The sequence below is a fragment of the Azohydromonas lata NBRC 102462 genome (genome assembly GCF_001571085.1).
GTDB classification, from domain to species: domain Bacteria; phylum Pseudomonadota; class Gammaproteobacteria; order Burkholderiales; family Burkholderiaceae_C; genus Azohydromonas; species Azohydromonas lata.
Window position 1 is genome coordinate 1 of sequence record NZ_BCTC01000023.1, and the last position, 55,500, is coordinate 55,500.

The window sequence follows — 55,500 nt, forward strand, 5'->3', positions numbered from 1 at the left end:
CCTCTCGCCGCGCTCCACGGCCTACGCCCTGTCGGTGCTGAGCGCGATGTTCCGCTGGCTCATCGACAAGCGCTACGTGCTGGCCAACCCTTTCGCCGGCATCCGGGTGCGCGGCATGCGAGCAGCCGGGATGGACACGACGCGAGGGCTCTCCGGCGCCGAGTGGGGCCTGGTGCGCACCGTCGCCGATGCGCTCGAATGGGCGTACGGGTGGGAGCCGCGCGCGGCGCAGCGCATGCGTTTCGTGCTGGACTTCGGCTTCGGCACCGGGCTGCGCGCCAGCGAGCTGGTCGGGGCGACGTTGGGCAACATTGAAACCGACGCCGGCGGCGATGCCTGGCTGCACGTGGTCGGCAAGGGCAGCAAGGCCGGCAAGGTGGTGCTGCCCCTCATCGCGCGCGGCGCGCTGGAGACTTACCTGGTGCAACGCCGACTGCCGGTGAGCCCGGCGAAGTGGGACCCGCGCACGCCGCTGCTGGGCAGCCTCAACGGCGAGGCCGGCATCACGGCCAGGCGGCTGTGGGCGGCGATGAAGCGCTTCTTCTCGACCGCGGCCGCGGTGCTCGCCGACGTCAATCCGGCGCTGGCCGAGAAGCTGAACCGGGCCTCCCCGCACTGGCTTCGACACAGCCACGCCTCGCATGCTCTTGAGGCCGGCGCGGATCTGACCACGGTGCGCGACAACCTGCGCCACGCGTCGGTGTCCACCACGTCGCTGTACCTGCACGCTGACGACGAGCGCCGCGCCAGGCAGATCGGCGCGGCGTTTTCTGGCCGCCGTCAGCGCTGATATTCCCACTCAAAACGCACCGATTTGCACGCCGAAACTGGCTTTGCCGTAATTCAAATTTTTGTAAGTTCTTGTCCCGCAACGGGTTTCAGACCCAAAGCGCACCTTTTTGCACAAGGAGTCCGTCCACCCCTAGCAGTGCTCGGAACGCTGCCACGTCACCCGGCGCGGTACAGGGATGCCGGCGGTTTCTGGTGGCGAGGTTGCGCTCATCCAAGGCAGAGCCGGGATGTAGTGGCTATTCCAGGCATCAACTTTGTAGGCTGTCTTGCGCCTGTGCCGTCGTGGTGGTGGCGCGCTACTGCACGGCAGTGAACCTCGGTTGCAAACCCGTTGTTCAGTCCGACGACTCCACGCTTGATCTGCGTTCCACCAGGAACATCGTGGGGTGCTCCCCAGCGGCCAGCAGCATCAATGTCCAGCGCCAAGGACTGAGCACGCGCGGTGAACCCCTACGGTCCGAACTGCGCTCGATGTCACTGACAGCCTGGGCGTCGGCGAGGCCAAGGATGCCGGCGGTGTAAATCAGTGTCCAGCCCATGCGCAGTCGCAGATCGCGCACCTGCTCTCCCGTGGGCTGCGGAAGCTCCGGATAGAACGGTGCTTCGGGGGGCTTCTTTGGTCTGCCGCGCTTGGGGCGCTCAGGCGGCGCAGCCTCCTCGCTGCTCACGGTCATGGTGTGTTCTCTCGGATGTTGGGCCGCCGATGTTAGGCGCTTGTTCGAAGTGGTCTCCTCTTCCGATCGTGGGAGACGAGGCGGCCCAGCCCTTGCGCGTTGGCGTGTGCGCTACTCAATGACTCCGCGCTGAGGGCCCAGCATGGACACGGCCCGCTGCTGCCCGTCCTTCATCGTCGGGCTCCCGTTCTGGCGGCGCTGGTCCAACGCGCCGGTATGCAGATCGACCAGGTAGCGGAAACACAGCACCGTGGCCGGGCCCGGCCAAGCCCGCCACGCCTCGCGGATTGCTGCCTGCTGCTTGCGCGTGCGTCACGGCAGCTTTTGCGCCAGACCTGGGCCTCGTCGTCGCCGCGGCACACGCCGCGGCCGCCATCGAGGGGCGAACCAGCCAGCCCAGGCTGGCGTTGCTCCTGGCGTCGCGCACGAACTCGCCCGGCGTAGGCATGGCGCCTGCGTTTGCTCTTCACCGCCTGCCTCCGCGCAGGCGGCTCCACTCCGCCGTGAACGGTCCCACCAGGTGCGCCCGGGGCGGCAGTTGATAGCGCGGTTCGTGGCCAACACTCGGACAGTGCATGATCCGCACCCCGCGCCGCGGCGGCCGTTGTTCCGCCGGCGCGTCGCCGCGCAGCTCCTCGATGGTGATGCCGTGGCGCTCCATGAGGGCGTGAACCCGCGACAGCGCGTAGGCCACGCCGAGCTCGCCGGGCGTGATGCCGTGCTCTCGCATGAGCGCCTGGATGCGGCGGATCGCAGCCCGCGCCGACGCTCTTGAGCAACCGGCTGCAGGACGCCGCCGGCATGGCGTGGTCACCAGCAGCATGGCGGAGGAGCCGGTGCGGCCGTGATCGGCCACGCGAGAGGGCTCGGCAGAAGGAACGGCGGACATGGGCACTCTCCTTGGCACGAGAAGCGGAAAAAGAAGGGGCGGCAGCGCGCGCTGCGTGGGGTGGGAAGTCGGAGGGAGGGTGGAGAAGTGCCCCACCGCCGCTGGTGTCGCCCTGAAAACCTGATTGACTGCGGCAGCTTTGGTATCAGGGCGCGGTGCGCCGACGCGGTTGCGGTGCCGACGCTGTGCCGAGTTGCTGGCTCTGGGGCTGGTCCAGACCCGCGCGCAGCCGCACATGCATGTCGGTGAGCGTGGCGCGCAGGTCCTCGTCGAGCACGTCGCGCAACTGCTCGCCCAGGGCGTCGAGCGTCTCACCATCGCCCCGATCGGCCGCGTGCTGCATCTGCTGCGCGAAGGCGTCAGCGTCGAAGGCGCGCCGAGCCTGCGGCGGCGCCATCGGCCGCGCCGGTGCAGGTGCCGGCGTGGCAGCCGCGGCGTCCTGACCATCGACAGCCGGGACCGGAGTGGGTGCGGCTGGCGGCTTCGCGCGCTCGCGCAGGGCGGCCTTGGCCCGGTCGGTGGCGCTCGCAGCCGGGGCAGCAGCGCCAGCACCACTGCCCGCCCCTTGCGCGTCGTTGGCCGCCGGTGGCACCTCGGCGGGCTCGAACCAATCGGCCACCGTGCTCATTTCGTCGCGCAAGCTGACATAGACCCGCTTCAGCCCCACCACCTGCGCCGGCTGGATCGCCTCTATGCGGCGTTGGATGCGGCGCTCGATCTGTTCCTTGGTCACGCCGAATTCGCCGGCGAAAGTGTCGAGCAGCCGCTTGATGCCCTCAGGGCTGGTGTCGGCCTTGGCGCGCAGCGTGGCGCTGGCCTGCTCCATAGCCATTTCCGTCACGTCACCCGGTATCTGCGCCAGGATGCACGCGCGCTTGCGCCGCGCGGCCTGGTTGGCGCAAAGCTCGTAGATGTCGCGCTCGCCCTTGAGCCGGTAGCCGCCCTCCTTCGTCTCGCGCCAGTGGCGCACGAAGAACTGGATCACCTCGCGGTTGGTTGTCTCATAGTCCACGCAGAAGGCTTCGACCTCGGACACGCCCACGCCGTCCGGCCCGACATAGCGGCTGATCTCGCGCCAGCCGCTGGAAATGTTGCCCCACTGCTGCGCCATGGCCTCGGCCGCCCGGATGCTCGGCCCCACCACGTCCGAGCCGCCGCGGCTGTACTGGTACTGCGCTTTCTCGGCCAGGGTCTGCCGCGTGAAGGCATTGCGGATCTTGTCGCAGGCCTGGATCACGTTGCGCGGGAAACGCTTGGCCATCATTGCCAGCGCCATGACCTCGGCGCTTTCGCGGGCCTGCACAGCACGTGCGCCGGCGCTCTCGGCCACGCCCCGCGATGCGCCGGGCACGGCATCAAACGGGTTCTGAACCACTTCAACGTCGCTCATGAATTTCTCCAGTGAAGGGACACAGGGATGGCCCGCGCTGTACGCGCTGCCGATTCCCAAAAAAGCTCACTTGTCGTCCTTGAGCCGGAACTGCCGGCCGGGCTCGCCGGTGCGCAGGAACTCCCGATAAAGCTCCGGGTGCGCAGCCTCGAGAGCGGCGGCGTCAAAGCGCCGTGCGGGCTTGGTCGCTTTCCATGTGGCGAGGGTGTGGCCGGTGGCGTCCACCAGCGTGTCGGCCTCGCGCAGCGCGCCCATGAGCCGCGCTTTCAGCGCCGCCTCGGCCGCGTCCAGCTGCTCGCGCTGCGCGCGGATGGCGCGCAACTCGTGCACCGCGCGCAGCACATCGGTGTCGGCCCTGGCCTGTCCGGCGCGACAGGTGCCGCCGAAGCGCGCAAGCATGTCGTCCAGGCTGACCGGCTCAGGCGGCTCGCCACGCTCCACCAGCCGCCAGAACTCGGCGATGCCGTCCTCGATCAACTCCTGCAACTCGCGGTCGGCCTCGATCACGAATTCGTCGTAGTCCGCACCACCAAACAGCACCGGCACGAACGACACATCGACGTCGGCCAACAGCATCTCGTGCTGCACTTGCAGCAGGTAGTGCTGCGGTATGTCGGGCGAGCCGGACTCGCCCCAACCTTGGCGCGTGCGCGCGGTCTTGGCCTGCACGTTGAAGCTGCCCGGCACCCAGGCGTCAAGGTGCGCGAACATGCGCCCGCGCCGCATGGTGTCCGGCGCAACCACCAGCAGATCGTCCGGGTGTGCGCGCTGGAACTCGGAAAGGATGAACGGCTCGGCGGCCAAGCCAAAGCGCATCGCCAAGTTGTCCAAGGCTTCCGGGGCTTCGCCGCGCTTGACCTGGTAGAGATCAAACCGGGTCTGGTACGGACTCAGGCCCAGGGCCGCAGCGCACTCGGAAGCGCCCACGCCAGTACGGCGTAAAGCCTTTTGGGCATCGGTGAGCATGGCGCGGCCCTCCGCTTCAGAACGGGCAGGTGTGGTCCGCCATGGCGGCGAGTTCGTCGTCGCCCTCGGCCGCCGGCAAGTGCTGCAAGTACGCGGGCATGAACGCCCACGGCCCGCTGGCCAGGAGCAGCAGCACCAGCCCCAGCGCGGCGCATTCCCTGTCCGCGATCACTACCCCTTCGCAGCCCGAAAGCGCCTTGGCGTCCTCGGAATCAAACGGGAAAACCTCCTGCCCGAGCAGTTCAGCCACCGTGGCGTATATGCGTACGCGTTGACCAGGTTGGAACGCCATGTGCGCCATGGAATGCGGCTTTGCCTGGCTTCGTTCCAACGCACTCACCAAGTAGTTCGGCGCAAACGACTTCCGCCCTTGGGCGTCCGTGGTGAGAGTGCCGTGCGGCGTGGTGCGGCTGGACTGCTGCGCCAGCCGCTCGCACAGGTGCGGCTTGGGCACGGCCTTGTTGGCGCCGGCGAGGCGGTTACCGGTGACAGGTCCGAGAGCGTTGGACATGGTGCAACTCCAAGGGACGGGAGAGAGCCGGCATGAAGGGCCGCCGGCCAAGGCCCATGGAACTCAGAGCCAGAAGGCCGGCGCGGACAGCAGCGCCAGCAACAGCCCGGCGATACAGCCAGCGACTTCCCATGCAAGGGAGCCGGCGCGGTCGTTGCGCGCGTGCGCGAAGGCATCAGCCACGGCCTGCTCTGCAAGGGTCGCATCTGTGGCGTACAGGTCAGCCATGGCGCCCCTCCAGATCGCATATAGGGCAGCCCTCGCCCGACTGGCAGCGGTGTCCGAACCGGCACGGCGGGCAATCTGGGTTGCTCAGTTCCTCGGCAATGCACTCGGCCTCGTGGTGCCCAACCAGGACCAAGATGCGAATGCGCTGCACGGGGTTCACAGGTAGGTGTGCAGTCAACAGATGGATTGCCGACTGATGGAGGGCGCTGCTCATTGCATCGCTCCAAGGGCACGCGCCATCGCCACCTGCGCGGCTTCCACCAGCACCGCGATCCGCGCCGCCAGGGCTTGGGCGTCGGAGGCGGCAGGCAGCGCCGTCACGGCTTGAGCAATGGCGAACAAGTCAGGTGCAGCCTTGAGCAAATGCGCCGTCGCGAGAACCGGCACCACAGCGACCAGACCGCCAGGGCTCGGCTGGTTGTCGTGATGCAAGGTTCGCCCGCTGGCTCCCAGGTAGTACGGGCCGGGTTCAAACCCGAAATACAGGCGATCAGAAGGCGTTTGACTGATGGCCGCCGCATGGCCCCGCGCCGGGGGCCACGGGCTGCGCTTGATGCACAGCCCTTCCATTTAGAACCCCGTGCGGGCCGCCATGTAGTCCAGCGTGGCCGTCGAGTAGTAAATGGCCTCAGGATCGTCGTAATCGGCGGTGCCGAGGTTTTGGTAGTCGGCTTGGGCTTCTGCCAGCCACGTCGCCAACTGCTGCGGATGGAACAGGCCGGCGTCCTCGCACAGATCAATTTCAACGTCGCTGCAATCGAGGAAGCAAACCTCGGGAATCACTTCCACGTCAGCGCCGGCTTGATCTTCGCTGACTTCGATCACATATTGAATGCGAACCGGAATACCGGAAAAGGTGCTGGTGAAGCGGTAAGTATTCAGAGGGAGGGAATTCACTGCTATCTCCTACTGCACCTGCCCTGGTGCATGGCTTAATTATAAGCCGTGTGCTTAATATATAAGCCTTTTGCCTAAATTAATTGTGTCCGTTTGTTATTGCTTGGTGCTTAAAATAATTCTTCAAAATCAAAGAACAAACATCGTCAAGTTAATATTCATGAGGTTCGTATGAATAAATTTTGTTATAGCCATGCTGAAAGCAATGGCAGTTTTATAGATATTTATAATCTCGCGGAACCGCTATAGATGCCCTATGTCGCTTCGCGGCGATTTCATCGAAGGCCTGTTCGCCAGGCTGACGCTGCGCTATGGCAGCGCCTTCATGGATCGTTGGGACGGCCTTCCCATTGCGGCGGTGAAAAAGGATTGGACACACGAACTGGCCGGCTTCGCCCGGCGGCCCAAAGTTATCGAGCATGCGTCAGCACTGCTGGACCCTGTTGGGCCGCCTGCGGCCGTGCAATTTCGCACCCTGTGCTTGACGATGGCCGCGCCGGTGCGGCGTCCGCAACTGCCTCCGAAGCTGGCCCATCGTGCCGCGGACGTGCTGCTGCCGCAGCGGCTGCACGTGAGCGAAGCCGTCTGCGAGGGCGCCACGCTGCGCCTGACTTGCCTGAGCACGGATGCGCAGCTCGACCCGCGCACGCTCATCGGCGTGCCGCTGGAGATGCAGCTCGTCACCGACCGCGGCTTACGCACCCCGGATAAACAGCCGCTGGCTGCATAGGTCAGGCGACAGGTACGTTGACGCGCGCCGAGGCGTCAAACGCAGGCCCGGTTTTGATTGACGGCAGTTCTCGACTCGGCGGGCGCTGGCCGCCGATGATGACCGCTATGTCTCCCACAAAACTTGCCACCGACAGCGTGCGTCAGCGATTGCTGGAAGCCGCGAAGACCTGCTTCATAGCGGACGACTACCACGTCGTCAGCACCCGACGCATTGCCGAGCTTGCCGGTGCCAACATTTCGATGATCCGGTACTACTTCGGCTCCAAGGAAGGGCTCTACGAGGAAATGATCCGCGAGACGCTGCAGCCGCTGCTGGAGGTTCTCGACGGCGATCTGCTCGCGACACCAGCCGGCTTCGCCGAGTACCTGCGGCTGTACTACCGCACGATGCTGGCGGCGCCTGAGTTCCCGAAGTTGATCCTCAAGGTGCTGGCACTGCGCAGCGGTCCGGGCCGGCGCTTCGTCCAGCAACTGCTCGAACGTGGCCGCACCCGGGGCGCGCGGCGAGTGCAGGACTTGAAGGCCAGCGGCCAAGCCGGCGCAGACGTGGACCCCGATGTGCTGCGCATGGCGTTCGTAAGCCTGGCGATGACGCCGCTGCTGCTGAAGGATGTTTTCGAGGAGCAGATGGAGCGGCCGATGGACGCAGCGTTTCTCGAGCACCTAGCCGGCTTCAATGGCGCAATGATTGCAGCCGGCTTGGCCACTGCGCTGGCCGACGCCACCAACCGGAGCGCTGCATGACGACCGCGGCATCATTGCAACGCCGCGGACTGCAAGCCCGCGCCTTCCATGGCGTGTCCCGCCTCTTCGGCGGACTGCGCAAGGCGCTGGACTCGGCGCTGCCGCCACCCGTGCGGCTGCTGCAGCTTGGCTCGGCGTTCTGGCACTCCCGCGCGCTTTACGTCGCCGCACGGCTAGACCTGGCAACGACGTTGGGCGACGCGCGACTGGCACCCGCGGAGCTGGCCGCGCGTGCCGGAATCGATCCCGACGCCTGCGCTCGGCTGTTGCGCTTCCTCGTCGCCGTTGGAGTGTTCGAGATGGATTGCGACGCACGCGTGGCCAACAACGCGGTGTCGGCCGCGTTGCGCAGCGATCGACGCGACAGCGTTCGCCAGTTGGTGCTGATGCACAACGCGCCCGAGATGACGCGCGCCTGGACCGAGGCGCTGGAAGACGCCGTGCGCTGCGGGGGCGTGCCGTTCGAGCGCGTGCACGGGTGCCCGCTGTACGACTATCTGGATGGACACCCGGCGTTTGACCGGCTCTTCGCACGAGCGATGGACGAAGTTGGCGCGCTCGCTGGCGACGCCTTCGTGACGGCGCTGGCCTGGGACCGCTTCGACCGGGTCATCGACTTAGGTGGGGGCAAGGGAGCAAAGGCGGCCGCGATCCTGCAGGCTCATCCCCGGCTTCACGCCACGATCGTTGACCGTCCTGCCGTCGTCGAACAGGCTCGGGCCTGGTGGCAGGAGCCGCCACGCCGGGTAGCCGCGGCGCGCGTCGCCTTCGTCGAGGGCGACCTGCTGCACGACACGTTGCCCTTGGCATCCGGTCCGCGCGACGTCTTCCTGCTGTCAGCCGTGCTGCACGGGCTCGACGAGACCGCAGCGACTTGCCTGCTGCGCCGCGTACGCGATGCAGTGGGGGACAGCGGCGCTGTGGTCGTCGTGATGGAGCTCGTGCTGCCGGACCATGGCGTCGACGCGGCCGCGGCGTCGATTGACATGCAGATGTTCGTCGGCACGTCGGGGCGCGAGCGCACTCGCGCTGAGTGGGCCGCGTTGGCCGCAGCGGCCGGCTTCGGAATCAAGGAGATCGTTCGGATGCCGTCAATCGGCGAGCTCATCGTCCTTTGCAAAAGCGCATCAGGCTCCCGTCCCAACTGATTGAAGAAGCGCTCCAGCCCCTCGTGGTGCGTCTCGCAGCTGGTGCTTGAGCGCGTCGTTGAGCCGGTGCAGCTCCAGCAGGCTCAGCGGCCGGTCATGGACGTCGGTGACGACGCCCACCCACTCGACGACGTGGCCCTCGGCGTCCCGGATGGCCGTGGCCGGCACGACGCAGTGCCGGTGCTTGCGCGAGCGGGCATGCCAGAGCCGGCATCTGGCGTGGTAGCGGTCGCTGCGCTGCGCTGCTCGGCCAGCGCCCAAGCGTCGAGGGTAGGTTGTTGGTCGTCCGGGTGGACGGCGTGCAGCCAGCCCTGCCCCCGGGCCTGCTCCCAGGTACGGCACGCGATGGGTGCGGGCCTCAGGGCTCCGCCCGGCAATTTTTTCAGCTACGGATAACGGCAGTAATCGAAGGCGCATTTTTTGATGTCGATTTGGGGCGTCAGCGGCGCGATGACGACTTTCCGCAGCCCCACAAGCACTTGCATGCAGCCTGTGCGGCAGCGTGATGTCGCCCCCCTGCCCTGCCCGCGGTCCCGACGCGCCAACCTCAGCGGCTCACCGCCACGACCATCAAGTCCTGGCCAGCTACGCAGCCCAGCGCGCGATGGATGGCATCGTCAATCCACGCCGGCTCGTTGCCGAACGCGCCCCCGCCCAGCCGCGTGAGCAGCACGCGACGCGACGCGCTGCGGCGGGCGTTGAGCACGCCGGCCAGCAGCGTGGCCTCGTAGGCGGCCTCCAGCACCAGCCGCGCCAGCGGTTCCCAGGCCCGACGCGGTGGCCGGCCATAGGCCACGGGCAGCGCCGAGCAATGGGCCTGCGTCACCAGCGGCCCCGGGCCTTGTGCCGCGTCGGTGACTTCGACGTCCCAATGAAGCCCGATGCGCAGGAGCCCGCGCAGATGGTCGAGTTCGGCCTCGGGAGCTGCCGCCAGTTGCCGGCTCACCCGCGCCAGGCCCTCGGGATGGCAAAGCGCGTAGCCGTTCATCCAATCCCAGATGGGTTCTTGCTCATGGCCCAAAGCCACGGCCAACTCGGCCAGCGTGTCGATCTGGCGCTCGGCGGTCTGACCACGAGCGCCCTGTAGCGGCACCAGGTAGTTGCGATAGATGGTGCCGGCGCCCGCGGCCATCGCGCAGGCCGGTCCCTGGGTGTGGTCGCAGGCGTAGCAGCTCACCCCGTGTTCCGGACTCACGCGGGGGTGCACCATTTCCAGCAGGTTGAACTGCGAGGCGACCTGGATCAGGGCGGCCTGTTGCTGGGTCTCCAGGTGCAGCGCTCGGATGTCACCGCGCAGCCCGCCCAGCCGCAGAGCCGGCCCGTGCGGCTGCACGCCGGCGCGTGCCCGCAACTCAGTCAGCGACACGACCTCCAGCCGCCCCATCGCGAAACGCCGCCCCGTAGCGACATTCACCAAGCTCTGTCCATCGATCTGCAGCCGCTGCTGCGTGCTGGCGTAGTCCGTTTCCTCAAAGCCCGTGATGCGCTCGAACCAGTCCACGGCCCCCTCCCCTGTCCCGTAATGGCGCCATCTTCTCGCACCGGCAGCACCACGAGCCGCGCAGCCAAGCTGACGGAGAGGCCCAGCAAGGCGGCTGAGAAAATGCGGGATGGATAACAGCACCCCCTCGCCGGCCCAGCCGCGCAACCCCTTGCACGGCATCACACTGGAGATGATCGTCACGGCTCTGGCCGGCCACTACGGCTGGGTCGGCTTGGCCGAACGTGTGCCGGTACGCTGCTTCAGCAGCCAGCCCAGCGTGGCGTCGAGCCTGAAGTTCCTGCGCAAGACGCCCTGGGCCAGGGAGAAGGTCGAGAGCCTCTACCTGTTCATGCTGCGCGAGCAGCGGCGCGATGCCCGGCGCTGACCGCCCGGCACGCCCATCACACAGCTGGCTTGCGCAGCCGGCCGCGGCGCTTGGGCGTCAGCACCGGTCCCAAGTCCGTCGGCGTCAGCGCAAAACCGCCCATTAGGTTCTGAATCTTCACCAGCCCTTTCAACCGCGCGTCGTCTTCCATCTGATTCGGCGGATGAGCAGGTACCGTTGTGATTACCTGGGGGGCGTGCCCGCGCCCACGGCCAGAGCTGCACTTGGTCAAGCTGCAAGGGTCCACGCTGGTAGCCGGCGGCCACCGCGTCAACGTCAATGGCGTAGCCATCGCTTAAGCCAGGGCGACACCTATGCTGCGTGAGCGGCGCTTGCGCTGACGATCCAAGAACGCCTGCCGTTTGGCCTCGCCGTCGCCGAGGATGGCTGCAGCGGCCGGCACTTCCAGAAACTCCAGGCGGCCCGCGTCAACCGCCTGCAGCAGCGCGGGCATCGCCGGACGCTGGATCTCGGTGCGCAGCCACGAGCCGTCCACGCGCCGGTGGTCGAAGGCAGCACTGGCACAGATCTCCACCACTACCGTGCGGTCATGCCGCGCCAGCCATCGGCCGGCATGGGCCGCCAGGAAGGCCTTTGCCGCGGCATCCTGAGCTGCCACGGGCGGGCCATCAACCGCGGCGGCGTCGCCCCCCGTCCCCTTCGGGGGCTCCACGGGCCGCGTCCAGTCCTCGCCGCTGCGGATCAGGTGGACCAGCAGACCTTCCGGGTCGCGCGCTCTGCGTAGACGCTCCAGCCGGTGCGCCAGGACGTGTTCCACGCGCACCCGGACGGCCTTTGCGATGCTCATAGCCTTCCTGATGCGCCGGCCGCCCAGCAGCGGCACCAGCGGCGCCAGCACGGCCGGGACGTGGACGCCCTCATGTAGGACCGTGCCCTGCGGCTGCTCGGCAGGCGTGGGTTGTTCTGGGTTCGGGGGGGTGTCCTCAGGCGCCGGGGGCGCAGCCCCTTGGCCCCCGATAGGGTTTAGATCTTTATCTACAGGCGGCGCAACTTCTTGCGAGTGGTTGGCGAACAGAAGCGCCATGCAGTGTGGCGTGAGCCGCGTGTGCCACACCGGGTCGCGCCGGCACTCCATCTCGGCGATGCGCTCGGTGAGACCCGCCCGCACGAGGTCGGTATGCGCGCCAGAAACCGAGCGGTCGCTGTAGCCGGTGAGACCCTGCAGCGTCTGGCTGGGTGTGGGATGGACGGCGCCGGGCTGGCGCAGGTCGGCCGCTTCCACCAAGTGGCGAAGCACCTTGTATCCGCGAGGCGTGAGCCCGGGGATCGAGCGGGCGTTGAACAGGTCATCGAGCCGGCACACGGCGGCTTCGATGGGGGTAAGAGCGCGGCTGCAGGTGCCGCTTCGGCTGGCGCGGACGCTGGCGCCTGCCCTTGCTGCGTGATGCAGTGGCATGGAAATGCAGGGACGAGTTCGCCCGCGTGTTGCGGATTCCGTCGCTGTCCGTACACTCCCAACTTGCTAGAGCGGTGTGTGGATTCGCAGCTCGGGATCACGCATCACGGAGAAAGCCTCGGGGCTGGAATCCCGGGGCTTTTCTCTTTCGGGGTCAGTCTTTCTGAGGTCCCGGTCCTTTCGTTATGGATGGCGGCTTGGGCTGCTGGAATTCAGCTAAAAGCCTTGGGTGGTCTAGATCGTGGCGCTGAAAGTCAGCGCCGCTCTTCTATGGCAACTGCTCGGCTTTACCGGACTCGTATCCCTGGGCGTTGACGCTGCTGCATGCCGTGGCCCGCAGTCCTTGATTGCTCCTGGGTACGCTGCTGCGCTTGCTCGACGGCCTGCTCCTGCTTGAGATCGTGCAGCGCAATCAACTGGCTGATCTGTGGCGCAATCTGGCGGCGCACAGCTTCAGTCCCGAGCCTGCTTTTCTGCGCAAGGTCGTTGAAGTCGGTGAACTGCTTCATCCGTTCGAGCGCATCCAGTTGCGCCGGTCGTAGCAGGTCACCTTCCATCAAGTTGCGGTCATCGGCGTGGGTGCCGGGCTTCACGCTGGCCAGCCACTCGGCCGCGCCAACGTGCGCGCGGTAGGTCGCCGGCGTGACTGGCTTCAGACCGGGCGGGTAAGTGATCTCGTCGGGTGCGAAGATCGGGAAAACCGCTTTGCCGCCCACAGCCTTCGCCGCAGCCTCGGCTTTCTCGCGGCCCGGGTTGAAGCCTTGCGTCATCACCACTGTGCGGTCGTCGTCGCCAACGACCAGCATGGGCTTGGTTGGGAACATCTCCCGCAGCGCGCGCGCCACGGGTTCAAGGTTGCCCGAGTCGAAAGCGGCAACCACCGCGTGCCCCACGGTTTCCTTGATCGTTGCCATCGTGGCGTACCCCTCGCCCACGACGATCACGGGCGCGCGCTTGAGCTCGTCCATGCCACCGAGGACATGGAAGCAGCCGGTCTTGCGCGAGTCCTTGGCAAAGCGCTTCGTGCCCTCCGGGCCGATGTACTGCATCGTCCAGATGCGGCCGGTCTTGTCCTGCGCGGGTAAGAAAGTGGTCTGCCCGCTGGCATCGGTAAGCGCACCGCGCTGCGGCTTGACGCCCTTGGACTGCAAGTAGGGCGTGGGCTGGTTGTACGGAATTTGCCGAAGGCTGCCGGCCTGGTTGGTCACGCGTTGCGCGGTGGCGGCGTGCTTGGCTGCCTGCTCGGCCTCGCGGCGCTGCTGGTTGGCCTTGGCCTCAGCTTCCAGGCGGGCGCGGTCCTGCGGGTTGATCGTGTAGCCCTTAGCCTTCCAGCGTATTGACTGACCACTGCGGTTGTTGCTGATGTAGCCCGCGGGGACTTCGCCGTCCTCGTGCCCAATGTAGAAGCCAGCTCTCTCGCCTTTCTTGTCACCGGCAACCTGGATGCGATGCGGCTTGCCGTCCATGATCGGGTGGTCCCCGGACACGATGCAGCCCATCTCGCGCAGCGCGTCGGCGAACTCGGCGCGCACGTCCTTCGCCGACGGTATGTATGGCTCAAACGCCCTCGCAGCCTTGGCGGCCGGTGCAGGCTTGGCTGCTGGTGCTGGCGTGCTGGCCACCGCCTGCAGCGCGGCGTCGATTCGGTTGTTCTCCGCGGCGTGCAGCGCGATCACCTCGGCGGTTTCCTGCTGCTGGGACTGTGCGAGGGGCTTGTCGTACTGCATGAGGAAGGTGTGGATACGCTCGGCGTCGGCCGCCGCGCGGAACAGCTCAAGGGGATCTCTCGCAAGAAGATCGGCGAAGGCGTGAGCCCGGGCGTCGTTGCTTGGAGGCGGCGGCAAGCCCAGCGTGTCGGCGAGGAGCACGGTGGCGAGCTCGGCGCGCAGTTCTTCTCGCACGCGGCCCTCGCTGCCGAACGGATGGCTCATGTCGCGGTCCAGCCGCGATTCGTGCCCTGTCCAATGGGCCAGTTCGCGCAGGGCCATGGTGCAGAAGCGGTCCTCGCCGCCTACGGCCTCGGGTGTGGGTAGCTGGATCTTGTCGGCGCTGGCGCGATAGGCGGGCCGGTAGGCAGCGTGTTCCTTGACCGCAGCGCCGCTGAAATGCATAAGGCTGCGGGCGCGCTCAGTGCCGTCAAAGCGAGGCGAAGGCGCATGCTCCGGCAGCCCGTCCATCTGCTCGGCGTTGAAAACCACGGCCATGAAGGCCTGGGGCTTGTCCAACTGGACGGTCTCTTGCATCACGCGGCCGCTGGCGTCCCGCTGTGGGCGGCCTGTGGCATCGAGCAGCGGGCGTTGCTCGGTGAACTTCCAGAACTGGACGTGCGTTCCCTTCTCTCCTTTGCGCACCTGGCTGCCGATTTCCTGCGCCTGGTCGTAGGTGAGCCAGCGCGGATCGTCGCGGCCCTGGGCCATCAGATGCACGGCGTTGGCGCCCTTGAAACGTTGCCCGTTGAACGGGTTGAACGGCACCTGTGCGCCCTCTTCCTTCGGGAGCTGCCACGGCATCATGCCGGCCTGCAGCATGTCGATGACCCCTTCGGCAACGGTTTCTGGGTATGACTGGCGATCCATGGTCAAGCCCCCAGGTCCAGCGCGCTGGCCAGGGCATCGGCCTCGGACAGCGCGGTTTCCTCAAACGCCCCGGCCGCCTTCGCCTCGGCCGCAGTGAACGTCACTAACAGCCCCGGAATAAGCATGTCGGCAATCTTGTCGCGCGCCACATCGGCCGGCGTGGCGTGCACCAGGTCGGTTGGGTCGTCGTCGCCACCGAGCAGCGACAGCATGGGATCGTCGTGGGTCACAGAACACCTCCATTCATGGCGGCCTGCTCGGCGTAATCCACGCCGTGCAGCTCGCAAAAGCTGTACTCGTCCCAGGCGCGGCACCAGGCCACGGGAAAGCCGGTGACAGCAGCCATGAACTCGGCTGCGCACCCTTGGGATAAGCACGGAAGGCCGCCGTGGTCGGGCAGCAGCAAATGCGCGTAGGTGATGCGGTCGGCCTCGGCCTGGCGGTCGCCTTCCGCATCGAACGATGAAACCCGGGCAAAGCAGTAATACCGGTCGTGTGCTTCTTCCAGGGTCTTGCGCTGCGCGGGCGTCAGTGCGCCCAGGAGCTGAGTGGCTTCGGTGTAGTCCATCGAGGTCCTTTCAGAACGTGAGCACCGGGCGGATCACCGCCTGCACTTGGGAAACCGGCACGGGGCCGAAGTAGCGGGCGTCGAAAGACTTTGGGTTGCCCTCGCCCATCAGCAACACCTCGTGGTCCAGCGTGGTGCTGGCGCTGACCGGATGCGGCAGCGGTCGCCCCATGCCGTCTTGCTCGATGCGGCGGCTTGCTGGCAGCGCGTGCCCGTTGACGCGCACGGCGTCGGCCGCGAACTCAACCCGGTCGTGGTCGGCGGCCACAACCAACTTCATGAGGCCCTGGAACTGGCCAGGGCACGCGCCGCCGTCGAGGTAACCCCGCGCGCGCGCCAGCACGAACGGCTCGGTCGGCGGCGGGCAGACGAACACGTAAGCGCCCGGGCGCACTGGCTCGTCGGTAGAGATGTAGAGCCCGCGCGGGATGCTGGCGGTGCTGTTCCACCGCAAGCCCAGGACATGCACGATGAGCGCGCCCAGCACCAGCAGCACGCCCAGCACGCCTACAACCAGTCCCAGACGGTGTGCGGCGCGGCTCATGCTGCCACCAGCAAATCACTGTGCGTAGGTGCAGGCACCGACGCACGCGCGAGAAACACCTCGTCCTTGAAGTACAGGATCTGTCTGCCGTAGATCGCTGGACGGCCCGCGACGTAAACGACCATGTCGCCCGGTTCTAGGATGCGGTCGTCAGCGTCCTTGACCGGCGCCGGCATACGCATCGCCTCATCGGCCGTGAGCAGCGGGCGGCCGATTTCCTGCATCGTGCGCGACACCTGGCCTTGCATGAACGCGGTGCGCTTGCCGCTGACTGTCACCGCCTCTTTGACCACCGTGGTCTGCCCGGTGCAGCGCGAGAGGTATTCCGCCGTCTCGACCCGGTTCGGCGGGAACGCGCCTTGGACGTGGCAGTTGGAGGTGATCGTCTCGTGGTCGCCGTAGCCCTGCGTGGGATGGCGCAACTGCTGCGTGTCCTGCACAACGATGAACGCCTTGATGCCGTAGCCAGCCATCCACGACAACGCGTCCTCGAAGCCTGGCAGCTTGCCGTAGGACGGGAACTCGTCCAGCAGCATGAGCAGCTTGTGCTTGTACTTTGGCGCCGGGCGACCGCCTTCAAACGCGATCTTGTCGCACAGCAACCTGATGGCCATCGTGAGGAACAGCCGCATGAGCGGCTTGATGCGGTCCTTGTCGTTGGGCTGCGTGGTCAAGTAAAGCGAGATCGCGTCCTGGTGGTGCATCAAGTCCTTAATGCGGAAGTGCGAGTCGCTGACGTTGCGCGCGACGATGGGGTCGCGGTAGAGCATCAGGTAGGACTTCATGGACGACAGCACCGAGCCGGCTTCCTCTTCGTGCCGGTCAATCTGATCGCGCGCGGCAGAGCCGACCACGGGATGCACCTGTTCCCCGTCATGCTTGTACGTAGTCATTTCTGGCCACAGGTTGCCGGTCGCACGCGTTGGGTCGGAAACCATTTGGTCGATCAGCGCAAGCGACGCACAAGGTCCATGCCCGTTTTTGTGCTTGTAGAGCGCGTGGAGGATGAGCCCCTGCAGCAGAGCGAAGCTGGTCTTTTGCCAGTGGGTCTCCATGCCCTTGCCGTCCGGGTCCACCACCAGCAGCGCGATGTTTTGCACGTCGCCGACTTCGTACTCGGTGCCGAGCCGCACTTCGTCCAACGGATTCCAGTGCACGCTGTCCAGCGCCGCCGGCTCGAACTTGAGCACACGCTGTTTGGCAAAGTGCTTGCGCCAGCCGGCAGTTGCCGCGTGCAATTCGGCCTTCAGGTCCGACACGATCATGCTCATGAGGTTGGACAACAGCGTCATCAACACCGGGCCAACGCCCTTGCCGGAGCGCGTAGGCGCATAGAACAGGATGTGCTCAGGGCCGGTGTGGCGCAGGTAGCGCAGCACGCCTTGCTTGTCGATCCAGCCGCCCACATAGCAGGCCATGGCCGCCGGCGCAGGCTGCGTCCTGAGTTTGTTGAGCCAGTTACCTTGATCGCGCGGCAGCAGCCCAGCGGACTTGATGTCGGTTTCTTCGGCCCAACGCGCGGAACCGTGCATGTACTGGTTCGCTACTGGCGAGTTGCGCCGAATCATTTGCGTCATCAACGTGACGCCCATGCCCGTGGCCGCAACCAGGGTGCCGACGCTGCCCGCGTTGAGCAGTTCGTTGGGGTAGTGGTCGTGCCACTTCCAGGCCCAACCCAAGATTGACCAAGGCAGGTAAACATGGCCCACGTTGAGCCCCAGACTGGCGTGGTAGTCAAAGGTGTGTGCGAACTGCTGAGTCGCTGCCGCAAGGCCCGCAACCATCGAGCCGCAGGCCAGCGCCGGCACAACCTTGCCGCCGCTGCCGCGCTTCTGCTGCTGCTGCCGGATTTGCGGGCCGACTGCGTTGTTCATGCTGCTGGTCGTCATCTGCTGAGTCCTCGTCCGGTGCCCGTGCTGATCGTGGCGTTGGCATTGACCTTGGCCGGCGTGCCCAGCCCGGTGCGGGCAAGGCGCTGCGCGGTGGTCGCGTCGATGGGCATCACGAGCACTTCGTCGCCGCGCTTCAACAGCGCCAGCAGTTGCTCATCGACGGTGCGGGTGCCGGCGTAGGTCAGCGGACCTGCCCCGGCGGTGTATCGGGTGTGCTTGGGCACATCCAGGCCGCGCGCACGCTTGTTTTCGCGCTCGGCGATGTACTTGTCCGCTGCGGTGTAGGCGGCCGGCGAAAAGATCGCGCCGGGGATGCTCCAGCTCGCAGTAGCGGCTGGCGCTGGCGCTGCTGGGCTGGCCGGTGTGCGGGTTACGGGCCCGCGCTGGCCGGGATCGACCGCCGACAGCGGGCGCAACCGGACGCTAGCGCCGGGCGGCGGCTTGGTGCCAACCTTCGCCACGCGCGGCTTGTCAACGGTCGCCCGTTGCGCCTGAGGCGCTGCCTGGGGACGCACACGGGCTTGCGGCGGCGGGGTTTTGTCCAGCGGCGGCCGCCGCGCGGGCTTGGCCTGGACGGCGCCGCGTGCGCGGGCTACCGGCGGGGGCGGCTGGCTTACGCCTCGTCCTCGCCCTCCGCTTCCTGTTTTTCCTCCTGGCCGATGAATTGGCCGTCGCACAGCGTCAGTGCGTTGGGCTCCTTCGTGCTCCACACCACCACGAACATCACCCGGCAATAGTTCTTGACCTCCTTCTCGCTGGCGAACCACACCGAGTTCGGACAGGTTTCGCAGACGGTCGGAGGCGCGGGGCGGCGGCTTGGCGCCAGCGCGGCGAGCGTCGGGCTTGGGCTGGACGGGGCGGCGGGCATAGCCAGACGCTGGGTTTGCAGGTCGCTGCCGGTGTAGCCCTCCATCGCGCGGTCCAGCAGTGCGTCGTCCGGGTTCGGGTTGCGGGTAGCCATTTGGGTACTCCTTCTGCATCAGGGCCTGGCGGTGTCGCTCAAGGCCGGGGTCGGTAAACGTGATAGGCAGACCTAAGTCCACGGCAGCGCGCACGACAGCCGCCTTGAACTGGATGGACCCGTTGACGGTGATCCGGTCGCCGTACTGCTGGCGGGCCAAGCGCAGCGCGGCGCGCACAGCTTCCTTGTCGGCTTCGCGGGACACCTGCAGCCGCTGGCCGTCATCGCGCACGGCACTGGTGCCGGTGCGGTAGACCACGGTGCCGGCCTTGGTGACGGTGTCGATGTCCGGCACAGCACCAACGCCGGTTGCTTGGCCAGCGGCGCGAATGGTGGCGCCGTGCAGGTTCTCGGCTTCGGAGCGCGCGCGCAGCGCGGCGAGTGCTTCAGCGTCGCCCTCGATGGCTTGCGACTTCAGCCAGTCGGCCCAGGCCCTGCGCTCGTGGGCGGCCACGATGCGCTGGCGCTGCCGGCCGTAGTCCTCGTGGATCTCGCGCAGCTCGTTCTTGAGGTTGCGGCTGGCCTGCGCGTAAAGCAGCCGCTTGTCGATGCCGCGGCCATCCACCACGCGCAGCGTTGCCGCGTGCAGCCGGTAGACACGGTGGGCGTTCTCAACGGCCAAATCCTTCGACCGCTTGGCAGCAGCCAGCTCGGCCACGCGTGTCTCGTAGGCGCTGTCGCGCTCGCGTTGGTAGCGCGCAAACAGCTCCGTGGTGTCCACGCGCGTGCGCTTGGGTCGGTACGCATAAGTCTTGCGCGGGTGGCCCGAGTGGCTGGCGCTGGAGGCCTGGAATCGTCCGAGCCGTTCTTCCAGCGACTGCTTGGACAGGCCACGGTCCACCGTGCTGGCACGCACACGCGTACCGTCGTCGGCTTCGATGGACAGGCCCGCGCCGCGTTCGTGTATGCGCAGCCCGTGCGCCGCGAGCACTTCGTGCATCTCGGCCCAGGAACCGACGCGCTGCATGTCTGCTAAGCACTCGCGGCGTACCCAGCTCATCAAGCTTTCGATGCCGGCATGCTGTTCCATGTCGGCCGCCCTGCCCTCCGCCGTGCGGCGGCGCGGCGTGTGGTTGTCGGCCTTCAGCCCGAACTCGCGCTCCAGCTTTGCGCACACCCTCGCCAATGTCCGGTAGGACTGGAAAGGTTCTTTGAACGTCAGCCGGCGTGGATGCACCTTGTTGATGGCCAGGTGGATGTGGAGGTTGTCGGTGTCACGGTGGACCACGCTCACGCGCTGGTGCTCGCCCAGCCCCAGGGCATCACAGATGCGCTGCTCGATGGCTTGCAGTTGCTCAGGCGTGGGCTGCTCGCCGGCCTGGAAGCTCACCAACAGGTGGTAAGTGCGGTCGCCCTTCGCACGCGTGTTGAGCTGCTGCGTGGCGAGCATTTCGGCAACTGCCGCGTCCAGCGTGGCAGACGCGCAGTTGGTAATGCGAATGTCGCCGACGCGCTCGTGCAGGCCCTGGTCATCCGCCAGGTAGCTCACGAGGTCTGCCATGCTGCTGCGCGATGGGCTGCGCATGGCTACGTGCTTGGCAATCACGGGCGCGGCTGGAGCTCAAAGGTTAAACAGGCCGATCACCGCCCAGCCGCTGAGATAGGCTGCAACGATGCCGAGTGCGTGCTTTCGTTGACCGGCTTTCCAGCGCAGGCCAGCAGCAAAGCCAGTACAGGCACCGGCAATCCAACCGAGCATCACCCCGAGGCCGAGGTTCGCGATGCCCAGCGCGGGGATCACGATCACGGCAACGATGTAGACGCCGTGCTTATGAAGGAAGGCCGCACACCGTTGGATGAACTGCTTGACGGTGTTCATGCGAAGCGGTCAAGGAAAGGCCGGCAGTGTTAAGCCGCTTAACACCACGGTGATTGCAGTACTGCCGGCGACACCGAGCACTGCCAAGCGCAGTGGAGTCAGCGGGCCGAATGCGGTGCATGCGCACATGGAAGCTCCTATGCCGCAGCCCACGCGACGACGCACGCCGCTACAAGCGTGAGCACTGCGGCGGCCATGTTGAAAATTGCTGCTTTGCGGGTGTCGCCGATGTCTTTGCGCATCTGCTCGACGCTGGCGTCTACCAGTGCCTTTAGCGCACTTACGGCCTCTCCCGCTCCATCCCCTGCGGTCTTTTGGATGCCAGCCCGGCTGGCTTCCAGCAGTGCGACCACAGCCTTGGTCGCACGGGCCTGCGCATCCTGGTCAACGCGCTGCACCGTCGATTCAATCTCTGCCTTGAACTTCTCCAGTAACTCGTGCTGGGCGGTTTCGCCGTCCCGCTGCAGCCGCTCAAAAATCGTAAGCAGCATGAGGATCGGGTCGTCGCGGCCCACGGCAACGCCGTGGCGAACCGCGATCTCCTTGATCATCAGCTCGACGCGTTCCGGCGCACCCATCACAGCACCGTTGCGCCGTCCAGTTGCTCGAACAGCTTGCGCCGCACTGCCGTGAGGCGCTGCTTTGCCATCAACTGCACGCCCTCCGCGGCGATGGCTTCGTCGAACGTCAGCCGCGCCTGCAGCATCTGTGAAAAGTCGTGCCCGTGCAGTTCAGGTTTGAAGAAGGGCATTTGGATCAGTGCACTGACCCGGCCCTTGTTGTCCCGATAGGCCTTCATCTGCTCAAAGCCGCGGCCCTCGTGCTCAATAGGCCCGAAGTACGGATTGAGCCAAACCACGAAAAGCGCCTCAGCCGGGAATTGCGTTGCGAGCTGGGCGAAGCCCGACACGGTGTCCATGAGGGCTTGACCGCCAGTGATGACCGTGTGAATCACCAGCTCGTGCCCCATGTCTTTGAGCATGCTCGGCACCTCGTTCGATATAAGGTAGTGCGCGAGCGGAACGAACGACGATGCCCCGTTGTCGATGATCACGTCCGACGTCGATCCTGCAGCGAGCTCGACCATGGAGTCGAACTTGCGAGGGTTGATTTCGTCGCCCTCCATGATTTCGACGCGGTGGACGTTGAGCGCCTTGTAGCCGGCAAACGTCGCGTTGACCGGGTCCGTGCAGATGCAGGTCGGCTCGCCGCCCTTGGTCTTGATGTACTGCGCCAGGACGGAAGCAATGGCTGATTTGCCAACGCCGCCTTTGCCCTGAAGCACGGTGTGAATCTTGGTCATCAGAGAATGTCCTTCGGGTCTTTAGCCGGCTGGTATGTGAAACCAGGCACAGAGGTGTTTGTGCGGCGCGGCTCGGGTTGCGAACCATGTGAGCTTTTTGCGGACCCTCCAGCCTTTGGCGCTGGGGCGTCCGTGATGTGCGCTTTGACGTGGGTAAGAAAAGTCTCGTACCGGCAAGTCAACCGGCCCGTTTCCGTCATGTGCTGCCAGATCGTCTTGAGCGGAAAGCGCGCGTCGATGGCATTGCGCACGTCCTCTTTCACGGCCAGAAAAGCAACCAAGCTGCGGTCGCGGCGTGGTCTAGGTTCCGCGCTTTGTTTGACCCAGGAGGTCAACTCGTCCACGTACGTATGGGCGGGGGGCTTCGTCATGCCTGCCTCAGCGTTGCCAACGCATTTCGATCCAGCCGGTGCTGCCGCCCTCTGCTTGGATCGGTGCCGCTGCAGTTGTGCACGCCGAAACGCTGTTCCTGCCCTGCTTTTGCGCTGCAACTCTGGGGTGCATCCTTCATGGTTGCCCTTCTATCGCTGTGTTCGACATATCGTAGCCATACAGTTGCGATATTGGGAAACCAACAGGTGATAAATCGTATTTTGCGCGCTAGACTGCCGTGGAGTGACCCGGCCCGTAGGGCTGGGCAGGATGGGCGAAGTAGGCCCACCGGCGTAGCCGGTGCCCCTACTTCGCTCCCCTTATTCGCGCCGGAGGCGCTCAACGGGCATCCTGCTCTGCGAGGCTGGCCGGCTACCGCCGGTAGAAGCAGCAAACAGGTATGGACAGCAGAAAGACCGTGACCCGTAAGGGCAGCCCGCCGATCAAGGTGTATTGCCTACCGGAAGAGCGAGCGGGCATAGAAGCGAATGCCAAGCAAGCGCGACTGAGCGTGGCGCGCTACTTACGTGAAGTAGGTCAGGGGTACAAGCTGGACAGCCGCTTGGACTTGGAAGCGGTGCAAGAGCTGGCTAAGGTCAACGGTGACCTAGGGCGACTCGGTGGTCTATTAAAGCTGTGGCTCGTGAAGGACGCGCGCACGGCCAGCTTTAGTGAAGCGACCATTGCTAGGCTGTTGGAACGCATAGAGGTCCAGCAGCAGGAGTTGGGGCGCTTGATGGGAGCCATCGTCAGGCCCCGTGCAGCCCACGCACCCAGCCCACATGGGCCGGGTGTTAAGCCGCTTAACAATTAACGGCGTTTTTTTCTAGGAGCAGGGGAGGGCGCCGTGTTTCGAATTTGAAAGGCGGCGCGCCCTTCGGCACTGTAGGTAATGGTGCCGTCAACGCCAAAGGACGGCGTTTCCGAGAACTTCGCAAGCTCGTGAGAAACAAGCCCGGCTTGGGTCTGCTGGTAGACCAGACCGTCTTCCAGCATCAACAGCACGCCGTCCGTAGGTGCGATCCGGTCAGCGGGGCGTGCATCGAAAAGGTCATACAAGCCTGGGGCAAGCCCGTTTGCTTTCTCAACCCGCTCGTTGACCCATTCACTCGCTTGCTCGGCCTGTAGCACCCGATGGCCGTTCATCACAATAAGCCGCTTTCTCATGATTGCGCCGCCTCGTCTACCGCCAGCAAGCGGACGTTGGCGAGGTCTACTTCCGTCTGCTGGCCATCGTCATCAAAGCAAACCCAGGCACGGCCAACAACCGACGGTCGGCGTGCAATCACCAGCACGGCCTGCCTGTTATCAATCACGACGCGCACCACTGGCTTGTGCAGGTTGTCGCTGCTCTGAACTGAAGCTTGTCTTGCCGCGGGCGCAGGTTGCCGTGCTGCCTTCGTCGGCGCAGACGCATCGCTGGTGGCTACTGACGCGGGCTCCACATCAGCGCTAGGTGCTGGCGCCGTTGCTGGAGGTGGCGCAGCCTCCTCATCCGGTTTGACTTCGCCTGTTTGGCACGGCGTCACGACAGGCACTGCCTTACCTGCGCCGCGGTCCATATAGGTGCGCAATGCCTTGACCGTGCCGCGCGTAACTTCTTGGTCTGGGATGGAGAGCCAGGCACTCACTGCCTTGGCATTTGTCTTGTACGCGCGCACCAGTTCGTTGGCGACGGTCACATCGCTGACCCGGCCGCTGTTGAATGCCTTGGCTATTGGGTCGGGCAGATCAAGCAGGGTGACATGCAACGTCACGAACGCGCGCGACTTTCCCAGCTTGCGTGCAACGTCAGCTTGCGAGTCACCGGCGGCAAGTCGGCTGCCGATCCAATCAGCCAATTCACGCGCCGTCAGATCTACGCGCTGCAGGTTCTCGATGATCTGGTCTTCGGTGGCAAAGTCGTTGTCGATGAACGCCTTCACGGTGGACAGGCCCGCCAGTCCACATGCCCGCCAGCGGCGCTCGCCGTGGTTGATGAAGTAGCGGCCGGGAGATTGAGGATTGGCGCGCACAGAAATAGGCGATTTCTGGCCGCGCACCTTGATGGAGTCGGCGAGTTCACCGAGGCTCTCTGCGCTGTAGCCAGGATTGCCATCGCGGCGCGGCTGTGCCGGGTCCGGGTCAATGAGGTCGCGTGATATCTCCAGTGGAGTACCGACGGGCGCTGTAGGGGCAGGGGAGGGCTTGACCAGCAGGCTCGACAAGTTGCCAAGCTTGCCGAAGCCGCCGGCCGTCTTTGCCGCGGCAGAGGCTGTTTTGCTGGTCATTGCGCAATCTCCATCTTTTCAAAAACGTAGTCCGCGAACTGGCGCACTTCTTTGATTGCGTCGCGCGCAGCAGTCTTTTCAATACGCCACACGGGCACGCCAGCCTCTAGGGCATCCCCGATGCTGTCGCGCAGGCCGACTTTCACCGGCATCACAAGATCCGGATACGACTCGCGTAGAGATGCCAGGTTGGCCTGGTGGCGTGGCTTGCGCTTCTCTACCTTGTTTGGAAGCATGCCCAGAAACTGCAGATGTGGATTCCGCTCCAGCAGGTTGTTCATCACCGCGAACATCTTGCTCATGCCTCGAACGCTGTACGCCTCCATCTCAATAGGCGAGAGCATGAAGTCGGCGGACATGATGGCGGCTGTCATGCGGACGCCCAGCGCCGGCGGCGTGTCGATAAGGCAAACGTCGAAGAACTCGGCGAGCACAGCCATCGATGCCTTGAGTGCACCGCACGCCTCTTCCGCCGTGAGCGGCTGCTCGATGTCGATCAAAGCAGGGTCCGCGTGGATCAACGTCAGGCCGGAGTTGTCGCGGGCGGAGAAGTGGGCTCGAACCGCGTCGGCCGAGTCAGTGAATAGCCGCGACGCGGCGTAGCCGCTGTCGTGAGCTTCCAAAGTGAAGCTGGCGTCCCCCTGGGCATCCAGGTCCACGACTGCAACACGCAGCTTGCGCTTCTCGGTGAAGTCTTGCGCCAGGTGACAGGTGGCGAAGGTCTTGCCTTGGCCTCCCTTCTGGATCGCGATGACGATGGTTTTCATAGCTTGTTGGCCCTCTCTCGTTTCTGCATGGCTTGCTTCTCCCACTTCTTGACGATCTCGACCTGGTGAGCGGGCAGGCTGACGGTGACGCGTTGCAGACCATCAGGTAGAACACGCTGAGCCGCCCGCCACACGCGTGTCACAGCCTGGGACACAGCGCCTTTGGTGATCCCCATTTCGGCCACGAACTCCTGCTGCGAGCGCCCATGCACCAGCACCCCTTTGGCGATCTGTCGTGTGCGCTCACCGGCGTCCAGGCTCTGAACCGCAAGTTCGAACTCATGGAGCGTCAGGCGTTTTTTCTCTGCCATCCGGTTTAGCTAAACAAATCATTCAGGCGAAAAAAAACCGAGCGCGGCATCGGGCTCGGCTTGCGCTTCAGCGCAGCGTGTCGGGGTCAGTTGTGGCGACTTTGTAGGACAGGACGGCCAGCGCGACGAACGCCAAGACGAAGCCTGCGGCTCCGAAAACCAGGCCTGCAACTACGCAGACGAAGCCCAGCACGAAGCGAAGCCACGGCCAGCACGCAAGGAACACGACCCATCCAAGGGGCGCTTGCGTCTTGACGTCGTCAGAGCGGTTCACTGGCTCGTCCCTTCGTGCCTGCTGACACAACCTTGAGACCTTTAAGATCTCGCCCGCTGTAAATATCTGCGGCAGCAGTTCCGGCAGGCTAAATCCCGGGGAGGGGAGTTTAGCTTGACTTGCCGGCTGGATGTTTAGCAGCTTAACAACGAGGCCCGTCGTCTTGGTCCACTACATCATCTTCTTCACAAACGTACTGCGGCTATTGGAGGAACAAGGACTGACAAAACACGAACTCTCAGCGAGAGCAGACGTGTCGCTTTCCTTTGTGTCAGACATAACAAGAGGTACGGGGAACCCTTCTATCAAAGTGATGGAGAAGATCGCAGCAGCGTTGGAAACACCGTTGCCATTCCTATTGGAATGCACCGATATGCCGAGAGACGCACTCGACCGTCTGGCCGGAGGGAAGTTTTTCCGTAGCGTTCCTGACGGCTACCAGCGCGTGTCGGCCGTGGTTTCGGACTACCACGCCTTCCTTGTTAGTGTTTACGCCGAGCAAGCTCAGGAGCAGCTGCAGCGCTAAAGCAGCGCAGTTCCAACACACTTCGTTTCCACCGATTTAGCGAAATAGTTGTGTTGTAAAAGCGTCCGTTATAACGTATCTCCCACGCCGCTTTCAGCGGCGATGGAAGTGCATTACCGATGGACCAAGAAGTTGTCAGTGTCGAAAGCCGCGCCAAGCAGAAGCTGGAGCGCGACATGGGTCCCGAGCTGCTGACGGCCCTGAACGATCCGCTGACCAATGAGCTGATGCTCAACCCCGACGGGACGCTGTGGCTTGAACGCCATGGCGAGCCCATGCGCCAAATCGGCACAATGGCCGCGCACAGGGCGCAGGCGATCTTGGAGATCGTCGCCGGCATCTACCGCAAAGAAGTCACCAAGGGCACGCCGCTGCTCGAATGCGAGTGGCCTTTGGGCAATGCTCGCTTCGCTGGTCAGCTCCCGCCCATCGTGCCGCGGCCTTCCTTTCAAATCCGCCGGCATACGGTGGTGGTGATCCCGCTGGAGGACTACGTCGCCAAGGGGATCATGACCAAGGCCCAGTTCGACGTGATCGTTGAAGCGGTCCGCCGGCGCCGGAACATCCTCATCTCTGGCGGCACCGGTTCTGGCAAGACGACGTTGGCAAACGCCATCCTTGGCAAGCGCGTGCTCATCTTCCCCGGGGACCGCCTGATCATCATCGAGGACACGGGCGAGATTCGGTGCACGGCGAAGAACTACGCGCAGTGGCACACCACGTCCACCACCAGCCTGCGCGACCTCATCAAGCATGCGCTGCGCGCGCGCCCCGACAGCATCATCGTGGGCGAGACCCGCGGGGCTGACGCGCTGGATCTCTGCATGGCTTGGAACACCGGCCATGAAGGCGGCATGGCCACGATCCATGCGAACAACCAATTTGCCGCTTTGAGCCGCTTGAAGCTGCTCATCAGCATGCACCCCGAGTCCCCGAGGCCGATAGAGCCCGTGATCGCCGAAGCGGTCCATCTCATCGTGCAGATCGCCAAGACACCGGAGGGTCGCCGCGTCCAGGGAATCCTGGAGGTCTCCGGTTTCAGGGACGGCGACTACATCACCAAGTCCCTCTAGTTCCCCTCGCTTTTCTCCACCCTCAAGGAGCTGTCATGGCCTCCAATGCCCTCGCTCGCCCATTTTTTTCCAAAACCGCCCTCATCAGCATGGGTGTCCTGCTCCTGCTGGGTGCGTTGTTGTTGATACCTCAACAAGCGCACGCCGCCGTAGGCGCCGGCGGCAACCTGCCATGGGAAGACCCATTTACCCAACTCCGGGCGTCCGTTACTGGGCCCGTGGCTTTCACGGTGTCCATCGTCGGCCTGATCGTTGCCTTCTCCATCCTCATATTCGGCGGTGAGCTGAACGCGTTCTTTCGCACATTCATCCTGATCGTGCTCGTGGTGTCAGTGCTGGTGGCTGCGCAAAACGTGATGGCCAACTACTTCGGCCGCGGTGCGGAAATCGCGCTGATCGACGCCACCGCTACGGGCGCAGAGAGCTGAAGCAATGGCTCTGCGCAAGATTCCAATCAGGCGTGCCGGCAACCGGCACAACCTTTTCATGGGCGGCGACCGTGAATTGGTGATGTTTGCCGGGGCGCTGGCAGCGTCCTTGATCTTCACTGCGCAGACCTGGCTTGCCACGGGCTACGGCCTGGTTATGTGGTTTACGGCGCTGTGGTTGCTGCGGGAGATGGCGAAGAAGGACCCGCTCATGCGGAAGGTCTACATCCGTCATCTCCGCTACAGCCAGGACGTCTATCCCGCTCGCTCGACGCCGTTCCACAAGAACACGCGTCTGCAAAGGAAGCTCTACAGATGATTGCCGTTGAAACTACAGCCATTGCGACCGCGTGTGCGGGCGCAGTGATGGTGGCAGCGCTGGTAGGCCGCATGCGAGCGGCCGATGCCGAAATGCGCCTCAAGCGCCACCGGTCCAAGGATGCAGGCCTACCCGAGCTGCTGAACTACGCCGCCGAGATTGAGGACGGGATCATCGTCAACAAGGACGGCTCGTTCATGGCGTCCTGGCTCTACCGCTGTGCGGACCAAGACAGCGCCACCGAGGCCGAGCGCGAGGCCATGTCTTTCCGCATCAACCAGGCGCTTGCGCCCCTCACCAGCGGCTGGGCCATGAGCGTTGACGCCGTGCGACGCGAGGCCACGGACTACCCGCCGCGCGATGCCTCGCATTTCCCTGACCCTGTGTCGGGCGCCATCGATGAGGAAAGGCGTCGGGATTTCACAAAGCCAGGCTCGACCTATGAGGGGTATTTCGTCGTCACCTTCACCTGGCTTGCCCCGCTGCTGGCGCAGCGCAAATTCACTGAGTTGATGTTTGACGACGAAAGCGTCAAGCCAGACAGGACCACGCAAACATACCTGCTCATTGAGCAATTCAAGTCGCGCATTGCAGCCATCGAAAACCGCCTTTCTTCGGCTTTCAAGCTGACGCGGCTGCGCGGCCAGCCAATGCAAGACGAGTTCGGCGTGAACTACACGCAAGACGATCTGCTTTCTTGGCTCCAGTACTGCATCACAGGCATTCATCAGCCCATTCGCCTGCCCAACAACCCCGCGTACTTGGACAGCGTGATCGGTGGCCAGGACTTCGTGCCGGGCAGCATTCCCAAGATCGGCCGCAAGTTCATCCAGTGCGTTTCCATCGACGGATTTCCGCTGGACAGCTATCCGGGAATGCTGCAGGCGCTGTCCACCCTGCCTGTCGAGTACCGCTGGAACAGCCGCTTCATCTTTCTCGACCAACACCAGGCCCGCAACTATATGGACGCCTTCCGCAAGCGGTGGAAGCAGAAGATCCGCGGCATCTTCGATCAGATGTTCAACACCAACTTTGGCGGTGTGAACCAGGACGCGGTGACGATGACGGCCGATGCTGAGGCGGCCATCGCCGAGATTGATAGCGGCCTAGTCGCGGAAGGCTTCTACACGAGCGTCGTCGTGCTGATGGACGAAAGCCGCGAAAAGCTCAAGGTTGCAGCCGAGCTTGTTGAGAAGCGTATCCAGGGCTTGGGGTTCACCGCGCGCATCGAAGAAATCAACAACATGGAGGCGTTCTTCGGAAGTCTGCCGGCGCACTGCGTGCAGAACGTGCGCCGTCCGATGGTCAACACGATGAACCTGGCTGACATGCTGCCTACGTCGAGCATCTGGACTGGCAGCGCGCATGCGCCGTGCCCCCTGTACCCGAAGAAGTCGCCGGCCCTCATGCAGTGCATCACCAAGGGCCGCACGCCGTTCCGCTTCAACGTGCATGTGCGCCAGCTCGGGCACACGCTGGTCTTTGGCCCGACACGTGTTGGCAAATCCACGCTCTTGGGGTTGTTGATCGCGCAATTCTTGCGCTACCACGGAATGCGGATTTTCGTGTTCGAAGCCGGCATGAGTGCGTATGCGCTCACGAAGGCGGTGGGAGGCATGCACTACATCGTCGGTGGCGAGACCGACAAGCTGCAGTTTGCACCGCTGCAGTACTTGGAGACTCGTGGTGACCTGGCCTGGGCCATGCGGTGGATCGACCACATCCTGGCCCTCAACGGCGTCAACACCACGCCAGACCAGCGCAACAAGATTGGGACCGCTCTCGTGAGCATGCGCAACAGCGGCTCCAAGAACGTCTCCGAATTCGTGTCGCTGATCCAAGACGAAAAGATCCGCGAGGCCATGGAGCAGTACACCGTGGACGGCTCTATGGGCTATCTCGTGGACGCCCCATCGGACAACCTGCAGTTCTCCCGTGTCAATACGTTTGAGCTGGGCGAAATCATGGAAATGGGCGAGAAGTACGCCCTGCCGCCGATGCTCTATCTGTTCCGTCGCCTTGAACGGAGCCTCGACGGCAAGCCCACGGTGGTGTTCATCGACGAGGCGTGGCTCATGCTCACGCACCCGGTGTTCAAGGAGTGGATTCGCAAGTGGCTCAAGACCCTGGCGAAGCTCAACTGCACGGTGATCCTTTCGACGCAGAACCTCAGCGATGCGTCCACGTCAGGGATCTTCGACGTGCTTGTGGAATCGACGGCAACGAAGATTCTTCTGCCCAACCCCAACGCCCACCAACCCGAGGCCAAAGACCTGTACCAACGCGTCGGCCTCAACTCACGCCAGATCGCCATCTTGGCGGAGGCTGCAGCGAACCAGGATTACTACGCAATCTCCGAGCAGGGGAACAGGCTTTTCCAGCTCGACTTGGGACCGCTCACGCTGGCCTTCGTGGGCGCCACTGACAGGGATTCCATCGCAACCATCCAGCAACTGGAGGCTCGCCTTGGCGGTGCCTGGGTTCATGAATGGCTCGCACGCCGCGGGCTCAAGCTGGACGACTATCTGGAGGCAGCATGAGCGCCACAACCATGAAGGCCCGCGCCAGCGTGGCGCTGAGCCGCTTCAAGTATCTGTTCATCAAGCGGCCTGATACCGAGACAGCAAATCCGTACCTCAACGCTGCGAGGACGTGGAATTTGCATGTCGGCAGCGTGATCTTCAGCCGCTTCATGTGGCAGATGATGGCGCTGCTGGCCATGCTGATTGCCCTGGCTGCGGTCGGCGGCGTGGTCAAGATCGGCAGCATGAGCAAGTTCACACCGTTCGTCTACGGCGTGGACCGCAACAGCCAACCTTATGCCCTCGGTGCAGCCGACGCTGTTGCTCAAGGCAGCGATCTTGTGATCCAGGCCGAGGTGCGGCGCTTCTTCGAAGACATGCGGCTTGTGACGCCTGACGCTGCTGTGCAGCGCAAGGCGGTGGACCGCGTCTATTCCAAGATGACCGGCAGCGATGCCATCACCGCCAAGGTGAACGCCTGGTTTCAGGCAAACCAACCTTTCCAGCGCGCTCAAGACTTCGTCGTGAGTTCCGAGGACTTCTCGGTCCTGCGATTGAGCAAGGAAACGCTGCAGATCGACTGGACAGAAGTCACCTATGACCGAAAGGGCGTGCCCACCGGCCCCAAGGTCAAGTACCGCGCCAGCGCCACCTACTACGTCGTTGAACCGACCCCAGAAACGAAGCGGGAGGAAATGGAGCTCAACCCGGCGCGCATCTTTATCCGCGACGCCAACTGGACCGAAATCAAGTGAGCGGGGCCACCATGAAACAGCATCTGATTGCTGCGGCCTGCGCCGCACTGTTGGCTGCGCCGCTGCTTGCGCGCTCCGACGAACTGGCCGACAAGTACTTCGCCGGCCGCCCGAACCCGAAGCTCACGAAGCAGGAAAGGGACGCCCTGGCCATCACAAAGCGCTGGTCGGCCAACTCAGCAACCGGCTTGGCGCCCACTCCTGGACCCAACGGCGTGATCGTGTTTTCCTTCGGCACGCAGCAAGCCAACCTGGTGTGTGCCGTGCTCGATGGCTGCGACATTGCGCTGGAGCCCGGCGAGTTGCTGCAGGACGTCAAGTTGCTCGACAAGGAAAGGTGGCACGTCGACCCGGCTGTCATGGGCACCGGCGCCAACATGACGGTGCACCTGGTGCTCAAGCCTATGGACGTCGGGCTGCGGACCTCGCTGTTCGTCTACACCGACCGCCGCATGTATCACATCGTCCTGCGCTCGCACCGCAGCGACAACATGCCGCTGGTGGCGTTCACGTACCCGGAGGACGCCCGCAACAAGCTGGCCGCCGTGCAGGCCCAGCAGCGGGCCGCGCAGCAGCAGCAGCGCCACGAGCGGACCATCCCTGCAACCGGCGAGAGCCTGGACGAGCTGTCCTTCGACTACGACATCAAGGGGCCGAAGCACCTCAAGCCGGTGCGCGTCTACAACAACGGCCGCAAGACCGTGGTGGAGATGCCGCCGGACATGCAGAACGGCGAGCTGCTGTCGCTGCTGGTGCTGCGTGAGGGTGGCGGCATGTTCTCAGACGACAAGCTGGAGCGGCTGACAACGCGGTTTGTGAATGGCCGCTACACGGTGGACGGCGTGTTTGACAAAGCCATCCTCGTGGCCGGTGTCGGCAGCGATCAGGAGCGCGTGGAGATCACCCGGAGGGCCAAGTAATGACGCCCCGCAAGATCCTGGCCGCCGCGGCGCTTGCGCTGGCGCTGGCCGGCTGCGCCACGACCAAAAACACCGATCTGCCGCATGGTGGCTTTCTGCCGGCGCGCATCGACCCGCAGCCGCTGGTGAACGACGCCGTGCGCCAACTGTCCTTGCTTTACCCGCCTGCCAAGACTCGGCTGTTGCTGCAGCAGGACGCCCCTGACGCTTTCGGTCAAGCCCTGTTGAAAACACTGCGCAGCAGCGGCTACGCGGTGCAAGAGAAGGACGCCAAAGGCACGCCGAGCGAGGCCCAGCCGCTTCGATACATCGCAGATCAGGCCACGGGCCTGAACCTGTACCGCGTGGTGGTGGCTGTAGGCAGCCAGTCGCTGGCGCGCGCGTACACCGAGACCAACGGCACGCTGGTCCCGGCAGGTGCTTGGGTGCGCAAGGAGTAAGGCATGTCGAACCCCGACCCCATGTCGCCCAGCGCGACGCCCGGCCAAGCGGGCGTCAGGCGTGTCAACAAGGTGCCAATGATCCTGCTCACCGGGGCACTTGCCGGCTTCGTGAGCGTGATGGCGGTGGTGGCCTACCAGCGCGCGGCCGCTCAGCACGCTGAGACGGCGCCTGCGGAGCAGCCGAAGAAAACGAGCGCGGCGAGCTCGCTGGCCATGGCAAAGGCAGTAGTCGGCGATCCTGGCGGCGCCATCGTGAATGCGCGCGTGCAGCCGCCCCCACCGGCGGCAAGTGGACCAGCCAGCGCCCCGATTCAGGTTGCGCGTCCTAGCCAAGACGACCTTGACCGACCGCCTCGGCCGCAGGGCGGCCCTGATGTGAGCACCGGCGTGGACCGGCAGTACACCGGCACTGGCGCTGGCGGCCAATCCGAGCGTGTCGACCAGGCCGCAGAGCAGATGCAGCAGGCACGGATGCAGCAGTTCATGGCCGCGGTACGCGCGCCCAGCAGTGTTCAGGTGAAGCTCCAGCAGCCATCGCAAGGCAGCGGACAAGCCGGTGCACCTGCGAACCGCGAGGAAATGCTCGCCCGCATGGCGCAACTCCAACAGCAGGCCGATAGTGCTACGCAAGGACAGGACCCAATGGCTGCGTACCGCGCGAGGCTGGCGCAGGTGCAAGCGGGCATGGGGAGCGCGGGAGGGGGCGCGCAACCGTCCGCTGCAGCACAAGCAGCGCCGGCGCGAAACGGCATGGCGCAGTTCGACAACCGCCAGGGCGGCGACCGCTTCCGACTCAATTCCACGGTAGAGGCTGCAGATACCCCGTACCTGCTGCGCGCTGGCAAGGTCTCGATTCCTCTGATCCTTCAAAAAGGCATCAACTCTGAGCTGCCGGGACAGATCGAAGCCATGGTGTCCCGCAATATCTACGACACCCGCACCGGACAACACCTGCTGATCCCACAAGGCACCTTGGCGCAAGGTGCCTACTCAAGCGACGTCGTCTATGGCCAGGCCCGTGTGCTCATTGCCATCCAGCGGCTGATCTTCCCGGACGACAGCGTGATGGACTTGGGCGCGATGCCCGGTGCTGACTCTGAAGGCTACGCCGGCTTGAAGGACCGGGTGGACAACCACTACGTGCGGATTTTCGGCTCCGCATTCCTGATGAGCGGCGTCACGGCCGGCATTGCCTACAGCCAACGCAGCGGCCAGAACCAATACGGCGCTCCCACGTTCAGCGGCGCATTGAGCGAAGCGGTAGGCCAGCAGCTCGGCCAGGCCACCGCGCAGATGCTCAACAAGAACATGAACCTAGCCCCCACGCTGCAGATCCGTCCTGGCTACCGCTTCACCCTCGTCGCGGTAAAGGACCTTCGGTTCCCCGGCCCGTACACGGGCGCAATCCCCAGGAGTGTTCAATGAATGATCGCGTCGTTTCCATGCTCGTCGCTTCGCTGTTGTGCGTGGCGGCCCCGTCCCATGCCCAAAGTCCTGTCCCGACCGACGACACGGGCAGGCCGGCGATGAGCCAGGCCGAGGCGCTGCAGATGCAGCAGCAACTCATCCGGTCCCAGCAGAGCTTGGTCGAAGCCTCCAAGGCGCTGCACCGGGTCTGCATGCAGCAGCAAGAAGCCATGCGCCGGCAGGGTGTTGAACCCGCGCAGCGTTGCATCCCGCCGGTGGAGCCGGCTCCCTTGTTCCAGACCGGTCCTTCTGAAAGGAGCCCGCAATGAAAAACCGCATCACGAAGCTCGCTGCTGCCACTTTCCTGGCCATGGCGGCGCTGGGCGCGCAAGCCCAAGCCCAGGGCGTCAGCGGCATCCCGACCGGTGACATTGGCAACTACGTCCAGAACACCATTGCTGCGCAAGAAGGCATCAAGCAGACGATGCAGCAAGTGGAGGAATACAAGACGCAGCTGCAGCAGTATTTCTTGCAGATCAAGAACGCCGCAGCGCCTGCAGCGTACGTGTGGGACCAAGCCACGCGCACCATGGATCAACTGCGGGATGCCATGTACACGTTGGAGTACTACCGGCGCCAGATCGGCGACATCAATTTCTATCTGCGCCAGTTCAACGACACCAGCGACTACCGTCAGTCGCCGTGTTTCAAAAAGGGCGGTTGCACAGCCGAAGATATGGCACAGGTCCGCGGCCGACAGGACGTGCAATCAACGTCCCAGAAAAAGGCCAACGAGGCGCTGCTACGCACGGTGGATTCGCAGCAGCAAGCGATGCAGGCTGACGCGAAGCGCCTGGAGCAACTACAGCAGAGTGCTCAGGGTGCCCAGGGGCACATGGAGGCGATTGGCGCAGCCAACATGCTGGCCAGCCAGCAGTCGAACCAACTGCTGCAGATGCGCAGCCTCATGGCCGCGCAGAACGCGGCGCTGGTGACGCGCATGCAAGCCCAGGCCGACCGGGAGGCGCGCGAGGACGCGGCCAGCGAGGCCGCCCGCAGCGGCACCTACACCCGCAGCGCACCGCGCGAGTGGTAAGCGCCATGCGCCGCCGCTACGCCCTCACCTTGGTCGTCCTGGTGACCTTCCTGGGGGCGTGTACGCCGCACCTCCAGGAAGAACCACCACCGGTAATGCCGGAGGTCAACGACGCGAACTGCAGGCCCGAAGTAGTCGCCGCCCTGCCCAAATCAATCCAACAGGCGTTTGGCTCAGCCTGCTTTCACCGGGGCACATACACCCCTAGTCCTCCCCGCCAATGGTGAGAAGCAATGACCACCACTACCCGCTATAGATTCACATTGGCGTCGTTGTTGCTGGTGGCGCTGGCAACCTTCGCGCTCGACGCCCACGCCCAGGACAGCGCCGGGCTACTGGACGATGTCGCCGAGCGCTACAGGAACGCCGCTGCTGGCTGGGCCGGTGTCATCGTCGATGCGGCCTCCTGGGTGTTTTGGACCCTGGCTGTCATCTCACTCGTCATGACGTTCGGCTTCATGGCGCTGCGCCGCGCTGAACTTAGCGAGTTCTTCGCCGAGTTCGTGAAGTTCACGATGACGCTGGGCTTCTTCTGGTGGCTGCTCGTCAACGGCCCGGACTTCGCCCAACGCATCATGAATAGCTTGCGCCAAGTCGCGGGCAAAGCTGCCGGCCTGGGCGTGGGCGGACTCTCGCCCTCGGGCATCGTGGACGTTGGCTACCTTGTCTTTGCAAAAGTCGTTGACCAAACCACTTGGTGGAAGCCGTGGGACAGTTTGATCGGCCAGGTTTTGGGCATTGCAGTTCTCGTGTGCCTGCTCATCGTTGGCATCAACATGCTGCTGTTGCTCATTTCAGGCTGGGTTCTCGCATTCGGCGGTGTGATCTTCCTTGGCTTCGGCGGCGGTCGGTGGACCTCGGAAATGGCTATCAACTATTACCGCACCGTCCTGCACCTTGGCGTGCAGCTCATGATGATGGTGCTGCTGGTGGGCATAGGAAAGACGCTCGTTGACGACTACTACGCTCAGGTGAACCAGGGCTTGGTGACGCTGAAAGGCCTTGGCGTGATGATTGGCGTGTCCATCACCATGGTGGTCTTGGTCAGCAAGTTGCCCGGGTTCATTGCCAGCATCGCCACGGGGGGCCCTGTCGGCGGCGGCGGGATCGGCACATCTGGTGCGGGGATGATCATGGGGGCTGCCGGCATGCTGGCAGCAGCTGGCGGCATGGCTGCTGCCATGGCCGTAGCCGGCGCCGCACAGGCTGCGGGTGGTGCACAGGCCCTAATGGCTGCCTTCAAGGCAGCCGGCGAAGGCGGGGGCGGTAGCAGTGGTGGTAGTGGGGACAGCAGCGGCGGTGGCGGTATCCCTGGCCTTGAGTGGGAAGGCGGCAGCGGGAGCAGCGGCGGGAGCGACGCCAGCGGTGGCGAAGGCGGTGGCGGCACGAGCTCGCCGTTCTCGGAGGCGGCCGGCTTCAGCGGCAACGGTAGTGAAGACTCGGACACGCGCTCAAGCTTGACGGCTGAATCCGGCGGTGGTGAACAGCAGGCCCAAGGCGGTTCTACTGCTGGCGCCACCAGCGCCAGTGCCGCAGGCGCTGCAGCTGGCGGACGGGGTGCGGGTGGCGCATCCGGCGGCAACAAGCCGTCCTTCGGCCAGCGTATGGACGCGGTGAGCAACCAGCTCGCACGCGGTGCGGCCCAGGTCGCTCGCGAAAAGGCCAGAGGCGTGGTGGCGAACTTCGCGCAGCGCGTGGCCGACACGCCTGGTGCACGGATCGCATCGGCAATCCGCGGTGAAAGTCCTGCCACGCGAGGCGCCGGCGCTGCAGGCTTTGCATCGACGCCGACGGTCGGCCCGAGCTTCGACGGGGACAACTTGGCAGGCGACGCCAACGCCACGGTCTTTGACGCCGACGCCGAGGTCGCAGCGTTCGCTGAGGGTGCCGACCAGCCCGAACCTCCTGAAGTCGAACCGGGCACGGTTGACGGGGAGGACATGTTCGACAGCGACAACAAGGCGTGACGATGAAGCTCCTGATCCTGGCCGCGGCGGCGGCCTGCTTTTCTGGCGGCACTTCAGCCCAAGTGTTCACCGGCGACACGAAGCTCGCTTGCGAAGCCATCTTGTGCCTTTCGTCGGGCGTGCGGCCAAGTGAATGCCAGCCGTCCTTGAGCCGGTACTTCGGTATCCACCGCCGCAAGTTGCGCGACACCTTCCGCGCGCGGTTGGACTTCCTCAACCTCTGCCCCGTAGCGCAGCAAACACCCGAAATGCGCTCGCTGGTGGCGGCCATGTCCCAGGGCGCCGGCCGGTGCGACGCGCCTTACCTCAACGCCACACTGAGCTACGGCGGTGGCATGGACGGCGGCCCGGTCTACATCGGCAACACCATGCCGGGCTACTGCCAGGCCCTCTACGGCCATGCGTATTCGGGCTACCAATCCACCAGCACCTTGCCGGTGTACGTGGGCATGCCCGAACGCGGCGGATATTGGGTGGAAGCCTGGGACTACGAGCGTGCCTTGGCCGAGTACAACGCCCGTATCGCGGCCGAAGACGCGGCCAACTCTGGCAACGGCTGGTGGTGGCGCTGATGCTGGAGGCCGTTGCTGACCTTCCGCCGCAGATGCGAGAGCGCGTGGTCTGCTCTATCGCTGCAGCGGCCAAGTACGAGATCCCGGCGAACCTGCTGCTGGCCGTGGCCGAGCAGGAGAACGGCAAGCCGGGCCAGTGGGTGCGGCACGCCAACGGCGCGGTCGATGTGGGACCGATGCAATTCAGCACCGGATACCTGCGCGAATTGGCGCGCTACGGCATCACGCCCGAGGACGTAGCTGCCCGCGGCTGCTACCCCTACCAGCTCGCAGCGTGGCGGTTGCGCATGCACATCAAGAACGACCGGGGCGACCTGTGGACGAAAGCGGCAAATTACCACTCCCGCACGCCGAAGTTCAACCGCGTCTATCGCGGGCACATCACGCGCAAGGCGCTCAAATGGGCCGACTGGCTCGAAAAGCGGTTTCCAACGGTTGACGTAACCCCGAAGTATTCACCCATGGCTTGGGTGAAATCGGATTCATCAGCGAGGTGAAATGACATGAAGCTGACCAAGCAACAACGCGCTCAACGGCAAAGCCAATCCAAGCGTGCCGCTGTTTCGGCCCTGCGTGCTCACTTTATGGGTGAAGGCGCAACGTCCCGCCGCTTGCGCTTTCTGCTTGATGCTCTGATGGCATCGGCTGCGTGGACAGGAAAGCTCTTATGCCTTGCCTCATGGACAGTAAAGTGAATTCCGCTATTGTTTCCACGTTGCTCCACATTTCCAGCGGTCGCTGCAAGCGAAGAAATGTGATTTGTTCTTTGGGTTGTAGCGCTTGAAGCCAAGGCCCTTGCGGCAGGTGCCGCAAATTGGGGGTAAATCAGCGGTACCGTTGAACGTCACCAATCCATCCCTGTGATCAAGCAGCAATTCGATGATGTAAGGCGACGGGTGGCTGCTGGGCGCCAAAAGAACGGCTTGGCGCTTGGCCCTTGTCAGAGCAACATAGAACAGGCGGCGTTCATCAGCGTCCGCGACTGCTTCTTTTGGCGGGAGCACCATGCTCAATAATGGGTCGTCTTCCCGGACGCTGGGGAAACACAGGTAATCGTGCGATACCGAGTGCATGCCAAGGATAATTACATAATCCGCTTCCAATCCCTTGGATTGGTGCATTGTGAGGTAAGGCGCTGGCTTGCCATTTTGCTTGTCAAATGCAAATTCAATGCGTTCCGCCCACCGCTCCTGAAGCGATTTAATGTCATCCTTGCTCAGCCCAGCACTGCGGGTTTGACCATAACGCCCAAGCAAGAATACCGATGGCTTGCTGTCTGTCGGATAGTGGTCAACCCACTTTTGCAGAATTGAATCGATTACATCGAGTGTTTTGGTGTTCTCTTGCTGGAAAAGCACGTCAATGACGCCATTTCGAGACTTGTCGGCGGCATGAACTTCTTTCGGAAGCTGGCTTTTGTTCTTCATGACAAACTTTCGGCCAGCATCGGCGATGCCTTGGTTGCTTCTGAAAGTCTGGGTCAAATGCAGCGTGGCATCGGCCGCCAACCGCCGATTGAAATGTTTGCCAAAATGTTTGAATAACATCAGATCAGAGCCTGCAAACCTGTTGATCGCTTGCCAGTCGTCTCCTACCGCGAATAGGCGCCCGTTTTCATGTGAGCTCAGCAATCGCCTCACCAGCTCACCTCTGCCAGGAGCTGTGTCCTGAAACTCGTCCACCAGCACCACACGAAATTGTCGTGAAGCATCCGGTTGCTCCAGATGCCTCAATGCGCCCTTGATCATTTCGTCGAAATCCATGGCACCGGAGTCTTGCAGGAGTCGCTCCACGGTCTTGGTTACATGCCATGCTACTTCTATAAAAAGCTTCGCGCGAACAGGCTCGGGTTGCGATGGCACAAGCGAATATAAGTGCTCAAGGGTCCAGTTGTTCTGTCTGATTTGCGATGCCGCGCGGGCGATCAGGCCGGTATCTTCCTCCAGACCAATTTCCTTGAGTCGTGCCAGTACCTGCTCTTTGTTCCTGGGTGCAAACTCTACGCCCGCAGTGCGCAGATTGCTTTCCAGCTTCTCGAAAAGTATGCCGCTGATGTAATCCGCACTTGTGGTCCAGAAATGGCGGGTGTCCAAGTGCCTCAGAACCTTCTGTTTTTCCGTGGCCTGTTTCTCATAAACTGCTGGATCGCTGAAAAAGCTGGGGGCCCGCCCCTTCTCGTTCAATGCAAAGTGCTCATGCACTATGCGAATCCCGCCGGTCGGTGTCTTTGCCTCATAACTGAAGTCGGGCAACCAGCGCTTGCCAGGACACAGCAGCTTGGCTCCAATTTCAAACGACTCTTCGTATTGGAAATTCACTCCCATCACGTAGAGCCAGTTTGATATGGCTGCTTCTTCAAATGACCTGACAAGGCTGTCGCAGCCTAGTGTGAGTATCCCCTCTTTCTCATCCTTTCGGTTTCTAAGTTTTCTTCTTTGTTGCCAAAGGCCACGCAGATATTCGTTGTATTCCTGTTCATTCGTGAAACGGCTTTCGGTAGGGCGTGGATAGCGGTTGACGGTCTGCAGTAGCAGCCACTTGGCAGTGAAGCCCGGTATTTGTTCGTGGCACTGCTTGATAGCAAGAGTAAGGCGAGCTTCCGTCTCCTTTTGGGAGGAAACCCTCTTCTTTTGTCCCTGGCCCGTGGCATCGATGAGACTTTTGCCAAGCGAATGAAAAGTCTTTGACTCTACGGGATTCGGTTTTTCTGATAGATGCAAAAAAAGGTCTTTTATTTCCTTTTTAATGTTTGCATCCGTTGTCGACATTGCCTTCAACCGTTGTTTGATGCGAATGCCAATCTCTTGGGCAGCCTTTTTATTGAAGGCTAGACAAAGTATCTCGTCGGCGCTTGCGAGGCCTTTGGCTAGAATGTAGAGAACCTTGCCAACAATCGTTGATGTCTTGCCGGAGCCTGCCGCAGCCACCAGCTGTGTGTTTTCTTCGAAAACAATGGCCGCACGCGCCTGCTCTTCTGTCAGAGGCCGTGTTTCGCAATGGTCAAAGAATATTTTCCAGCGCGCATACTCTTTCGATACAAAACTGTCGTTGCGTTCTTTCAGTAAGGATTCGTGGTGCTTAAGAAAGGTGGTAAGATATTGAACCAGCTTGCGTAATGGCTCGGTGGCTTCTAGGTCATCGATTTCTGGGTTCGCAAGTAGAGCTTGGCCTTCTTTTAGCTGACTCGACCGTGCATTTATCTGCTGCACCAGTCGTGCGCGATCACTGGCGGCGAGATAGTAATCTGCTGCCAATGCATCACGACATTCTTTCTCTGCGCTGAGCAAATCCTTGCAACATGCGGTCATGTCGCTCTGTAGTTTGATCCTGCGAGCGTGTCGTTCGGCCTGCAGGCGTAACCTTTGGGTTTCGGCTTCTTTCGCGAGACGAACGTTTTCGGCTTCTGCAGCGGCTTTTAATTTAGATGCAAGTTCTGGCGCCTTGTCGTGGGGGAGTCCCCGCAACTCGATATGGTGCGTGCCGTTTCTAATGATTGCTCGTGACCACACCCATCCGCGCGTAAACTCGACAGTGCAGCAGTGAACGGGCCATGACTCATTCCGGGCACCAGCATGAACTGTTATGTGGGTGGCAGAAAGGGTCGTTGTCCAAGATTCACACAGTCCGAGCCGGCGCGCCCACTGGCCGGGTTGGAATACCGTTAACGCGCCCATTGTTTTGTTTATTTCTAGCATATAAGAAATTCTGGTTGCCGCTGATTTTGCACAAGAATCTCACAGTGGCCGCAATACATGGGACGGCCACGGTCAAAATAAACGCCGTGCTCGACGCGGTACGTGGCTTACGCTCTGTCGTATCCTCCAAGAGCGATTTGGCATTAGAGCACCCAGCGTGTAGGTGCTTGTTGCCTGCCGGCCCAGCGCAGTCCGTGTCGGAAGTTGGTTGGCGGGCACCCGCGGGGAGTCGCTTGGTCAACATGCCTTGATCGGGCGCTGGTTTCGAGGTCTGTCCCCGCCTAGCGCTGTCTCTGGTTATCTTCAGCTTGCGCGCGCATGGCTTTAAACGGACAGCCTTTCTCCGAGGCATGGCGGTGGCGGAGGTCTACAGGGCAGTCACGGGTAAGCCCCAGCACTGCGGCTTGGACAGTACGTTCATGGCCGCCCAGCATGGCCTGCCTGAAAGGTTTGATCAGTTGGCTCGGCGCCTTGGTCCGCTCCGGCCGCAGTTCCTGTGCTTCTTCCTGGCTGCGTTCATGGCTGATGCCCGGATTCAGCCGCGTCTGCCACAGGCCGGCATAAGCCGGCAGGCAGCCCACCTTCAACGCTGCAGGCGAGCGGTCCTGGCGCAACAACCCGGTGAGCACCGGTGCTCGCTCCACAGATGCTGTGGAGAAAGCTGTCTGCAAGTGGTCGTTTTCGACTGCAAGTCGTTGTCATCGCAGCGATTTTCTAAGATGCCTAAAAATGTGGCGGACTCGGGTGTGGCGCCCGGCACCAAGCCCCATGTTGGAGCTTCAGCGTCAGCCCTTGTGCGTCAGAAGTCTTTGCCCGATGACGAAAATGCCGGCCATGGGCATCGACTTCACTTTCTCGATCACTGATCCCGTGTCCGCCCTGTACCAGTTCACTCCGTCCGTGTTGACCGCCTGCAATACCGGGGCGAAGTCGAACGCTTCACTACACCTCAGTTTCCCGCCGCCTCTGACCAGAGCGGCCATCGTGCTGTGATTGCCGTTGTGGACCCACACCATAGGCCAAGGGCGCCACGCGATGCCGAAGTGGTTTCGATGATCTTGCTTCCAAGGTCCCCACTCACGCCCCGCCCCCAGTTTCTGCAGCGCTCCGTGAAAGCGCCAGCGCTCCCACGGTGATGGAAAAACGGCCGCATCGTTCAGATCGACGCTGATGGGACGAGGCAGCTTGGCTCTCAGTTGCCGCATGGATTGCCCGGCATTGTTCAACGGCAGGTCCTCGTCCCAGAGCAAGTCCGGGATGTCGAGCGGCGGCTTGTGGAACTCCTGGGCATTCAGGATCAATCCTTGAAGTCCCTGGCCGATGATGATGCGAGCCAACGCGACTGTCAGGCCCTGCAGCGCGTGCTTGCCATGCTGTTCTGCCGAGTCGATGGACCACAGCAGCGATTGCCATTGCCTTACCGCAGCGTTGCGCACACCCTTGGGCAAGTCCGGGTAGGGCACTCGCTCAGGTTGCTTGCGTCGTGGTGCTCTGGCGTCCATTGCTTGTGCCATGGCCATCAGCGATTCCAGTTCGTTCAGGTCCATGAAGGTGTCTTGGCCAACCTGCGGCGCAATTCCTCGATCAAGTCATGCAACAGCGGCAGGTACTGGCTTTCGTCCAAGGGCTGCATTTCGGCCGCGTGCTTGGCCCGGCGCTGCTGGATGAACAGTGCAGTGCGTAACTGCTCGACGCTCACGCGCTGCAGCCCGTTGGCGAAAACGCTGTTGAATATATGCATGCATTCGTCGATGGAGCGCAGGCCGCTGCGATAGCCGTCGAATGCTAAGCAAAACGGCCAAAGCTCATCCCAGGACGCACGTGGCGGCGGCAGCATCGCTGTGTGCAAGGCGTGGTGGGGAATGAACTCGCCGATTTCCTCCGACGGTGGTCGCCAGCCTTCGGGATCAATCCACGCGGGCGGTGTCGGCGTTACGGGATAGGGCAGTTCAAAATCCTGGCCACCGTAGAGCTCGGGTAGCTGGCCGTGCTCGGCTTCGCCAAGCACCGTGATGAGCCAGCCGGCATAGGCCCAGTCGGTGCCGGCGCTTGCCTCGGCAAGCTGCGGAAAACGTTTGATGAACTTGGTGGCCAAGGTCCGGGCGTCGTCGTTCGCGGCATCGGTCCAGCCGAAGTAGGCAGTGCCATTCTCCGAGGAGTGGAGTTGGGAACGCTGCAACGTGCGCGGCGTCCAGCCATCGTCCTGCACGTCCTGCGCAGGCAGGAGGTGGCAGCGCCACGTCAGGCTGTCGGCAGAGCGGCCGGGGCAGATGCGCAGGCGCTGGTAGCCCACCTTGTGCAGTTCGTGAACCATGGCCAGCAACCGTGTCCCGCGCCGCTGCACGGGATCGGCCGATGCCGACCTCGAGATGGGCCTAGCACCTTCAGCGGGCGGCACGACTCGAGGTTCGTAGCCGGGCGGCACGTACCCGGGTTGGTGCGCCATGTCGTGACCTGCGCTGCTCGCAACTGGGCTGGCCAGATCCCACCTGGCGAAGCTGGTGCTCATCTCATCAAACGCCGAGGGCAGCCAGCCCTCGGCCAAGACGCTTTCCAACTCCTCAAGCCAGTTAGCGGTAGCCGGTGCCAGCGGCCCCTTGCATCGCTGCTGCACATGGTCCGGCACGCTTACAAGGATGGCTTGTGCCAGCCCGGCTGGGCTGACGTCACGGCGGACCGTGCCGCCGCAATGCTGCTCTAGGTACCGCGCCTCGCTACCGCTGTTGTAGCGGTAGAAGCCCTGGCTGGGTCGCCCTAACGGCTGGAATTCGATGCGCCAGTGGCAACCGGAAGGCGCCCTGTAGGGCAACAGACCAAGGCGCCCATATCCATTGCGCAGCAGCCAGATGCCAGCGCGCACGACCTTCTGGCATGCGTCTAGCACCTGCTGTTGCGCGGACAGGGCAACAAACGCTGGCAACTGGCCTCCGTCCTCCACTTGGCTCATTCGTCGGACTCAAACTCCGCGTTCTTGAACTTAAGCACGTTGCAGTTCTCCTTCACCGCGCGTTGAAGCCCATCGTCGAAGCTGGCGGGTGTTTCGGCCTCGATGTCGATGGAAATCCGCATCTTCACACCGGGCTTGGCAGTGAACTGGAGAACTACTTCGTCCACCAAGTCCGAGAACTGCTTCTTGGCTTTGAACGGGTCGAGATCAATGCTGGCGTAGAAACGACGCGACGTCTTCTTTTGCGGAGGCGGAGGCGGAGGCGGGGGTGCCGGGTCCGGTCCGGGTCCAGGACCGGGGCCAGGGCCAGGATTCGGTCCGGGATTGGGTGGAGGTGGCGGGGGCGGCGGCGCCTCGTCTTCAAGCTTCTTGATGTAGGCAGCCGCAGCACCCGGCTCAATCAACAACAGGCTCTGGTCCAGAACGACAGTGGTCCGCTTGCCAAAGACGAAGCCGACATATCGCCCTTCTTCTTTGGCCTGGGCCAAGCCGAAGAAGTCGCGGGATTCGACGCCGGCGCTGATCGTGAGCTGAAGGACAACGTCGTCCTTGAGGCGCGGCAGGTAGAGGTACTGACAGGTCTTGTGCCAAACGTCGAGCGCGCTCACGTCGCTCTCGTTTTTCCAAAACCACGTCCGCAACATCGAGGCCAGGTGCACGGGCGCCCACTCGGTGACGAGCAGCTCGTTTTCCTTCATCACGCGCTCAATGTCCTGGGATGCATTGGGCGCTCCTGGGTTGAGCGGGAAAGGCTCCCACTGGACCTCGCTGAGGCCTTTGCCTGGCCGAGCCTCTTGGACGGGCGCCAAGAGCCATTTGTAGGTTTCGCGCACCATGCGGCGTAGAGCATCGTTGGCATCGCCCAGACCCTTCTGGGCTTGCTTGGCCTGAAGCATGTCCAGGTTTAGTTTGCCTTCGCTGATGTCATTGACAATGGACTGCCAAGCCAGCATCGAACGCACCTGATCGCGCAGGCGGGCCACGTTGTCGTAGTCAGCCGCCATGAAGATCAGGCGGTTCTGCTTCTGACGTAGCGCGTCGCCGCGGTTCTTCAGGATCTGGTTGGCACGATCAATGGCCAAGTTAGTGCCGCTGCGGCTATAGCCAACATCGGGTGGCAGCACGACCAAGCGAAGCGACCAGTCGTCGGGAACGTCGCCACTGCTGGTGAAGACATGGACACCGCCGAAAAAGCCGGTGGCTAGGCTCTTGCGCACGCGCTCCTGAATTGCAGGAAAGACGTCTTCCTTGTCTTGGAACCGGCGCTTGCGCTCCTCCATCTCACGGCGTAGGTTGGGTCTGGTGTCAAACCAGAATCGGTTGTTGCCGCTGTTGAGGTAATGCAGGCGATCGCCCAAGCGGCGCAGAGCGTCCTTGTACACACCTGGCTGCTGACCTGGGATTGCCACGCCCAGGACAACTCGTTCGAGCTCCAGGCCGCGCACCATCTGGTTGGCAGTACTCGGTGCGCTGCCTAGGAAAATCGCACGTGCGGTGCGCCGGCAGGCCTGCACGGCACCTAGGCGCGTGTCCGTGTTCTCGATGCCGGCCGTCTCTGCGCGCTCCCCGTCGATGTCGCGCTCAAGGACCGGGTCCCAGCCTTGGGGCAGGTAGTAGATGATGTCATTGCGGGTGTCCGCGTCGTACACGGGTAGGCTGCCCGGCATGATCAGCGGGTCCTTGTTGTCATCCTTCCAAAGGCGATGGATAACCTTGGCCATCAGCTTGAGCACGCCGCGTGTGCGCTGGAAGTTGTCCAGCGACGACCAATCCTCATACAGGCGGTCGAACACCTCCGGGTGAATCGGGTATGCATGCAGCAGCCGGTCAAAGTAGCGGCCTTCCTGTGTCTCACGAGGCAGGTCGTCCTTGTGAGTCACGTAGTAGTCGGCGAAGGCACGGCAAACCGACTCGGCGGCCAGGCGGTCGTTGATCTGGCTGAATAACCGGCGCCGAACGATTTCAAACGCTTCTTCGGTTGCAACGGGCTTCCACAAAGCTTGGATGCGGCCGAAGTAGTGCGCCAGCGACGCCAATGCCCGCACGCCCCGCTGGCTACCGGCCTCCTTGTCGGACTCGGGCAGTGAAGCCAGCAACACGGCCGTCGGCACCGCCTTCAAAGCTTCGGTAAGCGCTTGGACGAAAGTCAGGTTCGAATCGAAAGTGCCGCCCGTTAGGGCCGCTCCTTCCTCGAATTGCCGGATGTACGCCACCAACTCGTCGATCAGGATGACGCACGGCGCGTAGCGGCTCAGCAGTGCTTCCAGTACTGCCTTGCCTGGCGAGGTGCCCGATGCATCGGCGTCGGCGACCAACGCATAGCCTTCGACCCCGCCCAATTGCCACGCCAGGTCGCCCCATAGCGTACGGACTGTCACCGCTCCATGCGAAACCGGTTGATTAGGAGACGACTTGATGCCGTCCAGCACTGCGATACGAGCATGGGGCAGTTCGGCCACACCAGCAGCGTCGAGGATGGCTGACACCCCAGGCATGTCGCTAGCCGGTGCCTTGCCGCTGGCCAAGTGGTACACCGCCAGCATGGTGTGCGTCTTGCCGCCGCCGAAAGCCGTCTGCAGTTGGATGACCGGGTCGCCGCCGCAGCCGGCCAAACGCTTGACCACTGAGTCCAGCAGCAGGCGCATGCCTTCGGTGATGAAGGTGCGCTGGAAGAAAAGAGCCGGGTTCTGATACTCGGCTGTGGCCGTGCCGGCATGCACCCGGGAAAGGTCAGCGGCAAACTCGGCTTGCTGGAACGTGCCTTTCAGCACGTCTTCGTGGGGAACGGCGATTTCACGCCAAGGCTTCAGACTCAAGGTGCAGTTCTCCCTACCGTCCAGGGCTGTGCAGGCGCTGTCACGGTTTCATTGACGACAAGGCAAGTAACGTTGAACGCGTGCAGGCGCTGTTCCATGGCGGTTTTCAAACGACTGGCGAGCACGCCAAAGTCAGGTCCGCTCCATGTCAAAAAGAGTACGACTTTCAAGGCGACGCCGGGCGCGAAAGCTTTGGCATAGGGTTGCACAGCAACTGCGCGACTTTCGGTTGTGGGCGCACGGCTGGCGACGGCTAGGGTCGTAATGGTACCGGCCACCTTTTGCACGACCTCATCGACTACAAACATTTTGACCCGCTTGGCTTCTACAAGATCGTCCCAGCCTTTCGCCTTGATCCAGACCTCGGTGTCCAAGAGTTCTTGGGGTTTGGGATTGTTAGGCACAAGCCGAGGTCGGTTTGCCTGTTCGTGCCCGAAGCAGTCTTTGATTTCGATCCACCAATGCTCTTGAGGCTCTTGAGGACCGTAAGCTGTAATGTCTACGGCCTTAACTTGATTTGCGATTGCATCGCCGTCGCGGTACCAGTCGGTATCGTCGATCTTGATAGCGCACCATCCTGCAGCGAAGGTTAGCTTTAAGGTGCCTTCAGTGATCACCGTCATTTCAACTGCCCTGAAGCTCTCGGTCGTACTGCGCCAGCTCCTCGTCCAGCGCCACGATGTTGGTAAGGCCCGTCATGTTGTCGGCCAGTTGCACGTCGGCTTCACTGCTGTCGCCCTGCACAGCATTCAGGCCGATGTAGCACCGCTTCAGCGGGGTAGCTTTATTCAGCAGTTCCAATTCCTTCAGCAGGAAGAAGCTGTGGGTGGCAATGAACACCTGCACCCCGCTGGCGGCCAACTGATGGATGACGCTGGCCACCAGTCGAATCAGGCGGGGATTGAGGTTGGCCTCAGGCTCGTCCCAGAAGAGGTACCCCTGAGACTGGATTACGCCATTCACAATCAAGCGTGCCAGCATTGCGAGCTTGCGGTGGCCTTCAGCAACCAGCGACATCTCGACGTTGCCTACACCCGGCATATCCAAATAAAAACGACCGTTCTCAAGCACCACAGAGCCGCCAAGCGCCTGCTCCACGGGGGCTATCAATCGCGCCATATCTGCCGGCCTCGCACCTCGTTTCAAGAGTCCGCCAAGTAGCAGGCAGGTGTCTCGCCACGTCTCTTCAAATTCGAGGTAGTGTTGTTCGTACACCGAAACAAAATTCGGGAAGATGGTCATCAGCTCCCGTGTCGGTATATACAGCGGACTCTGTTGCTCCCAAGCGCTTGGAAGCTCGTCCACCTGCACATCGGACCGGGAGTTAGTGGCAAAGCTGATTTTTGTGTTCAGAGCGCGGTTACCGAAAACCGCACTTACCTCACAGCGATCGCGTCCTTGCTTGCGGGTGACCAACCTGCCGATGCCTTTTTCGGGCCGAAACACCCCAATCAACTTTTCGCCATAGGCTTTCTGCAGCACAGCTTTGGTCGGCTCACCAGCGCTGGGTTTTCGACCTGCCTCAGCACTTGTAGCAATCAGTGCGTAAGCCAACTTGAGCAAATGCGACTTGCCCATGCTGTTTTCGCCCACGATTACATTCAACATAGGGGATAGCGTCAATTGCTGGTCACGGAACACCGTAAACCGCTTGATGTCCAAGCTATTAAGCATTTATCGACTTCCTCAAAGATCAAACTGAATTTGCCGCCCCACAAGGCCAGATTCTGCTGCCGCAGCCTCCACGCTCGTCCAAGCTGCCACAAGCTCGTTGTAGGCCCGCGCGTCCTCGGCCCAGCCTTGGCGTTCACACAGGGTGTAGAGGCGATACGCCAGCGCGCGGATGGGCTCCGCGCGGGCGGGCATACGGGCAAGCAAGGCACCGGCGGCCGATTCGCCTTCCTTGTTTAGCGCGCGGATCAACTGGTGCAGGGCTTCCCACACCGGGGTACGGGCATCGCTTTCGGGCGACCAATCGGGATTGAGGTCGGCCCAACGCAATAGGCTTAACATGCCCCCACTACTTTTCAGTACGCCAGCCTCGGCAAGTCCACCGACGCTGGTTCCTTTAGCGCGAGCTAGCACATCGGCTTCGCCGTACTTGCCCGTAGCCCAGCCATGCTGCTCAAACCAAGCTAGGCAAAATTGGGTGTCGTGGTCAAAATCATCTTCAGCCAAGAAACGGTTGATTAATTGCAGCGCCGTTTTAACGCTCATTTTGCTTCCGTCGGCTTCTAGTACCGCGCTGTACTTGCTAAATATGGCCATGCCTGGGCCGATAATGGCCTGGCTGAGGTCAACTGGTGCAACAGGTGAATTTATGCCTCCAAGGGTCATTTCATCTAGAGCACTGGGTAGTGCAGCGTTTAGCTCGCGAATGAAGGCTCGGCGGCCGATAGTGGGCGCATCTGTTGCCCGCTGGCGGCATACCAGTACAATGCTGGAGGCAAGAGCGTTGGTGCCTGACCCAATCATGCGATTGCCTAATTCTGTTCGCATAGGCCACGTACCTGTTATTGCAAACCCCGCATCTAAAACGGCCTGCAAGAAAGTATCCCACCCAGTACTGGATGTGCCGGACTCACCTTTAGTTTCGCTCTGCTTAAAAGCATAGTAAATGGTGACGGGGAAAGCCGGATGCACCTTCTCAGCTAAGTTGTGCATGGCCTGCGTCATGCCGTCTAGGAAGAAGGCCTCAGCCTTCTCCTTGGTTCCATGACGATATGGTGTAGCCACCAGCTCCTCAGCTTTTGGTACAGCGAGTGTGGCAAACAAATTCGGGTATATCGGTTTAAGGCTGCGGCGCAGCCACACGTAGAAAAAGTCCGAGAGATCTCCGTAGCCAATGTTGTCGTAATATGGCGGGTCGGTTGATACCACTTTTCCAACGCATAAGTCTTGAGATCTGGCATTTTCCTGCGATGCTTTCCCAATCGTGCGAGCGCTTAAAGAGGTATCTATTACCTTCGCAACCCATCCAACTGCATCCTCATAATTGCCAGAAGAAAGGCTGAATGGATTTCCTTCTACGAAATCCCAAACCATTGGAAGTGCATGTCGTCCAAAAGTGTTCGCAATTTTTGGTGCATAACCTGTTGGATTAGGGTCCCACCGACAGAGTGACGAATGTCTGTCCGCCATGCGACTTACAGAAAATGCCAAATAAATACTGACGGCCTGAGAATAAGCTTTTGCTCCGGAACCGCCCGCATCTAATGGAGTGCCGTCATCTAGTAATCCGGCCCTAACTGCATCTTGCTCACAGCATTCAGCAGCCTCGGCCACAAGGTCAGCCAAGGTACTAAGAATGACTTTCTGCCTAGCGGTGAAGAGATCGCTATAAGCCTTCATGCCATAAAGTTGCACTCGAAACCCAAGAGCTTTCTCAGGAAGAGGAGTATTTGGCTGCCAATCAGGTTTGGCTTGCAAGGCGATAGACTCGTGAACCCCGGTGGGAGACAGATAGACACGCCCCCCTTTTGTCTCTGCAACAATAGCCATTAGCTTTGAACCCATTCGATTCGCCGCTGCTTCTGCGCGAATATGGTCAAAGCTAATAGGGCTTTGGGACATTAAGCACGTGAAGGATGAGCCGCTGCCGCTAGCTTTTGTTCCTTTTTTAGCGGCTTCGTCTGGAGGTCCTAGCTTGACAACAAAGCGGTACGAGTCTTTTTCTAGTTGTGGTTGAATATACGCTTGCTTTTCGCCTTTGGGGTACAAAACAAAAGTAGACGCTAAGGGCACATCAACGTGACTAAATACAGGGTTTGGGCTTTTTACCGTACGAGCCCATAGCCATGCAATAACAGTTAGAGATTGTCCAACTAAAGGCTTCAGGTCTGGTCGATCAATGGCCATTTCGGCAGTGACCGTGATTTTCGGGTACAGATGGCCGATTCGTTTTTCTGCCTCTGCCCGTACCCAAGCACCGTAGCGACGTACGTCTTCCGCCAAACCGCGGGCGTAACTCCAGTCTTCCCCAAATTTGCCCTGTTTGTCATTGGGCAGGCGCGGCCCTATGGGCGCGCGATTAGAAAACCGAGGCGGGATCTCAATCATTGCTTTATTGATTGTGACCGCCACTGGATTAAGATCGCTTGCCGATGCTTCTAAGCCTAAACGCTGCGCTTCAAGCGGAATGGCGCCGCCTCCTGCAAAGGGGTCGTGGAATGCTGGCAGCTTTTCAGGGTTAAATAGTTCTGCTGCGCGAGGGTGGCTTTTATTGAGTCGGCACGTTTCAACCCAGCTCTCTTGGATCGCAGTACGAGCTCGAGCTAATACATCATCGTTGTCGGTGTTTTCCCATTGAACAAGGTCTTCTATTATTTTAAATAGATCTCCACGTTTTGCGTCAGCTTGCGCTTTTGTCATGCCTGCAAAATAGCCGCGCTCACCTCCCGGATCATTGACCATTTGTGCAAAAAGCACTGCGCGAGCAGCAGCCAGTGGGCGACGTGCCCACCAAAGATGCAAGGTGCTGGGGTGACCATGGCGAATAGACTTTTCGCGAACAGCGGCGGCATTGATTCTGTCCAGCGGCAGTGCGACTTCAATGAGTTTCTTGGGTGACTTGATCATTTGATGATGCCTGCCTCTCGGTAGGCGCGTTCCATTTCTTCTTTGGGGACGACTACGCGGTCGTATTCGAATTTTCTGCCTATGCATGCGCACCATTCATGCGCCTCAATGGGGTCGCCTTTGCGAATCAGAAAATTCTCAAATCCAGTTTGTCCACCAGATACCAGCGCAACAAAAATGCCCTTTTCATCTTGACGAATTAAAAGTTCGCCCGAGCAATTCGTCGACTTTTTTGAAACGACATTTGTGACGACGAGATCAATTTGCACTCTCATATTTTTGATTCTTTGGCAGCAACTGCCCTTTCAAGCAGTTGCTGCAAGTCAAAGTTAATGCTTGTGACGCCCCAATCGGGTTCTTGGGTAAACGGCTTGCGCACATAGCATGGTGCTTCAGCTTGATTGCCATCAACTACGACTATGGCTAGGAGAAATTTGTCCTGCTGATTCAAGCCATAAAGCACCTCGTTACGAGTAATAGTCACAGTGCTGCTGCCTTTAATCCGGCCCTTTACTTCTATATGACGAGCCTCTGCCAGCTTCCGATCTTGAGATGGCGGAATGCTAGTTATGTCCCATCCACATTTTTCTGCTGAAACGTCAATAACTTCATGGCCCATCGCTCGCTCTGCCGCCATGACAGCGTCCATGGCGATCCGCTCAATCCTGGCACGCGCTACGGCATCAGCAGTCCAACCTGATTCACCTCGGCGCTGCATCAAGAGTCCGACTGGGATAACCAAAGCCCCACCCACAATAACGGGCGTAGCAGAAACCACATGCCGCATCGACATGAGTTCTTTCTCCCGGGATACGCGCCGCGCGGTCAGGTCATCGATGGTGCGCTGCACGTTATCCAGGTTCAGGCGCACGTCCTTGCCAGCGGCACGGTCTTCCTGCAGCTTCACATAGCGGTCGGACCAGTAGCTGATCTCCTTGACCAGGCGTTCATGTACGGCTGCGAGTGTCTTGTCTACTTGTGTCTCACGCCGGCGTCTGACTTCTTCATAGTGCGCCGGCACTAGATGGGCTGATGCATGGGTCAGGGCCACCTGCTCCAGATCCTTAGCGATCCAGGGAGCGGCAAGTACATCCCCCACGAGGCCTAGATCAGGTGGCTCAATCGGCTGCAAGTCCAGATGGGGTGCCCACCCGGCATTGACTGCCTGCCCAGCAGAATCGATCTCGACAAACTGCATGCGACGGGAGGCAACGCGAGCCTGGTCTTCCCCTTCGCGAACTGCGTGATCCACGATGAAGAGTACGCGGGGAGTGAGCCCCATATCGGCTGGGTCCACCAGCACGGCGCCTTGCTTCAGCTTGCCGCGGTGCTGCTCCAGCATCATGTCCGTCACCGCCTGCATCAGCGGATGGGCAGGATGCAGAAGCGACGCCATCGGCGCGTTTGCCCTGCCCGTCAAGCGAACGTAGCGCTTCTCGAAGCACACGCGCTCATAGCGGCGCAGTACCGGGTCCAGATGGCGCCGGTCGCGGCCGCTGATCTGGCGATCGCGCTCGCGAATCTCGGCCGGGACATTGGCGATCTCGAACCGGCCGGTTTCCCGGGCTCGCAGATCTCCGCCCAGCGCCTGGAATGCTTGCGTGAAGAAGGCGCGGATAAAGTATGGCTGGAGCTTCCGGGCTTCCGCCTTCTCCATCTCTTCCTTGACGGCGAACAGCCGGTCCGCGTCCATCACCTCTTCGCACAGGGCGTTGCGCTTGATGATGGCTTTCAGGTGCGATGTGTCCAGTGCACCTTCCACCTTGCGGTGTAGTCGTTCCTTGATTTCAGGATCGTCGCCGTACCGGATTGCATCAATGAGAAGATCCTTGAGGCTGCGGTCCTCGAAGACCTCACCCAGGATGTCGAACACTCGCCCACCGAGTGCCTTGCGTTCAACCTCCAGCTTGTCGAACAGCCGCTGGAACACGTCGCCTTCCCGTGTCTCGGCCGCCACCATGTTCCACAGGTGACATACCTCAGTCTGGCCGATACGGTGAATGCGGCCAAAGCGCTGCTCCAGGCGATTTGGGTTCCACGGCAGGTCGTAGTTGACCATCAGGTTGGCGTTCTGAAGGTTCACGCCTTCGCCCGCTGCATCCGTGGCCAGCAGCACCCGGACCGTAGGATCGTTGCGGAAAGCCTCCTGAACCTTTCGCCGGTCCTCGCGCCTGACGCCACCGTGAATCATCACCACTGATTCCTCAGTGCCGATGAGGCCGCGGATTTTCACGGCCAAGTAGTTCAGCGTGTCGCGGTGCTCGGTGAAGATGATGAGCTTGCGTTGCCGGCCATCAGCGTCACGCATCTCGGGCGTGTCCTGCAGCAGCTGCGACAGCTCGTTCCACTTGCAGTCTTGTCCGGAGTGCACGACCTGGCGCGCCTGTTCCTCAAGTGCCTGTAGGCTAAAGATTTCTGCTTCGAGCTCATGGATCGTTTGTGCTGCCGTCGCCTGATCCACCACGGCTTCTTCGAAGCTCTCATACTCTTCGGGTGCCAGTGCTTCGGCCGACTCCCAGACGTCTTCCGGAGCCCCTTGCTTGCCGTTGACGTTCAACGTTCCGGCTAATAGCTGCCCGCGGCTGCGCAGCTTTTCTTCTTCAACGCGGCGGGTGAGCTTGATCCGGCGACGCTTGAGCGACTGGTAGATGGCCTCGGGGCTGGATGCCAAGCGGCGCTGCAGCGAAGTCAGCGCGAAGCCTACGGTGCCCTTGCGAGCACCGTCCTGCAGCTGCTCGGCGCGGTTCATCTCTTCCTTCACGTACGCCGTGACCGACTCGTACAGCGCCGCTTCCAAATCGGAGAGCTTGTAGTTCGTCGTGGTAGCCCGGCGCTCGGGAAACAACGGCGTGCCGTCGAACTTCAGCAGGTCTTCCTTGACCATGCGGCGCATTAAATCGCTCACGTCCACCTTGTGAGCGCCGTCCCGGAACTTGCCGTAGAAGCGATCCGAATCGAGCAGCGACATGAAAAGTTGAAAGTCCTCTTCCTTGCCGTTGTGCGGAGTGGCTGTCATCAACAAGAAATGCCTGGTGACAGAGCCGAGCAGTTCGCCGAGCTGGAAGCGCTTGGTCTTGTTGATCTTGCTGCCGAAGTAGTTGGCCGAGAGCTTGTGGGCTTCGTCTACAACAACCAGATCCCAGTGCGCCCGCCGCAACTTCTCCTGCAGTTCCTCGCTGCGTGAAAGCTGGTCCACGCGGGCGACCATGAGGTCTGCATCTTCGAATGGATTGCCGCGGGACTGCTCGACCATCTCCCGGCTGAACAGCGTGAACTCCAGGCCGAACTTTTCGGCCATCTCGTCCTGCCACTGTTCCACCAAGCTGCCGGGGGCAACGATCAGCACTCGGCGGGCATCAGCGCGCATAAGCAGTTCTCGGATGAACAGCCCGGCCATGATGGTCTTGCCTGCGCCCGGATCGTCTGCCAGCACGTAGCGCAGCGGCTGCCGTGGCAGCATCGACTCGTAGACGGCAGTGATCTGATGCGGCAGCGGCTCCACGTTGGACGTGTGCACTGCCAT

At 62.3% G+C, this 55,500-nt stretch carries 58 protein-coding genes (1 of these 58 only partly in view); 22 read left to right on the forward strand and 36 right to left on the reverse strand.

Annotation, left to right across the window (positions count from 1 at the left end; translation table 11 throughout):
- Positions 1-790, forward strand: a 790-nt coding sequence (locus tag ALA01S_RS10590) for a tyrosine-type recombinase/integrase (RefSeq protein WP_157118892.1), incomplete at its 5' end; no start/stop codon positions are given.
- Positions 791-1,127: 337 nt separating this feature from the next.
- On the opposite strand, the gene ALA01S_RS32755 is transcribed toward ALA01S_RS10590, so the two are convergent.
- The 8 genes from ALA01S_RS32755 to ALA01S_RS10625 form a co-directional block, all read right to left on the reverse strand.
- Positions 1,128-1,466, reverse strand: coding sequence for a hypothetical protein (locus ALA01S_RS32755; RefSeq protein WP_157118893.1), 339 nt, complete (start codon positions 1,464-1,466; stop codon positions 1,128-1,130).
- A gap of 466 nt (positions 1,467-1,932) precedes the next feature.
- Positions 1,933-2,355 (reverse strand): hypothetical protein, encoded by a 423-nt coding sequence (locus ALA01S_RS32760; RefSeq protein ID WP_157118894.1) that lies wholly within the window; start codon positions 2,353-2,355, stop codon positions 1,933-1,935.
- Positions 2,356-2,500: 145 nt separating this feature from the next.
- Positions 2,501-3,745: a hypothetical protein gene (locus ALA01S_RS10605; RefSeq protein WP_066335779.1), complete on the reverse strand. Its 1,245-nt coding sequence runs from the start codon at positions 3,743-3,745 to the stop codon at positions 2,501-2,503.
- Positions 3,746-3,811: 66 nt separating this feature from the next.
- A complete protein-coding gene (locus tag ALA01S_RS10610) occupies positions 3,812-4,711 on the reverse strand; it encodes a YqaJ viral recombinase family nuclease (RefSeq protein WP_066335780.1) in 900 nt (299 codons plus the stop codon).
- Between the two features lie 16 nt (positions 4,712-4,727).
- A complete protein-coding gene (locus ALA01S_RS10615) occupies positions 4,728-5,222 on the reverse strand; it encodes a hypothetical protein (protein ID WP_066335782.1) in 495 nt (164 codons plus the stop codon).
- Positions 5,223-5,285: 63 nt separating this feature from the next.
- Positions 5,286-5,450 carry a hypothetical protein gene (locus ALA01S_RS32765; protein ID WP_157118895.1) on the reverse strand — a complete coding sequence of 55 codons (165 nt, stop codon included), beginning with the start codon at positions 5,448-5,450 and terminating at the stop codon, positions 5,286-5,288.
- Positions 5,451-5,660: 210 nt separating this feature from the next.
- A complete protein-coding gene (locus ALA01S_RS10620; protein WP_066335784.1) occupies positions 5,661-6,020 on the reverse strand; it encodes a hypothetical protein in 360 nt (119 codons plus the stop codon).
- Positions 6,021-6,347 (reverse strand): hypothetical protein, encoded by a 327-nt coding sequence (locus ALA01S_RS10625; protein ID WP_157118896.1) that lies wholly within the window; start codon positions 6,345-6,347, stop codon positions 6,021-6,023.
- Positions 6,348-6,603: 256 nt separating this feature from the next.
- Here ALA01S_RS10625 and ALA01S_RS10630 point away from each other — a divergent pair, with 256 nt between their 5' ends.
- From ALA01S_RS10630 to ALA01S_RS10640, 3 genes are read left to right on the forward strand one after another with little or no spacing between them, the layout of a single operon-like run.
- Positions 6,604-7,077: a hypothetical protein gene (locus ALA01S_RS10630; RefSeq protein WP_066335786.1), complete on the forward strand. Its 474-nt coding sequence runs from the start codon at positions 6,604-6,606 to the stop codon at positions 7,075-7,077.
- A 17-nt stretch (positions 7,078-7,094) separates the two neighbouring features.
- The gene (locus ALA01S_RS10635) at positions 7,095-7,823 is read left to right on the forward strand and encodes a TetR/AcrR family transcriptional regulator (RefSeq protein WP_218011448.1); all 729 of its coding nucleotides are present in this window, start codon (positions 7,095-7,097) and stop codon (positions 7,821-7,823) included.
- Complete coding sequence (locus tag ALA01S_RS10640) at positions 7,820-8,971, forward strand: methyltransferase (protein ID WP_157118897.1); 1,152 nt, start codon at positions 7,820-7,822, stop codon at positions 8,969-8,971. The genes ALA01S_RS10635 and ALA01S_RS10640 overlap by 4 nt, the downstream gene beginning before the upstream one ends.
- Positions 8,972-9,518: 547 nt before the next feature.
- Here the strand turns inward: ALA01S_RS10640 and ALA01S_RS10650 are convergent.
- The gene (locus ALA01S_RS10650) at positions 9,519-10,472 is read right to left on the reverse strand and encodes a hypothetical protein (protein WP_066335790.1); all 954 of its coding nucleotides are present in this window, start codon (positions 10,470-10,472) and stop codon (positions 9,519-9,521) included.
- A gap of 109 nt (positions 10,473-10,581) precedes the next feature.
- On the opposite strand from ALA01S_RS10650, the gene ALA01S_RS10655 reads away from it, so the two are divergent.
- A complete protein-coding gene (locus ALA01S_RS10655) occupies positions 10,582-10,839 on the forward strand; it encodes a VF530 family protein (protein WP_066335792.1) in 258 nt (85 codons plus the stop codon).
- Between the two features lie 16 nt (positions 10,840-10,855).
- Here the strand turns inward: ALA01S_RS10655 and ALA01S_RS35190 are convergent, their stop codons facing one another.
- The 12 genes from ALA01S_RS35190 to ALA01S_RS32770 all read right to left on the reverse strand — a co-directional run bounded on the left by ALA01S_RS35190 (position 10,856) and on the right by ALA01S_RS32770 (position 22,290).
- Complete coding sequence (locus ALA01S_RS35190) at positions 10,856-10,990, reverse strand: hypothetical protein (protein WP_259375516.1); 135 nt, start codon at positions 10,988-10,990, stop codon at positions 10,856-10,858.
- Positions 10,991-11,134: 144 nt separating this feature from the next.
- Positions 11,135-12,163, reverse strand: coding sequence for a hypothetical protein (locus tag ALA01S_RS10660; RefSeq protein WP_066335794.1), 1,029 nt, complete (start codon positions 12,161-12,163; stop codon positions 11,135-11,137).
- A 380-nt stretch (positions 12,164-12,543) separates the two neighbouring features.
- Positions 12,544-14,832 (reverse strand): zincin-like metallopeptidase domain-containing protein, encoded by a 2,289-nt coding sequence (locus ALA01S_RS10665; RefSeq protein ID WP_066335801.1) that lies wholly within the window; start codon positions 14,830-14,832, stop codon positions 12,544-12,546.
- Positions 14,833-14,834: 2 nt separating this feature from the next.
- Positions 14,835-15,062: a hypothetical protein gene (locus ALA01S_RS10670; protein ID WP_066335804.1), complete on the reverse strand. Its 228-nt coding sequence runs from the start codon at positions 15,060-15,062 to the stop codon at positions 14,835-14,837.
- Positions 15,059-15,400 carry a hypothetical protein gene (locus tag ALA01S_RS10675; protein WP_066335811.1) on the reverse strand — a complete coding sequence of 114 codons (342 nt, stop codon included), beginning with the start codon at positions 15,398-15,400 and terminating at the stop codon, positions 15,059-15,061. The genes ALA01S_RS10670 and ALA01S_RS10675 overlap by 4 nt, the downstream gene beginning before the upstream one ends.
- A gap of 10 nt (positions 15,401-15,410) precedes the next feature.
- Positions 15,411-15,944: a conjugative transfer signal peptidase TraF gene (gene traF, locus ALA01S_RS10680; RefSeq protein WP_084267422.1), complete on the reverse strand. Its 534-nt coding sequence runs from the start codon at positions 15,942-15,944 to the stop codon at positions 15,411-15,413.
- Positions 15,941-17,833, reverse strand: coding sequence for a type IV secretory system conjugative DNA transfer family protein (locus tag ALA01S_RS10685; RefSeq protein WP_174548615.1), 1,893 nt, complete (start codon positions 17,831-17,833; stop codon positions 15,941-15,943). Before ALA01S_RS10685 ends, traF begins: the two co-directional genes overlap by 4 nt.
- Positions 17,830-20,343 carry a TraI/MobA(P) family conjugative relaxase gene (traI, locus tag ALA01S_RS10690; RefSeq protein WP_066335824.1) on the reverse strand — a complete coding sequence of 838 codons (2,514 nt, stop codon included), beginning with the start codon at positions 20,341-20,343 and terminating at the stop codon, positions 17,830-17,832. Before traI ends, ALA01S_RS10685 begins: the two co-directional genes overlap by 4 nt.
- A 15-nt stretch (positions 20,344-20,358) precedes the next feature.
- The gene (locus ALA01S_RS10695) at positions 20,359-20,616 is read right to left on the reverse strand and encodes a hypothetical protein (RefSeq protein WP_066335825.1); all 258 of its coding nucleotides are present in this window, start codon (positions 20,614-20,616) and stop codon (positions 20,359-20,361) included.
- 137 nt (positions 20,617-20,753) lie between these two features.
- Complete coding sequence (gene traM / locus ALA01S_RS10700) at positions 20,754-21,167, reverse strand: conjugal transfer transcriptional regulator TraM (RefSeq protein ID WP_169805893.1); 414 nt, start codon at positions 21,165-21,167, stop codon at positions 20,754-20,756.
- A gap of 26 nt (positions 21,168-21,193) precedes the next feature.
- On the reverse strand, positions 21,194-21,919 hold the full coding sequence (locus ALA01S_RS10705) for a P-loop NTPase family protein (RefSeq protein WP_066335831.1): 726 nt from the start codon (positions 21,917-21,919) through the stop codon (positions 21,194-21,196).
- A complete protein-coding gene (locus ALA01S_RS32770) occupies positions 21,919-22,290 on the reverse strand; it encodes a TraK family protein (RefSeq protein WP_157118899.1) in 372 nt (123 codons plus the stop codon). Before ALA01S_RS32770 ends, ALA01S_RS10705 begins: the two co-directional genes overlap by 1 nt.
- A 401-nt stretch (positions 22,291-22,691) precedes the next feature.
- Between ALA01S_RS32770 and traJ the strand changes: the two genes are divergently transcribed.
- Positions 22,692-23,105, forward strand: a complete 414-nt coding sequence (traJ, locus tag ALA01S_RS10710; RefSeq protein WP_066335835.1) for a conjugal transfer transcriptional regulator TraJ — start codon at positions 22,692-22,694, stop codon at positions 23,103-23,105.
- On the opposite strand, the gene ALA01S_RS32775 is transcribed toward traJ, so the two are convergent.
- The 5 genes from ALA01S_RS32775 to ALA01S_RS10725 form a co-directional block, all read right to left on the reverse strand.
- The gene (locus ALA01S_RS32775) at positions 23,102-23,458 is read right to left on the reverse strand and encodes a KfrB domain-containing protein (RefSeq protein ID WP_157118900.1); all 357 of its coding nucleotides are present in this window, start codon (positions 23,456-23,458) and stop codon (positions 23,102-23,104) included. The two genes, traJ and ALA01S_RS32775, sit on opposite strands and share 4 nt — an antisense overlap.
- Positions 23,455-24,561 (reverse strand): ParB/RepB/Spo0J family partition protein, encoded by a 1,107-nt coding sequence (locus ALA01S_RS31660; RefSeq protein ID WP_084267423.1) that lies wholly within the window; start codon positions 24,559-24,561, stop codon positions 23,455-23,457. The genes ALA01S_RS32775 and ALA01S_RS31660 overlap by 4 nt, the downstream gene beginning before the upstream one ends.
- A complete protein-coding gene (locus tag ALA01S_RS10715; RefSeq protein WP_066335841.1) occupies positions 24,558-25,328 on the reverse strand; it encodes a ParA family protein in 771 nt (256 codons plus the stop codon). Before ALA01S_RS10715 ends, ALA01S_RS31660 begins: the two co-directional genes overlap by 4 nt.
- Complete coding sequence (locus ALA01S_RS10720) at positions 25,325-25,639, reverse strand: TrfB-related DNA-binding protein (RefSeq protein WP_066335844.1); 315 nt, start codon at positions 25,637-25,639, stop codon at positions 25,325-25,327. The genes ALA01S_RS10715 and ALA01S_RS10720 overlap by 4 nt, the downstream gene beginning before the upstream one ends.
- A 67-nt stretch (positions 25,640-25,706) precedes the next feature.
- The gene (locus ALA01S_RS10725) at positions 25,707-25,913 is read right to left on the reverse strand and encodes a hypothetical protein (protein ID WP_066335846.1); all 207 of its coding nucleotides are present in this window, start codon (positions 25,911-25,913) and stop codon (positions 25,707-25,709) included.
- Between the two features lie 163 nt (positions 25,914-26,076).
- Between ALA01S_RS10725 and ALA01S_RS10730 the strand changes: the two genes are divergently transcribed.
- The 16 genes from ALA01S_RS10730 (at position 26,077) to ALA01S_RS32780 (ending at position 38,636) form a co-directional block, all read left to right on the forward strand.
- Positions 26,077-26,439 carry a transcriptional regulator gene (locus ALA01S_RS10730; RefSeq protein WP_238455762.1) on the forward strand — a complete coding sequence of 121 codons (363 nt, stop codon included), beginning with the start codon at positions 26,077-26,079 and terminating at the stop codon, positions 26,437-26,439.
- Between the two features lie 119 nt (positions 26,440-26,558).
- Entirely contained in the window at positions 26,559-27,512 is a 954-nt protein-coding gene (trbB, locus tag ALA01S_RS10735) for a P-type conjugative transfer ATPase TrbB (protein WP_066335854.1), read from the forward strand.
- A gap of 35 nt (positions 27,513-27,547) precedes the next feature.
- Positions 27,548-27,940: a TrbC/VirB2 family protein gene (locus ALA01S_RS10740; protein ID WP_066335857.1), complete on the forward strand. Its 393-nt coding sequence runs from the start codon at positions 27,548-27,550 to the stop codon at positions 27,938-27,940.
- 4 nt (positions 27,941-27,944) lie between these two features.
- Positions 27,945-28,259 (forward strand): conjugal transfer protein TrbD, encoded by a 315-nt coding sequence (locus ALA01S_RS10745; protein ID WP_066335859.1) that lies wholly within the window; start codon positions 27,945-27,947, stop codon positions 28,257-28,259.
- Positions 28,256-30,799, forward strand: a complete 2,544-nt coding sequence (locus tag ALA01S_RS10750; protein WP_066335861.1) for a VirB4 family type IV secretion/conjugal transfer ATPase — start codon at positions 28,256-28,258, stop codon at positions 30,797-30,799. Before ALA01S_RS10745 ends, ALA01S_RS10750 begins: the two co-directional genes overlap by 4 nt.
- Entirely contained in the window at positions 30,796-31,536 is a 741-nt protein-coding gene (locus ALA01S_RS10755; protein ID WP_169805894.1) for a VirB8/TrbF family protein, read from the forward strand. The genes ALA01S_RS10750 and ALA01S_RS10755 overlap by 4 nt, the downstream gene beginning before the upstream one ends.
- An 11-nt stretch (positions 31,537-31,547) precedes the next feature.
- Positions 31,548-32,456, forward strand: coding sequence for a P-type conjugative transfer protein TrbG (gene trbG, locus ALA01S_RS10760; RefSeq protein WP_066335863.1), 909 nt, complete (start codon positions 31,548-31,550; stop codon positions 32,454-32,456).
- Positions 32,456-32,896 carry a conjugal transfer lipoprotein TrbH gene (locus ALA01S_RS10765; RefSeq protein ID WP_066335865.1) on the forward strand — a complete coding sequence of 147 codons (441 nt, stop codon included), beginning with the start codon at positions 32,456-32,458 and terminating at the stop codon, positions 32,894-32,896. Before trbG ends, ALA01S_RS10765 begins: the two co-directional genes overlap by 1 nt.
- A gap of 3 nt (positions 32,897-32,899) precedes the next feature.
- Positions 32,900-34,324 (forward strand): TrbI/VirB10 family protein, encoded by a 1,425-nt coding sequence (locus ALA01S_RS10770; RefSeq protein ID WP_066335870.1) that lies wholly within the window; start codon positions 32,900-32,902, stop codon positions 34,322-34,324.
- Positions 34,321-34,635 carry a hypothetical protein gene (locus ALA01S_RS10775; RefSeq protein ID WP_066335873.1) on the forward strand — a complete coding sequence of 105 codons (315 nt, stop codon included), beginning with the start codon at positions 34,321-34,323 and terminating at the stop codon, positions 34,633-34,635. The genes ALA01S_RS10770 and ALA01S_RS10775 overlap by 4 nt, the downstream gene beginning before the upstream one ends.
- Entirely contained in the window at positions 34,632-35,402 is a 771-nt protein-coding gene (gene trbJ, locus ALA01S_RS10780; RefSeq protein WP_066335876.1) for a P-type conjugative transfer protein TrbJ, read from the forward strand. Before ALA01S_RS10775 ends, trbJ begins: the two co-directional genes overlap by 4 nt.
- Before the next feature lie 5 nt (positions 35,403-35,407).
- Positions 35,408-35,629: an entry exclusion lipoprotein TrbK gene (trbK, locus tag ALA01S_RS35460; protein ID WP_084267425.1), complete on the forward strand. Its 222-nt coding sequence runs from the start codon at positions 35,408-35,410 to the stop codon at positions 35,627-35,629.
- Positions 35,630-35,635: 6 nt separating this feature from the next.
- Positions 35,636-37,369, forward strand: coding sequence for a P-type conjugative transfer protein TrbL (gene trbL / locus ALA01S_RS10785; protein ID WP_084267426.1), 1,734 nt, complete (start codon positions 35,636-35,638; stop codon positions 37,367-37,369).
- A 2-nt stretch (positions 37,370-37,371) separates the two neighbouring features.
- Positions 37,372-37,941 carry a TrbM/KikA/MpfK family conjugal transfer protein gene (locus ALA01S_RS10790; RefSeq protein ID WP_066335878.1) on the forward strand — a complete coding sequence of 190 codons (570 nt, stop codon included), beginning with the start codon at positions 37,372-37,374 and terminating at the stop codon, positions 37,939-37,941.
- Positions 37,929-38,438: a transglycosylase SLT domain-containing protein gene (locus ALA01S_RS10795; protein WP_238455763.1), complete on the forward strand. Its 510-nt coding sequence runs from the start codon at positions 37,929-37,931 to the stop codon at positions 38,436-38,438. Before ALA01S_RS10790 ends, ALA01S_RS10795 begins: the two co-directional genes overlap by 13 nt.
- 6 nt (positions 38,439-38,444) lie before the next feature.
- Entirely contained in the window at positions 38,445-38,636 is a 192-nt protein-coding gene (locus ALA01S_RS32780; RefSeq protein ID WP_157118901.1) for a hypothetical protein, read from the forward strand.
- Positions 38,637-38,642: 6 nt separating this feature from the next.
- On the opposite strand, the gene ALA01S_RS31670 is transcribed toward ALA01S_RS32780, so the two are convergent.
- From ALA01S_RS31670 to ALA01S_RS10825, 10 genes are all read right to left on the reverse strand, one after another.
- A complete protein-coding gene (locus tag ALA01S_RS31670; protein WP_169805895.1) occupies positions 38,643-41,450 on the reverse strand; it encodes a UvrD-helicase domain-containing protein in 2,808 nt (935 codons plus the stop codon).
- Positions 41,451-41,917: 467 nt separating this feature from the next.
- The gene (locus ALA01S_RS32785) at positions 41,918-42,307 is read right to left on the reverse strand and encodes a hypothetical protein (RefSeq protein WP_157118903.1); all 390 of its coding nucleotides are present in this window, start codon (positions 42,305-42,307) and stop codon (positions 41,918-41,920) included.
- A gap of 114 nt (positions 42,308-42,421) precedes the next feature.
- Positions 42,422-43,183: a DUF6710 family protein gene (locus tag ALA01S_RS10800; RefSeq protein WP_157118904.1), complete on the reverse strand. Its 762-nt coding sequence runs from the start codon at positions 43,181-43,183 to the stop codon at positions 42,422-42,424.
- The gene (locus ALA01S_RS32790; protein WP_157118905.1) at positions 43,174-44,583 is read right to left on the reverse strand and encodes a hypothetical protein; all 1,410 of its coding nucleotides are present in this window, start codon (positions 44,581-44,583) and stop codon (positions 43,174-43,176) included. The genes ALA01S_RS10800 and ALA01S_RS32790 overlap by 10 nt, the downstream gene beginning before the upstream one ends.
- Positions 44,580-47,399, reverse strand: a complete 2,820-nt coding sequence (locus ALA01S_RS10810) for an ATP-binding protein (RefSeq protein WP_066335883.1) — start codon at positions 47,397-47,399, stop codon at positions 44,580-44,582. The genes ALA01S_RS32790 and ALA01S_RS10810 overlap by 4 nt, the downstream gene beginning before the upstream one ends.
- Positions 47,396-48,022 carry a hypothetical protein gene (locus ALA01S_RS32795; protein WP_157118906.1) on the reverse strand — a complete coding sequence of 209 codons (627 nt, stop codon included), beginning with the start codon at positions 48,020-48,022 and terminating at the stop codon, positions 47,396-47,398. Before ALA01S_RS32795 ends, ALA01S_RS10810 begins: the two co-directional genes overlap by 4 nt.
- Before the next feature lies 1 nt (position 48,023).
- Entirely contained in the window at positions 48,024-49,061 is a 1,038-nt protein-coding gene (locus ALA01S_RS10815; protein ID WP_238455764.1) for an AAA family ATPase, read from the reverse strand.
- A 24-nt stretch (positions 49,062-49,085) separates the two neighbouring features.
- Complete coding sequence (locus ALA01S_RS10820; protein ID WP_066335919.1) at positions 49,086-51,977, reverse strand: DUF1156 domain-containing protein; 2,892 nt, start codon at positions 51,975-51,977, stop codon at positions 49,086-49,088.
- On the reverse strand, positions 51,974-52,246 hold the full coding sequence (locus ALA01S_RS32800) for a hypothetical protein (protein WP_169805896.1): 273 nt from the start codon (positions 52,244-52,246) through the stop codon (positions 51,974-51,976). Before ALA01S_RS32800 ends, ALA01S_RS10820 begins: the two co-directional genes overlap by 4 nt.
- A 2-nt stretch (positions 52,247-52,248) precedes the next feature.
- Positions 52,249-55,500, reverse strand: partial view of a helicase-related protein gene (locus tag ALA01S_RS10825; RefSeq protein WP_066335888.1) — the 3' portion only. Its footprint extends 282 nt past the window's final position; 3,252 of the gene's 3,534 nt are visible here — the last part of the coding sequence; its start codon lies beyond the right edge, outside the window; it ends in the stop codon at positions 52,249-52,251.

What these genes read in the sequence shown, in the direction of transcription:
- ALA01S_RS10640 (WP_157118897.1), top strand. Translation starts at nt 7,820, where the DNA reads ATGACGACCGCGGCATCATTGCAACGCCGCGGACTGCAAGCCCGCGCC.
- ALA01S_RS32790 (WP_157118905.1), bottom strand. Translation starts at nt 44,583, where the DNA reads ATGAGCCAAGTGGAGGACGGAGGCCAGTTGCCAGCGTTTGTTGCCCTG.
- ALA01S_RS10665 (WP_066335801.1), bottom strand. Translation starts at nt 14,832, where the DNA reads ATGGATCGCCAGTCATACCCAGAAACCGTTGCCGAAGGGGTCATCGAC.
- trbK (WP_084267425.1), top strand. Translation starts at nt 35,408, where the DNA reads ATGCGCCGCCGCTACGCCCTCACCTTGGTCGTCCTGGTGACCTTCCTG.
- ALA01S_RS32765 (WP_157118895.1), bottom strand. Translation starts at nt 5,450, where the DNA reads ATGGCTGACCTGTACGCCACAGATGCGACCCTTGCAGAGCAGGCCGTG.
- ALA01S_RS32795 (WP_157118906.1), bottom strand. Translation starts at nt 48,022, where the DNA reads ATGACGGTGATCACTGAAGGCACCTTAAAGCTAACCTTCGCTGCAGGA.
- ALA01S_RS10675 (WP_066335811.1), bottom strand. Translation starts at nt 15,400, where the DNA reads ATGGACTACACCGAAGCCACTCAGCTCCTGGGCGCACTGACGCCCGCG.
- trbB (WP_066335854.1), top strand. Translation starts at nt 26,559, where the DNA reads ATGGACCAAGAAGTTGTCAGTGTCGAAAGCCGCGCCAAGCAGAAGCTG.
- ALA01S_RS10775 (WP_066335873.1), top strand. Translation starts at nt 34,321, where the DNA reads ATGAATGATCGCGTCGTTTCCATGCTCGTCGCTTCGCTGTTGTGCGTG.
- trbG (WP_066335863.1), top strand. Translation starts at nt 31,548, where the DNA reads ATGAAACAGCATCTGATTGCTGCGGCCTGCGCCGCACTGTTGGCTGCG.
- ALA01S_RS32760 (WP_157118894.1), bottom strand. Translation starts at nt 2,355, where the DNA reads ATGTCCGCCGTTCCTTCTGCCGAGCCCTCTCGCGTGGCCGATCACGGC.
- traJ (WP_066335835.1), top strand. Translation starts at nt 22,692, where the DNA reads ATGGACAGCAGAAAGACCGTGACCCGTAAGGGCAGCCCGCCGATCAAG.
- ALA01S_RS10765 (WP_066335865.1), top strand. Translation starts at nt 32,456, where the DNA reads ATGACGCCCCGCAAGATCCTGGCCGCCGCGGCGCTTGCGCTGGCGCTG.
- ALA01S_RS10755 (WP_169805894.1), top strand. Translation starts at nt 30,796, where the DNA reads ATGAGCGCCACAACCATGAAGGCCCGCGCCAGCGTGGCGCTGAGCCGC.
- ALA01S_RS32770 (WP_157118899.1), bottom strand. Translation starts at nt 22,290, where the DNA reads ATGACGAAGCCCCCCGCCCATACGTACGTGGACGAGTTGACCTCCTGG.
- ALA01S_RS10615 (WP_066335782.1), bottom strand. Translation starts at nt 5,222, where the DNA reads ATGTCCAACGCTCTCGGACCTGTCACCGGTAACCGCCTCGCCGGCGCC.
- ALA01S_RS10655 (WP_066335792.1), top strand. Translation starts at nt 10,582, where the DNA reads ATGGATAACAGCACCCCCTCGCCGGCCCAGCCGCGCAACCCCTTGCAC.
- ALA01S_RS10770 (WP_066335870.1), top strand. Translation starts at nt 32,900, where the DNA reads ATGTCGAACCCCGACCCCATGTCGCCCAGCGCGACGCCCGGCCAAGCG.
- ALA01S_RS31660 (WP_084267423.1), bottom strand. Translation starts at nt 24,561, where the DNA reads ATGACCAGCAAAACAGCCTCTGCCGCGGCAAAGACGGCCGGCGGCTTC.
- ALA01S_RS10790 (WP_066335878.1), top strand. Translation starts at nt 37,372, where the DNA reads ATGAAGCTCCTGATCCTGGCCGCGGCGGCGGCCTGCTTTTCTGGCGGC.
- ALA01S_RS10720 (WP_066335844.1), bottom strand. Translation starts at nt 25,639, where the DNA reads ATGGCAGAGAAAAAACGCCTGACGCTCCATGAGTTCGAACTTGCGGTT.
- ALA01S_RS35190 (WP_259375516.1), bottom strand. Translation starts at nt 10,990, where the DNA reads ATGGAAGACGACGCGCGGTTGAAAGGGCTGGTGAAGATTCAGAACCTA.
- traM (WP_169805893.1), bottom strand. Translation starts at nt 21,167, where the DNA reads ATGATCAAGGAGATCGCGGTTCGCCACGGCGTTGCCGTGGGCCGCGAC.
- ALA01S_RS10715 (WP_066335841.1), bottom strand. Translation starts at nt 25,328, where the DNA reads ATGAAAACCATCGTCATCGCGATCCAGAAGGGAGGCCAAGGCAAGACC.
- ALA01S_RS10610 (WP_066335780.1), bottom strand. Translation starts at nt 4,711, where the DNA reads ATGCTCACCGATGCCCAAAAGGCTTTACGCCGTACTGGCGTGGGCGCT.
- ALA01S_RS10740 (WP_066335857.1), top strand. Translation starts at nt 27,548, where the DNA reads ATGGCCTCCAATGCCCTCGCTCGCCCATTTTTTTCCAAAACCGCCCTC.
- ALA01S_RS10800 (WP_157118904.1), bottom strand. Translation starts at nt 43,183, where the DNA reads ATGGACCTGAACGAACTGGAATCGCTGATGGCCATGGCACAAGCAATG.
- trbL (WP_084267426.1), top strand. Translation starts at nt 35,636, where the DNA reads ATGACCACCACTACCCGCTATAGATTCACATTGGCGTCGTTGTTGCTG.
- ALA01S_RS10820 (WP_066335919.1), bottom strand. Translation starts at nt 51,977, where the DNA reads ATGATCAAGTCACCCAAGAAACTCATTGAAGTCGCACTGCCGCTGGAC.
- ALA01S_RS10695 (WP_066335825.1), bottom strand. Translation starts at nt 20,616, where the DNA reads ATGAACACCGTCAAGCAGTTCATCCAACGGTGTGCGGCCTTCCTTCAT.
- ALA01S_RS10685 (WP_174548615.1), bottom strand. Translation starts at nt 17,833, where the DNA reads ATGACGACCAGCAGCATGAACAACGCAGTCGGCCCGCAAATCCGGCAG.
- ALA01S_RS10605 (WP_066335779.1), bottom strand. Translation starts at nt 3,745, where the DNA reads ATGAGCGACGTTGAAGTGGTTCAGAACCCGTTTGATGCCGTGCCCGGC.
- trbJ (WP_066335876.1), top strand. Translation starts at nt 34,632, where the DNA reads ATGAAAAACCGCATCACGAAGCTCGCTGCTGCCACTTTCCTGGCCATG.
- ALA01S_RS32780 (WP_157118901.1), top strand. Translation starts at nt 38,445, where the DNA reads ATGAAGCTGACCAAGCAACAACGCGCTCAACGGCAAAGCCAATCCAAG.
- ALA01S_RS10745 (WP_066335859.1), top strand. Translation starts at nt 27,945, where the DNA reads ATGGCTCTGCGCAAGATTCCAATCAGGCGTGCCGGCAACCGGCACAAC.
- ALA01S_RS10705 (WP_066335831.1), bottom strand. Translation starts at nt 21,919, where the DNA reads ATGACCAAGATTCACACCGTGCTTCAGGGCAAAGGCGGCGTTGGCAAA.
- ALA01S_RS10630 (WP_066335786.1), top strand. Translation starts at nt 6,604, where the DNA reads ATGTCGCTTCGCGGCGATTTCATCGAAGGCCTGTTCGCCAGGCTGACG.
- ALA01S_RS10750 (WP_066335861.1), top strand. Translation starts at nt 28,256, where the DNA reads ATGATTGCCGTTGAAACTACAGCCATTGCGACCGCGTGTGCGGGCGCA.
- traF (WP_084267422.1), bottom strand. Translation starts at nt 15,944, where the DNA reads ATGAGCCGCGCCGCACACCGTCTGGGACTGGTTGTAGGCGTGCTGGGC.
- ALA01S_RS32755 (WP_157118893.1), bottom strand. Translation starts at nt 1,466, where the DNA reads ATGACCGTGAGCAGCGAGGAGGCTGCGCCGCCTGAGCGCCCCAAGCGC.
- ALA01S_RS32775 (WP_157118900.1), bottom strand. Translation starts at nt 23,458, where the DNA reads ATGAGAAAGCGGCTTATTGTGATGAACGGCCATCGGGTGCTACAGGCC.
- ALA01S_RS10620 (WP_066335784.1), bottom strand. Translation starts at nt 6,020, where the DNA reads ATGGAAGGGCTGTGCATCAAGCGCAGCCCGTGGCCCCCGGCGCGGGGC.